59 protein-coding genes and 1 pseudogene (2 of these 60 only partly in view) are annotated in these 53,437 nt (G+C 71.3%); 29 read left to right on the forward strand and 31 right to left on the reverse strand.

What is annotated here, in order from left to right; genetic code table 11:
• The 4 genes in view from ACBJ59_RS41105 to ACBJ59_RS41120 are tightly spaced (at most 56 nt apart) and all read right to left on the reverse strand, a layout consistent with a single transcriptional unit that may run on beyond the window.
• Positions 1-451 carry the 5' portion of a serine/threonine-protein kinase gene (locus ACBJ59_RS41105; RefSeq protein ID WP_375115529.1) on the reverse strand. Its footprint begins 995 nt before the window's first position, so the window shows 451 of its 1,446 coding nt (coding positions 1-451); the start codon lies at positions 449-451; its stop codon lies beyond the left edge, outside the window.
• A 54-nt stretch (positions 452-505) separates the two neighbouring features.
• Complete coding sequence (locus ACBJ59_RS41110; protein WP_375115530.1) at positions 506-1,438, reverse strand: YihY/virulence factor BrkB family protein; 933 nt, start codon at positions 1,436-1,438, stop codon at positions 506-508.
• Positions 1,439-1,494: 56 nt separating this feature from the next.
• Complete coding sequence (locus tag ACBJ59_RS41115) at positions 1,495-1,869, reverse strand: YccF domain-containing protein (RefSeq protein ID WP_375115531.1); 375 nt, start codon at positions 1,867-1,869, stop codon at positions 1,495-1,497.
• Between the two features lie 54 nt (positions 1,870-1,923).
• On the reverse strand, positions 1,924-2,691 hold the full coding sequence (locus tag ACBJ59_RS41120) for a TIGR03084 family metal-binding protein (protein WP_375115670.1): 768 nt from the start codon (positions 2,689-2,691) through the stop codon (positions 1,924-1,926).
• A gap of 55 nt (positions 2,692-2,746) precedes the next feature.
• Here ACBJ59_RS41120 and ACBJ59_RS41125 point away from each other — a divergent pair, with 55 nt between their 5' ends.
• From ACBJ59_RS41125 to ACBJ59_RS41145, 5 genes are all read left to right on the forward strand, one after another.
• The gene (locus ACBJ59_RS41125) at positions 2,747-2,872 is read left to right on the forward strand and encodes a hypothetical protein (protein WP_375115532.1); all 126 of its coding nucleotides are present in this window, start codon (positions 2,747-2,749) and stop codon (positions 2,870-2,872) included.
• Positions 2,873-2,932: 60 nt separating this feature from the next.
• Positions 2,933-3,016, forward strand: a complete 84-nt coding sequence (locus ACBJ59_RS41130; protein WP_311132608.1) for a putative leader peptide — start codon at positions 2,933-2,935, stop codon at positions 3,014-3,016.
• A gap of 111 nt (positions 3,017-3,127) precedes the next feature.
• A complete protein-coding gene (locus ACBJ59_RS41135; RefSeq protein ID WP_375115533.1) occupies positions 3,128-4,816 on the forward strand; it encodes a nitrite/sulfite reductase in 1,689 nt (562 codons plus the stop codon).
• A gap of 136 nt (positions 4,817-4,952) precedes the next feature.
• Positions 4,953-5,681 (forward strand): phosphoadenylyl-sulfate reductase, encoded by a 729-nt coding sequence (locus tag ACBJ59_RS41140; RefSeq protein WP_375115534.1) that lies wholly within the window; start codon positions 4,953-4,955, stop codon positions 5,679-5,681.
• Positions 5,663-6,439: a sirohydrochlorin chelatase gene (locus ACBJ59_RS41145; RefSeq protein WP_375115535.1), complete on the forward strand. Its 777-nt coding sequence runs from the start codon at positions 5,663-5,665 to the stop codon at positions 6,437-6,439. The genes ACBJ59_RS41140 and ACBJ59_RS41145 overlap by 19 nt, the downstream gene beginning before the upstream one ends.
• Before the next feature lie 37 nt (positions 6,440-6,476).
• Here ACBJ59_RS41145 and ACBJ59_RS41150 read toward each other — a convergent pair whose 3' ends face one another.
• The 3 genes from ACBJ59_RS41150 to ACBJ59_RS41160 form a co-directional block, all read right to left on the reverse strand.
• Positions 6,477-7,205, reverse strand: coding sequence for a hypothetical protein (locus ACBJ59_RS41150; protein WP_375115536.1), 729 nt, complete (start codon positions 7,203-7,205; stop codon positions 6,477-6,479).
• A 2-nt stretch (positions 7,206-7,207) separates the two neighbouring features.
• Positions 7,208-7,708: a SigE family RNA polymerase sigma factor gene (locus tag ACBJ59_RS41155; protein WP_364115063.1), complete on the reverse strand. Its 501-nt coding sequence runs from the start codon at positions 7,706-7,708 to the stop codon at positions 7,208-7,210.
• A gap of 88 nt (positions 7,709-7,796) precedes the next feature.
• The gene (locus ACBJ59_RS41160) at positions 7,797-8,519 is read right to left on the reverse strand and encodes a DUF1707 domain-containing protein (protein WP_375115537.1); all 723 of its coding nucleotides are present in this window, start codon (positions 8,517-8,519) and stop codon (positions 7,797-7,799) included.
• A gap of 184 nt (positions 8,520-8,703) precedes the next feature.
• Here ACBJ59_RS41160 and ACBJ59_RS41165 point away from each other — a divergent pair, with 184 nt between their 5' ends.
• Positions 8,704-10,050, forward strand: coding sequence for an ankyrin repeat domain-containing protein (locus ACBJ59_RS41165; RefSeq protein ID WP_375115538.1), 1,347 nt, complete (start codon positions 8,704-8,706; stop codon positions 10,048-10,050).
• Positions 10,051-10,063: 13 nt separating this feature from the next.
• On the opposite strand, the gene ACBJ59_RS41170 is transcribed toward ACBJ59_RS41165, so the two are convergent.
• From ACBJ59_RS41170 to ACBJ59_RS41185, 4 genes are all read right to left on the reverse strand, one after another.
• A complete protein-coding gene (locus tag ACBJ59_RS41170; RefSeq protein WP_375115539.1) occupies positions 10,064-10,639 on the reverse strand; it encodes an HD family hydrolase in 576 nt (191 codons plus the stop codon).
• A 206-nt stretch (positions 10,640-10,845) separates the two neighbouring features.
• Complete coding sequence (locus ACBJ59_RS41175; RefSeq protein WP_375115540.1) at positions 10,846-11,355, reverse strand: hypothetical protein; 510 nt, start codon at positions 11,353-11,355, stop codon at positions 10,846-10,848.
• Between the two features lie 217 nt (positions 11,356-11,572).
• The gene (locus ACBJ59_RS41180; protein WP_375115541.1) at positions 11,573-12,463 is read right to left on the reverse strand and encodes a maleylpyruvate isomerase family mycothiol-dependent enzyme; all 891 of its coding nucleotides are present in this window, start codon (positions 12,461-12,463) and stop codon (positions 11,573-11,575) included.
• Between the two features lie 58 nt (positions 12,464-12,521).
• Positions 12,522-13,073 (reverse strand): sigma-70 family RNA polymerase sigma factor, encoded by a 552-nt coding sequence (locus ACBJ59_RS41185; protein WP_375115542.1) that lies wholly within the window; start codon positions 13,071-13,073, stop codon positions 12,522-12,524.
• 159 nt (positions 13,074-13,232) lie between these two features.
• Here ACBJ59_RS41185 and ACBJ59_RS41190 point away from each other — a divergent pair, with 159 nt between their 5' ends.
• Entirely contained in the window at positions 13,233-13,658 is a 426-nt protein-coding gene (locus ACBJ59_RS41190; RefSeq protein WP_327590568.1) for an OsmC family protein, read from the forward strand.
• Between the two features lie 196 nt (positions 13,659-13,854).
• Complete coding sequence (gene glgX, locus ACBJ59_RS41195; RefSeq protein ID WP_375115543.1) at positions 13,855-15,981, forward strand: glycogen debranching protein GlgX; 2,127 nt, start codon at positions 13,855-13,857, stop codon at positions 15,979-15,981.
• Positions 15,982-16,066: 85 nt separating this feature from the next.
• Here glgX and ACBJ59_RS41200 read toward each other — a convergent pair whose 3' ends face one another.
• Both ACBJ59_RS41200 and ACBJ59_RS41205 read right to left on the reverse strand, forming a co-directional pair.
• Complete coding sequence (locus ACBJ59_RS41200) at positions 16,067-16,462, reverse strand: hypothetical protein (protein WP_375115544.1); 396 nt, start codon at positions 16,460-16,462, stop codon at positions 16,067-16,069.
• A gap of 99 nt (positions 16,463-16,561) precedes the next feature.
• Positions 16,562-16,852: pseudogene (locus tag ACBJ59_RS41205) on the reverse strand (RidA family protein); the annotation flags it as partial.
• Positions 16,853-16,968: 116 nt separating this feature from the next.
• Here ACBJ59_RS41205 and ACBJ59_RS41210 point away from each other — a divergent pair.
• The 3 genes from ACBJ59_RS41210 to ACBJ59_RS41220 all read left to right on the forward strand — a co-directional run bounded on the left by ACBJ59_RS41210 (position 16,969) and on the right by ACBJ59_RS41220 (position 19,215).
• Entirely contained in the window at positions 16,969-17,718 is a 750-nt protein-coding gene (locus ACBJ59_RS41210; RefSeq protein WP_364115042.1) for a pyrimidine reductase family protein, read from the forward strand.
• Positions 17,687-18,847, forward strand: a complete 1,161-nt coding sequence (locus tag ACBJ59_RS41215) for an ATP-dependent DNA ligase (RefSeq protein ID WP_364115040.1) — start codon at positions 17,687-17,689, stop codon at positions 18,845-18,847. The genes ACBJ59_RS41210 and ACBJ59_RS41215 overlap by 32 nt, the downstream gene beginning before the upstream one ends.
• Before the next feature lie 101 nt (positions 18,848-18,948).
• The gene (locus ACBJ59_RS41220; protein WP_375115545.1) at positions 18,949-19,215 is read left to right on the forward strand and encodes a hypothetical protein; all 267 of its coding nucleotides are present in this window, start codon (positions 18,949-18,951) and stop codon (positions 19,213-19,215) included.
• On the opposite strand, the gene pgeF is transcribed toward ACBJ59_RS41220, so the two are convergent.
• The 7 genes from pgeF to ACBJ59_RS41255 all read right to left on the reverse strand — a co-directional run bounded on the left by pgeF (position 19,212) and on the right by ACBJ59_RS41255 (position 25,382).
• Complete coding sequence (gene pgeF / locus ACBJ59_RS41225; RefSeq protein ID WP_375115546.1) at positions 19,212-19,919, reverse strand: peptidoglycan editing factor PgeF; 708 nt, start codon at positions 19,917-19,919, stop codon at positions 19,212-19,214. The two genes, ACBJ59_RS41220 and pgeF, sit on opposite strands and share 4 nt — an antisense overlap.
• A gap of 146 nt (positions 19,920-20,065) precedes the next feature.
• Complete coding sequence (locus ACBJ59_RS41230) at positions 20,066-20,836, reverse strand: enoyl-CoA hydratase/isomerase family protein (protein WP_375115547.1); 771 nt, start codon at positions 20,834-20,836, stop codon at positions 20,066-20,068.
• On the reverse strand, positions 20,833-22,332 hold the full coding sequence (locus ACBJ59_RS41235; RefSeq protein ID WP_375115548.1) for a tripartite tricarboxylate transporter permease: 1,500 nt from the start codon (positions 22,330-22,332) through the stop codon (positions 20,833-20,835). The genes ACBJ59_RS41230 and ACBJ59_RS41235 overlap by 4 nt, the downstream gene beginning before the upstream one ends.
• A complete protein-coding gene (locus tag ACBJ59_RS41240; RefSeq protein ID WP_375115549.1) occupies positions 22,332-22,814 on the reverse strand; it encodes a tripartite tricarboxylate transporter TctB family protein in 483 nt (160 codons plus the stop codon). Before ACBJ59_RS41240 ends, ACBJ59_RS41235 begins: the two co-directional genes overlap by 1 nt.
• Positions 22,811-23,788 (reverse strand): tripartite tricarboxylate transporter substrate binding protein, encoded by a 978-nt coding sequence (locus ACBJ59_RS41245; protein WP_375115550.1) that lies wholly within the window; start codon positions 23,786-23,788, stop codon positions 22,811-22,813. Before ACBJ59_RS41245 ends, ACBJ59_RS41240 begins: the two co-directional genes overlap by 4 nt.
• The gene (locus ACBJ59_RS41250) at positions 23,785-24,171 is read right to left on the reverse strand and encodes a thioesterase family protein (RefSeq protein ID WP_375115551.1); all 387 of its coding nucleotides are present in this window, start codon (positions 24,169-24,171) and stop codon (positions 23,785-23,787) included. The genes ACBJ59_RS41245 and ACBJ59_RS41250 overlap by 4 nt, the downstream gene beginning before the upstream one ends.
• Positions 24,168-25,382 carry a CaiB/BaiF CoA transferase family protein gene (locus tag ACBJ59_RS41255; protein WP_375115552.1) on the reverse strand — a complete coding sequence of 405 codons (1,215 nt, stop codon included), beginning with the start codon at positions 25,380-25,382 and terminating at the stop codon, positions 24,168-24,170. Before ACBJ59_RS41255 ends, ACBJ59_RS41250 begins: the two co-directional genes overlap by 4 nt.
• Before the next feature lie 156 nt (positions 25,383-25,538).
• Between ACBJ59_RS41255 and ACBJ59_RS41260 the strand changes: the two genes are divergently transcribed.
• From ACBJ59_RS41260 to ACBJ59_RS41275, 4 genes are read left to right on the forward strand one after another with little or no spacing between them, the layout of a single operon-like run.
• Positions 25,539-26,252, forward strand: coding sequence for a GntR family transcriptional regulator (locus ACBJ59_RS41260; RefSeq protein WP_375115553.1), 714 nt, complete (start codon positions 25,539-25,541; stop codon positions 26,250-26,252).
• Positions 26,249-26,638 carry a MaoC family dehydratase N-terminal domain-containing protein gene (locus ACBJ59_RS41265; protein WP_375115554.1) on the forward strand — a complete coding sequence of 130 codons (390 nt, stop codon included), beginning with the start codon at positions 26,249-26,251 and terminating at the stop codon, positions 26,636-26,638. Before ACBJ59_RS41260 ends, ACBJ59_RS41265 begins: the two co-directional genes overlap by 4 nt.
• Before the next feature lies 1 nt (position 26,639).
• A complete protein-coding gene (locus ACBJ59_RS41270; RefSeq protein WP_375115555.1) occupies positions 26,640-27,020 on the forward strand; it encodes a MaoC/PaaZ C-terminal domain-containing protein in 381 nt (126 codons plus the stop codon).
• The gene (locus ACBJ59_RS41275; RefSeq protein ID WP_375115556.1) at positions 27,020-27,943 is read left to right on the forward strand and encodes a U32 family peptidase; all 924 of its coding nucleotides are present in this window, start codon (positions 27,020-27,022) and stop codon (positions 27,941-27,943) included. Before ACBJ59_RS41270 ends, ACBJ59_RS41275 begins: the two co-directional genes overlap by 1 nt.
• A 241-nt stretch (positions 27,944-28,184) precedes the next feature.
• On the opposite strand, the gene ACBJ59_RS41280 is transcribed toward ACBJ59_RS41275, so the two are convergent.
• Positions 28,185-29,258: a class I SAM-dependent methyltransferase gene (locus ACBJ59_RS41280; RefSeq protein WP_375115557.1), complete on the reverse strand. Its 1,074-nt coding sequence runs from the start codon at positions 29,256-29,258 to the stop codon at positions 28,185-28,187.
• A gap of 119 nt (positions 29,259-29,377) precedes the next feature.
• On the opposite strand from ACBJ59_RS41280, the gene ACBJ59_RS41285 reads away from it, so the two are divergent.
• Together ACBJ59_RS41285 and ACBJ59_RS41290 are read left to right on the forward strand one after the other, a co-directional pair.
• On the forward strand, positions 29,378-30,811 hold the full coding sequence (locus ACBJ59_RS41285) for an aldehyde dehydrogenase family protein (RefSeq protein WP_375115558.1): 1,434 nt from the start codon (positions 29,378-29,380) through the stop codon (positions 30,809-30,811).
• A gap of 19 nt (positions 30,812-30,830) precedes the next feature.
• Positions 30,831-31,703 (forward strand): tetratricopeptide repeat protein, encoded by an 873-nt coding sequence (locus ACBJ59_RS41290; RefSeq protein ID WP_375115559.1) that lies wholly within the window; start codon positions 30,831-30,833, stop codon positions 31,701-31,703.
• Here ACBJ59_RS41290 and ACBJ59_RS41295 read toward each other — a convergent pair.
• From ACBJ59_RS41295 to ACBJ59_RS41305, 3 genes are all read right to left on the reverse strand, one after another.
• Positions 31,672-32,526 (reverse strand): alpha/beta fold hydrolase, encoded by an 855-nt coding sequence (locus tag ACBJ59_RS41295; protein WP_375115560.1) that lies wholly within the window; start codon positions 32,524-32,526, stop codon positions 31,672-31,674. The two genes, ACBJ59_RS41290 and ACBJ59_RS41295, sit on opposite strands and share 32 nt — an antisense overlap.
• A 163-nt stretch (positions 32,527-32,689) precedes the next feature.
• Positions 32,690-33,091: an RNHCP domain-containing protein gene (locus ACBJ59_RS41300; protein WP_375115561.1), complete on the reverse strand. Its 402-nt coding sequence runs from the start codon at positions 33,089-33,091 to the stop codon at positions 32,690-32,692.
• A 1-nt stretch (position 33,092) separates the two neighbouring features.
• Positions 33,093-33,434, reverse strand: coding sequence for an RNHCP domain-containing protein (locus ACBJ59_RS41305; protein WP_364115004.1), 342 nt, complete (start codon positions 33,432-33,434; stop codon positions 33,093-33,095).
• Positions 33,435-33,746: 312 nt separating this feature from the next.
• Here ACBJ59_RS41305 and ACBJ59_RS41310 point away from each other — a divergent pair, with 312 nt between their 5' ends.
• Positions 33,747-35,798, forward strand: a complete 2,052-nt coding sequence (locus ACBJ59_RS41310) for an acyl-CoA dehydrogenase family protein (protein WP_375115562.1) — start codon at positions 33,747-33,749, stop codon at positions 35,796-35,798.
• On the opposite strand, the gene ACBJ59_RS41315 is transcribed toward ACBJ59_RS41310, so the two are convergent.
• Positions 35,799-36,506, reverse strand: coding sequence for a class F sortase (locus ACBJ59_RS41315; protein WP_375115563.1), 708 nt, complete (start codon positions 36,504-36,506; stop codon positions 35,799-35,801). It lies immediately after the preceding gene.
• Between the two features lies 1 nt (position 36,507).
• Positions 36,508-36,981 carry a hypothetical protein gene (locus ACBJ59_RS41320; RefSeq protein ID WP_375115564.1) on the reverse strand — a complete coding sequence of 158 codons (474 nt, stop codon included), beginning with the start codon at positions 36,979-36,981 and terminating at the stop codon, positions 36,508-36,510.
• Positions 36,982-37,238: 257 nt separating this feature from the next.
• Here ACBJ59_RS41320 and ACBJ59_RS41325 point away from each other — a divergent pair, with 257 nt between their 5' ends.
• The 3 genes from ACBJ59_RS41325 to ACBJ59_RS41335 are packed head-to-tail and all read left to right on the forward strand — an operon-like array spanning position 37,239 to position 39,115.
• Positions 37,239-38,051, forward strand: a complete 813-nt coding sequence (locus tag ACBJ59_RS41325; protein ID WP_375115565.1) for an MBL fold metallo-hydrolase — start codon at positions 37,239-37,241, stop codon at positions 38,049-38,051.
• Positions 38,052-38,111: 60 nt separating this feature from the next.
• Complete coding sequence (locus ACBJ59_RS41330) at positions 38,112-38,600, forward strand: MarR family winged helix-turn-helix transcriptional regulator (protein WP_375115566.1); 489 nt, start codon at positions 38,112-38,114, stop codon at positions 38,598-38,600.
• A complete protein-coding gene (locus ACBJ59_RS41335) occupies positions 38,600-39,115 on the forward strand; it encodes a tryptophan-rich sensory protein (RefSeq protein ID WP_375115567.1) in 516 nt (171 codons plus the stop codon). The genes ACBJ59_RS41330 and ACBJ59_RS41335 overlap by 1 nt, the downstream gene beginning before the upstream one ends.
• A gap of 104 nt (positions 39,116-39,219) precedes the next feature.
• On the opposite strand, the gene ligD is transcribed toward ACBJ59_RS41335, so the two are convergent.
• A complete protein-coding gene (ligD, locus tag ACBJ59_RS41340) occupies positions 39,220-40,239 on the reverse strand; it encodes a non-homologous end-joining DNA ligase (RefSeq protein ID WP_375115568.1) in 1,020 nt (339 codons plus the stop codon).
• 313 nt (positions 40,240-40,552) lie between these two features.
• Here ligD and msrB point away from each other — a divergent pair, with 313 nt between their 5' ends.
• Complete coding sequence (gene msrB, locus ACBJ59_RS41345; protein WP_364114988.1) at positions 40,553-40,954, forward strand: peptide-methionine (R)-S-oxide reductase MsrB; 402 nt, start codon at positions 40,553-40,555, stop codon at positions 40,952-40,954.
• A 183-nt stretch (positions 40,955-41,137) separates the two neighbouring features.
• Here the strand turns inward: msrB and ACBJ59_RS41350 are convergent, their stop codons facing one another.
• The gene (locus ACBJ59_RS41350) at positions 41,138-41,983 is read right to left on the reverse strand and encodes a hypothetical protein (protein ID WP_375115569.1); all 846 of its coding nucleotides are present in this window, start codon (positions 41,981-41,983) and stop codon (positions 41,138-41,140) included.
• 151 nt (positions 41,984-42,134) lie between these two features.
• Between ACBJ59_RS41350 and ACBJ59_RS41355 the strand changes: the two genes are divergently transcribed.
• From ACBJ59_RS41355 to ACBJ59_RS41375, 5 genes are all read left to right on the forward strand, one after another.
• Positions 42,135-43,073, forward strand: a complete 939-nt coding sequence (locus tag ACBJ59_RS41355; RefSeq protein WP_375115570.1) for an ATP-binding cassette domain-containing protein — start codon at positions 42,135-42,137, stop codon at positions 43,071-43,073.
• 1 nt (position 43,074) lies between these two features.
• The gene (locus tag ACBJ59_RS41360; RefSeq protein ID WP_375115571.1) at positions 43,075-44,220 is read left to right on the forward strand and encodes an ABC transporter permease; all 1,146 of its coding nucleotides are present in this window, start codon (positions 43,075-43,077) and stop codon (positions 44,218-44,220) included.
• Entirely contained in the window at positions 44,217-45,353 is a 1,137-nt protein-coding gene (locus tag ACBJ59_RS41365; protein WP_375115572.1) for an ABC transporter permease, read from the forward strand. The genes ACBJ59_RS41360 and ACBJ59_RS41365 overlap by 4 nt, the downstream gene beginning before the upstream one ends.
• Before the next feature lie 306 nt (positions 45,354-45,659).
• Positions 45,660-47,132, forward strand: coding sequence for a sensor histidine kinase (locus tag ACBJ59_RS41370; RefSeq protein ID WP_375115573.1), 1,473 nt, complete (start codon positions 45,660-45,662; stop codon positions 47,130-47,132).
• A 143-nt stretch (positions 47,133-47,275) separates the two neighbouring features.
• Entirely contained in the window at positions 47,276-48,715 is a 1,440-nt protein-coding gene (locus ACBJ59_RS41375) for a sensor histidine kinase (RefSeq protein WP_375115574.1), read from the forward strand.
• Positions 48,716-48,824: 109 nt separating this feature from the next.
• On the opposite strand, the gene ACBJ59_RS41380 is transcribed toward ACBJ59_RS41375, so the two are convergent.
• Positions 48,825-49,340: a MarR family winged helix-turn-helix transcriptional regulator gene (locus ACBJ59_RS41380; protein ID WP_375115575.1), complete on the reverse strand. Its 516-nt coding sequence runs from the start codon at positions 49,338-49,340 to the stop codon at positions 48,825-48,827.
• A gap of 290 nt (positions 49,341-49,630) precedes the next feature.
• Here ACBJ59_RS41380 and ACBJ59_RS41385 point away from each other — a divergent pair, with 290 nt between their 5' ends.
• Positions 49,631-50,680, forward strand: coding sequence for an LLM class flavin-dependent oxidoreductase (locus tag ACBJ59_RS41385; RefSeq protein ID WP_375115576.1), 1,050 nt, complete (start codon positions 49,631-49,633; stop codon positions 50,678-50,680).
• A 34-nt stretch (positions 50,681-50,714) separates the two neighbouring features.
• Positions 50,715-51,413 carry an NADPH-dependent F420 reductase gene (locus ACBJ59_RS41390; RefSeq protein WP_375115577.1) on the forward strand — a complete coding sequence of 233 codons (699 nt, stop codon included), beginning with the start codon at positions 50,715-50,717 and terminating at the stop codon, positions 51,411-51,413.
• Between the two features lie 31 nt (positions 51,414-51,444).
• On the opposite strand, the gene hemQ is transcribed toward ACBJ59_RS41390, so the two are convergent.
• Complete coding sequence (hemQ, locus tag ACBJ59_RS41395) at positions 51,445-52,146, reverse strand: hydrogen peroxide-dependent heme synthase (protein ID WP_375115578.1); 702 nt, start codon at positions 52,144-52,146, stop codon at positions 51,445-51,447.
• 5 nt (positions 52,147-52,151) lie between these two features.
• Positions 52,152-53,437 carry the 3' portion of a protoporphyrinogen oxidase gene (hemG, locus tag ACBJ59_RS41400; RefSeq protein ID WP_375115579.1) on the reverse strand. It continues 118 nt past the right edge of the window, so 1,286 of the gene's 1,404 nt are visible here — the last part of the coding sequence; its start codon lies off the right edge, out of view; the stop codon is at positions 52,152-52,154.

Genomic DNA, 53,437 nt, shown 5'->3' on the forward strand with positions numbered 1-53,437 from the left:
AGTCGATGACGCGCGGGCCGACGGCGCTGAGCAGGATGTTCGACGGCTTGAGGTCCAGGTGCACGACCCCCGCCTCGTGGATCGCGGCCAGCGCGGTGGCCACCCCGACGGCCAGGGCCTCCAGGTTGGCGCCTCCCATGGGCCCCTGCGTCTCGATCATGGACGACAGGTCGGGGCCTTCGACGTATTCGGTGACGAGGTAGGCGGTGGCGCCCTCGATCCCGGCGTCGAGCACGGGCGCCGTGCAGAACCTGGCCACGTGCCGGGCCGCCTCGGCCTCCCTGGTGAAGCGGCGCCTGAAGTCCTCGCGGCCGGCCAGCTCCGGCCTGAGCACCTTGAGCGCGACCGGGGCGAACGCGGCGTCCTGCGCGAGGTAGACGATGCCCATGCCGCCCTCGCCCAGCTTGCGTACGAGGGTGTAGGGGCCGATTCGCCGGGTCTGATCGATCACGGGATGCATTCTGACCTCATGGCCTGACATTTGGTGGCAGAACGCTGGATCGCGCTATTTCGTGCGGCTCACGCCCGGCCAGAGCCGATCCACCTCGGCGTTCAGGATCGCCCCGATGAGCACCGCCAGCGCGGTGATGTAGAGCCACAGCAGCAGCGCGATGGGCGCGGCCAGCGAGCCGTACACCGAGACGGGCGAGAACCACGCCGCCAGCACCGCGCGCAGCACCGCCGCGCAGACGATCCACAGGAACAGCGCCAGGATGGCGCCCGGCAGCTCGCGGTACCACTTCGTCCGCACCGGCACGCTGACGTGGTAGAGCACGGTGAGGAACAGCACCGAGCCGATGATCACGACCGGCCAGTAGAGCAGGTCGATCAGGATGCCGTAGTCGGCGGGCAGCGCGTCCTTGATCAGCGTTGGGCCGACGACCAGGATCGGCATGACGATGATGCCGATGATCAGGCCGACGATGTAGAGGCCGAACGACATCAGCCGGGTGCGGATGATGCCGCGCTCCTCCCCCAGCCCGTAGGCGACCGAGATGAGGTCCACGTAGACGTAGAGCGCCCTGGAGCCGGACCAGAGCGACAGCAGGAAGCCCAGCGAGATGATCGACACCTTGCCGGCGTCGTCGCTGAGCACGTCGGTGAGGAGCGGGTTGATCACCTTGTTGACCGCGTCGTCGGTGAACAGCAGCCCCGCCTGCTCGATCACCCAGGTCTTCACCTGGGTGACCACGGTGGGCCCGAGCCAGGTGCCGAGCTTGCCCAGCACGCCGATCAGGCCCAGCACGAAGGGCGGCAACGACAGCAGCGCGAAGAACGCCGCCTCGCCGGCCAGGCCGGTGACCCGGTAGGTGACGCCGGCGTTCGTGGCCGCGCGCACGATCGCCCACGACTTGGTGTCGAGCACCCAGTTCAGCCTCGCCCGGGCATTCGAGACGGGCCCGCGCTTGGGCCGGGGAGGCGCATCGGTGGACGTCATGGCACCCAACGCTATTCGCAGTGACTCTTCGGGACAGCTTACGTCCCGCGACTGACCTAGTCGTTGTCCACGATGCGCGCGCCCAGCGGGAGGAGGGAGACGGGGATCATCTTGATGTTCGCGACGCCCATCGGGATGCCGATGACGGAGATGAACAGCGGGATCGAGGTCACGACGTGCCCGATGGCCAGCCAGATGCCGGCGACCACGCACCAGATGATGTTGCCCAGCAACGAGAACACGCCCGCGCCGGGGTCGCGCACCACGGTCCGGCCGAACGGCCACAGCGCGTAGGCGGCGATCCTGAACGAGGCGATGCCGAACGGGATCGTGATGATCAGGATGCAGCAGATGATTCCGGCCAGCGCGTATCCGATGGCCAGCCAGATCCCCGCGAACACCAGCCAGATGACGTTCAGAATTGTGCGCATGCTCACAGGATGTCACTGATCGTGCCCTCGGCGTCATCCGGCAAGACCCTGAACTCACCCTGACTTGGGCGGCCGCCCCTTTCCGGGTGCCCCGGCGAACGCCTGGGCGATCTCCATCCAGGCCCGCGCGGGCGCGCCCGCCGTCTCCAGGCCGGTGTCGGAGAGGTGGATGCGCTGGGTCACGACCAGGCAGAAGTCGAGCGCCGTCCCGCGTACGACGGCGTCCGCGTCGTCGGGGCCGGCCGTCCACATGGTCCCGTCGGGCATGGCCAGCTCCACGCGTACCGGCTCGCCGGGCACGGGCAGGCCGCGCACCGCGAAGCCGTACGGGCGGGCCCGGTATCCCAGCATGGCCACGTGCCGCAGCCGGGCCGTCGGCTCCCTGGTGACGCCGAGCGCGTCGGCCACGTCCTGGCCGTGCGCCCACGTCTCCATCAGCCGCGCGGTGACGAACGAGGCGGCCGACATCTCCGGCCCGAACCACGGCAGCCGGTCGCGGGCGCCGAGCGTGGCGAACACCTCCAGGCTGCGGGCGCGGGACGTACGGAACCAGTCGTGCAGCTCGCCCGGCGGCATGCCGCGCGCCTCCAGCGCGAGATCGTCGACCGAGCGGGAGTCCGACAGCACCGAGGCGCGGTAGGCGTCCGGATCGGTGGCGGCCCGCACGGCCGCGTCGTCGAACCAGGCCAGATGGCTCACCTGGTCACGGATCGCCCACCCCTCGGCGGGCGTGGGCCGCTCCCAGTCCTCGTCGTTCAAGGGCTGGAGCAGCGCTTCCAAGGACGCGGTCTCGGCACGCAGGTCGCCGAGTAATTCGGCCATGAGGTCCACGCGCGCCAGCCTAACCGGAACAAGGTTCTGGGAGAATAATGCAAGCGTGATCTGCGATAGCTGCAAGGAGAGGCGCCACGAGGACTGCCGCGGCGGCTCGTGGTGCGACTGCCAGCACCAGGAGGAGGAGCAGCCCAAGGAGTCGGATCTGGACTGGCCGCGCCAAGGATGAACTATCCCACACTCTGGACCCCGTCTTGGACATCCCGGACAGCCAGAGTAATCTCGGAGTATGCCAGCGGACCCCATGCTCGTCGGTCGACGACACGTCGACCTTCAGCGTGTCCGCAGTGCCATCTGTTGCGACGCCCGCTAACCCACATTCTTTTCTACCGCTGAGCGCGTCGCACTCTTCCTCTCCAGCCCTGCCCATCGATGAAGATGGCAGGTGGAACACCGCGCGCGCCCATGATCCGAAGGACGCGCAATGAGCACCCCTGCCAGCCGCACTCCTGCCAGCCGGCACCACAAGCGCCCGCGCGGCGAAGGCCAGTGGGCCCTCGGTTACCGTGAGCCGCTCAACAAGAACGAAGAGAACAAGAAGAACGACGACGGCCTCAACGTCCGCCAGCGCATCATCGACATCTACTCCAAGCGGGGCTTCGACTCGATCGACCCGGCCGACCTGCGTGGCCGCATGCGCTGGTACGGCCTCTACACCCAGCGCAAGCCCGGCATCGACGGCGGCAAGACGGCGATCCTCGAGCCGGAGGAGCTCGACGACAGCTACTTCATGCTGCGGGTGCGCATCGACGGCGGCCAGCTCGACCTGGCCCAGCTCCGTACGATCGCCGACATCTCCAACGAGTACGGCCGCGGCACCGCCGACCTGACCGACCGCCAGAACATCCAGCTGCACTGGATCGAGATCGAGTCGGTGCCGGACATCTGGGAGCGCCTGGAGGCCGTGGGCCTGTCCACGACGGAGGCGTGCGGCGACACCCCGCGCGTGATCCTGGGCTGTCCGCTGGCCGGGATCGACTCCGACGAGGTGCTGGACTCCACGGAGCAGATCCACGAGATCCAGGACCGGATCGTGGGCAACCCGGCGTACTCGAACCTGCCCCGCAAGTTCAAGTCGGCGCTGAGCGGCTGCCCGGCGCACTGCACGGTGCACGAGATCAACGACGTGGCGTTCGTGGGCGTGGTGAACGAGCACGGCGAGACCGGCTACGACCTGTGGGTGGGCGGCGGCCTGTCGACCAACCCGATGCTGGGCAAGCGGCTGGGCGTGTTCGTGCGGCCGGAGCAGGCCGTGGACGTCTACGAGGGCGTGGTCGGGATCTTCCGCGACTACGGCTACCGGCGGCTGCGGCACCGGGCCCGGATCAAGTTCCTGGTCAACGACTGGGGGCCGGAGAAGTTCCGGGAGATCCTCGAGACCGAATACCTCAAGGAGCGGCTGCCCGACGGGCCCGCGCCGGAGCTGCCGCGCGGCAGCCGCCGCGACCACGTCGGCGTCTTCCCGCAGAAGGACGGCAACTTCTACGTCGGGTTCGCGCCCAAGGTGGGCCGGCTCGACGGCGACAAGCTGCACGTGATCGCCGACATCGCCGAGCGGCACGGGTCGAACCGGGTCCGCACGACGGTCGAGCAGAAGATGGTCGTCCTCGACGTCGCCCCCGACCGGGTGGACTCCGTGGTGGCCGAGCTGGAGGCCAACGACCTGCAGGTCAGGCCCTCCACGTTCCGCCGCCAGACGATGGCGTGCACCGGCATCGAATACTGCAAGCTGGCCATCGTCGAGACCAAGGCCGCCGCCATGGACCTGATCGACGAGCTGGAGCGGCGGCTGCCGGACTTCGAGGAGCCGCTGACCATCAACGTCAACGGCTGCCCCAACTCCTGCGCCCGCATCCAGGTCGCCGACATCGGCCTGAAGGGCCAGCTCGTCGTGGACGAGAACGGCGACCAGGTCGAGGGCTTCCAGATCCACCTGGGCGGCTCGCTCGGCGTCAACGCCGGCTTCGGCAGGAAAGTACGCGGGCTCAAGACCACCGCCAAGGCGCTGCCCGACTACGTGGCGCGCGTCGTGTCCAACTACGACAGCCAGAAGAAGGAAGGCGAGTCGTTCGCCGACTGGGTCCAGCGAGCGGACGAGGCCGACCTGAAATGACCACACGAGCGGTTCCCTTCCACTGCCCCTATTGCGGCGACGAGGACCTGGAGCCTTACGAGGGTGATGGCGGCTGGTACTGCCGCGCCTGCGCTCGTGCCTTCAAGCTGAAATTCCTTGGAATCGGAGTGAAGATATGACGCTGGTCGACATCGAGGTCGGTTTGAGAGAGCAACGCGGGGCCCTCGACCTGCAGGACATCGTCGAGTCCGCCGCCACGTTCCTGGAGGGCGCCCCCGCGCGCGAGATCATCCGCTGGGCGGCGGCGACGTTCGGCGACCGGCTGTGCCTGACCTCCTCGATGAGCGACGCCCTCCTCATCGACCTGGTGAGCAGGGTCAAGCCCGGCGTGGACGTGTTGTTCATCGACACCGGTTACCACTTCGCCGAGACGATCGGCACGCGGGACGCCGTCCGGCAGGTCTATGACGTCAACGTGATCGACATCAAGCCGTCGCGGACGGTCGAGGAGCAGGACCGCGACCTCGGCCCCCGCCTGTTCGGCCGCAACCCGGACCTGTGCTGCTACCTGCGCAAGGTGGAGCCGCTGAACCGGGCGCTGGAGCCGTACCTTGCGTGGATCTCCGGCATCCGCCGCGACGAGTCGGCCAGCCGGACGGACACCAAGGTCGTGGAGTGGGACGCCAAGCGGCAGATGGTGAAGGTCAACCCGATCGCCGCCTGGACGCAGGAGGACGTCGACAACTACATCGCCGACAACGGGGTGCTGATCAACCCGTTGCACTACGACAACTACCCCTCGATCGGCTGCGCGCCCTGCACGCGGCAGGTCGCGGAGGGTGAGGATCCGCGCAGCGGACGCTGGGCGGGCCTGGGGAAGGTCGAATGCGGCATTCACCTGTGATCCCCAGCGGGGGACGCGTCCCGTTGGCAGGCGGGACGGCCCCCGGCCGCGTGCCACTGGTGGCGGTGGCGCACGGGTCTCGCGACCCGCGTGCCGCCGCCACCGTGGCCGCGTTGCTCGACCAGGTGCCGCTGGACGTCCGGGTGGCCTACCTCGACCACTGCGCCCCCACGCTCGGGCAGGCGCTGCGCGGTCTGGAGGAGGCCGTGGTGCTGCCGCTGCTGCTCACCGAGGCCTACCACAGCCGGGTGGACCTGCCGGCGGCCCTGAACGAGGCACGCGCCCGCGAGCCGCGCCTGCGCGTCCACTACGGCCACACGCTGGGGCCGCACCCGCTGTTGCGGTCCGCGCTGGAGCGGCGGCTGGCGGAGGCGGGCGTGCCGGCGGGCGACCCGGACACGGCGGTGGTGCTGGTGTCCGCCGGTTCGAGTGACGCCAGGGCCAACGCGGTGATCGCGGAGCTGGCGCGGGGGTGGCGGCGGTCCGGCTGGTGGACCGTGTCGCCCGCGTACGCCTCGGCCGCCGATCCGGCTCCCGCCGCGGCCGTCGCCGCGCTCAGGCGGGCCGGGGCGCCGAGGGTCGTCGTGGCGCCGTACCTGCTGGCGCCGGGCTACTTCGCCGACAAGGTGCGCCGCGACACGCTGGCGGCGGGCGCCGACATCGTGGCGGACGTGCTCGGACCGGCTCCGGAGCTGGTGGACGTGGTGCTGGAGCGTTACCGCGCGGCCCAGCGGCAGCCGGTGTCACTGGCGGGATGAGCAGCTCGGCGTCACTCGCGGGGTGAGCAGCTCGGCGTCACTTGCGGGGTGAACAGCTCGGGATGATCTCGCCGCTTCCCGGGTCGATGCGGATCACATCGGCCCGGCAGTTCAGCGTGCGGGTGTCCAGCACCGTCAGCCGCCACGCCGCGGGGTAGGCGGGCGTCGCGGCCAGCAGCCGCTCGGCGCGCTCCTCCGTCATGCGGCCCGAGCCGGCCGACGAGGCGGGGACCAGGGCCGCGGTGAGCTCGTTCACGCCCTCCCGGGCCTTTGCCGGATCGCCCAGCCAGCCGGGCGGCTCGGCGACGGTGGGGCCGCAGGGGCCGCTCGCCACGAACCGGCCGTTGAGCCAGATCAGGGCGTGGCCGTCCGCCGGGCAGCTCAGCCCGAACGTCACGCCCGTGGCCGAGGCCCGGAACCGGAACGTCTCCCGCTCCCCGCCCCGCTCGTACCGGTGGTAGAGCGGCAGGGCCGGGACGGAGCGTTCGGGTGCGGGCGCCGCGCCGGGTTGTGCCAGCACGCCGGTCCAGACGTCCTCGGGCATGGGCGCGGCCTCGGTGCGGGGCAGGCTCGCCACCGCCACGACCGCCAGCGCGGCCATCGCGATCGAGCCGGCCGTCCGCCCGCGCCGGCGGCGGATGGCGCGGGCCCGCGCGTCCACGTCCGCGACGGTCACGCCCCTGTGCCCGCCCGTACGCTCGGCGATGCCTTCGGCGCTGTCGCTGTCGAGCAGCTCGCGCAGGTCCTGCTCTTGTCTCGTCGTCACGGTCAGCTTCCCGTCTCCATCGCGGCCCTGGCCTCAGGGTCGAGCCGCAGCTTGGCCAGCGCGCGGCTGGCCTGGCTGCGGACGGTGGTCACCGAGCAGCCGACGATGGCGGCGATCTCCTCGTCGGGGAGGTCCTCGAAGTAGCGCAGCACGATCACGGCCCGCTGCTTGGCGGGCAGCGCGGTCAGCGCCGCCCGCAGCGCCTCGCGGGTGCCGAGGCCCGCCTCCGCGTCCCCGGGGCCGGCGCCGTCGGGCAGTTCGCCCGTGGCCACCTCGCCCCGCCACCGCCGCCGCCACCAGGAGGCGTGGGTGTTGGTGAGGATGCGGTAGACGTAGGGGTCGGGGTTCGCGCCGACGCGGCGCCAGGCCAGCCAGGCGCGGGCCAGCGCCGTCTGGACGAGGTCCTCCGCCGTGGCCCAGTCGCGGCACAGCAGGTACGCCGTCCTGAGCAGGCGGGCCGAGCGTTGCTCGACGTAGCGCTCGAAGTCGGCTCGATCCCGCATCGAGGGTCCTCACTGCTCGGTGATGTACACCGAGCACTACGCGCCAGGAGGGCCGGGACGTTGCACGAGCCGGGCAAGGATTTGCGGGTCAGAAGCCCCGGCGCAGGTTGCGGTGCTGGTCGCGGAGCTGCTTGCGCAGCTCGCGGCCGTCCACGCGGACCTGGCGGCCGATCTCCCGCCAGTCCTCGCCGTGCAGCCGCTCCCAGTGCTCCCGCCAGGCGGCGAACCCGCGCTGCAGCGGCTTGACCTGCGAGTCGCCGATCACCTTGATCTCGCCCATCACCGCGTACGCCTTGATCCGCACCACGGGCACGTTCATGCCGGAGGGCGCCTCCTGGACCTTCACCTTCTTCTCGCCCATGATCGCGACGCCCTCGAGGTCCACGTTCACGCCGTCGGGCACGATGATCTTGATGTCGCCCATGACGGAGACGGCCAGGATGTCCACCATGTCGGTGCGCACCTCGGCCTCGCGCAGGTCGAGCAGCACCTCACCCATGACGGCCACCGCGCCGAGCTCCTTGTCGATCCGCCAGGTGCCGCGGCGCTTGGACTCGCCCATGACACCGACGAACCACCGTCGTTTCTTCCCCTCGCGCGCGGGGGCGGGCATGTGGGCGGGCGTGGCGCCCGCGGGCAGGTCCTGCGTGAGCAGGGCCAGCTCGGCATGGGTGGTCGCGGTATACGCGGCCTCCGTGCGGTCGGTCAGCTCGGCGAGCGTGAGCCTGCCTTCGACCGAGGCGACACGGAGCTGCTCGACGACGGCCTCGCGCTCGGCGTCCGACGCGCGGACCTCACCGGGATCAGTCATACTCGCAACATATCGCGTCTTGGCCGCCGTGAAGCTCCTCCTTTGGTAGGAAACGCGTGATCCATCGAAACATGCACGTTGGGCATGGGCTTTGAACCCGTACGGGGACGGGGCGCGTACAACGGCATGACACGGGGCCCTGGCTTGGTCCGGGGCGCGGCCGGACCAGGCTAGGGTCCCTGTCATGCATGAGGAACAGCTCTACCGCGCGGCGTTGAACGGTGAGTCCGAGACCGTGGGCAAGCTGCTCGCCAGTGGCGCCGACCCCAACAAGCCGAGCAAGGGCGAGGAAGAGGGGCTGCCGCTGTGCGCGGCGGCCGCCTGGGACCGCACGGAGGTGGCCGAGGCCCTGCTGGCGGCCGGCGCCGACGTCAACGGCAGGGAGGCCGGCGGCTGGACGGCGCTGCTCTGGGCCGCCGCCAACGGCCACGCCGCCGTGGCCCGGGTGCTGATCGAGGCGGGCGCCGAGGTCGACGCGACCAACGACGACGGCGACACCCCGCTCTCGCTGGCCGCCAGGCGCGGCGCGCTGGGCATGGTCCAGACGCTGCTGGAGGCGGGGGCCGACCACCAGAAGTACGACGGCGACGGCGACTCGCCGCTCGACATCGCCGTCGACTGGGTGGGCGTGCACCTGGAGACCGCGCTGCTCGACCAGATCGAGCAGGACGGCTGGGAATACGTCGTGGCCCGCCAGTACGCCAAGGACGGCACCGAACTCGTCACCGTGGCCGGGCGCTCGGCCGACGGCTCCGAGAGCGAGCAGGTGCAGGCGCAGCGCGGCCACGCCGCCGTCGCGACCCTGCTGGAGGACGCGGCGGGCATCCACACGCCGGTGGACCGGCTCGTGGGGCGGGCGCTGGCGCATCGCGACATCGACGAGGACGCCGAGACCTGGTGGATCGTGGCCGACACGCTGGGCAGGCGGGCCGACGAGGAGACGTACGAGGCGCTGGCCAGGCTGTGCGTGAGCGAGGACGCCAGGGAGCGGGAGTTCGGCGTGGACGCGATCGCCCAGTTCGGGTTCGCCGAGGGGGAGAAGCCGTACCTCGAAAGGACGCTGCCGCTCCTGCAGAAGATGGTCACCACGGAGAGCAACCCGCAGGTGCTGCGCTCGGTCCTGGCGGGGCTCGGCCATCAGGGCGACCCGCGGGCGCTGCCGTACGTGCTGGACGTCATCAGCCGCCCCGGGCACAAGCGCACGATGACGGACCCGATCGCGCTGGCCGACGTGCTGCCGCCGGACCACGAGGAGGGGCTGGCCCTCCTCATCGCGATGACCGAGGAGGAGGACTCGGAGATCCGCGACTGGGCCACCTCCGGGCTCGCCGGGCTGGCCGCCGACACGCCCCGCATCAGGGAGGCCCTGGCGGCCCGGCTGTCCGACTCCGACCTGCGCACGGTGGCCGAGGCCACGCGCGGGCTGGCGCTGCGCGGGGACGAGCGGGCCGACGAGGGGCGCCGGCGGGTGCTGGCGGAGAGCGACGACGAGTACGCCAGGGACCTCGTCAGCGAGCCCTCCGACAGCTGATCCGGCGGAAGGCTCAGTCGCCGTTGAGCACGCGGGTCACCCAGTCCAGGGTCCCCGTGCTCAAGGCCTCCTCGGCCAGGCGCTTACCGGTCGGGGTGGTGATCGCGGCGAGGGAGCTGTCGATCCAGCCCTGGACGTTGTGCTGCCCCTGCTCGCGATATTCCACGGCCTGGATGAGGCACTCCAGCTTGTCGGCGTCACGCGCGCAGACGGCTTCGAGGGTCGCCTTCTCCTCGTATTCGCCCACCGCGCCGCTCACCATCCCGGCCACCTCCGCCGGCAGGCCCCGCACCTGGTCGGCGGTGACGTCCTCGTTGGAGGCCGCCTTGAGGTAGCGCTTGCCGATGTACGGGATGTCGGTGATGCGGGTTTCCTGCGTGTCGTGGAACAGGCTCATGAACGCGGCCCGTTCGGGGTCGGCGCCCTCCAGCCTGGCGATCACGGCGGCGATGACCGCCGCCCGGAACGAATGCTCGGCGATGCTCTCGGGATCGCGCACCCCCGCGACCAGCCAACCGGTCCGCTTGTAGCGCTTGAGCAGCCCGAACTCGTACAGCAACCCCGCGAGACCCGTTACGTCGTCCGCCACGGGGACCCCCTCTCGTCATGCGCAGAGCCTAAACGACGACCCCGGTACCGGCGCGGTACCGGCGTCCTTCCCCGGCCCGGGGCGGCGAATGCCGTGGCCGGTCGAGGTGGCCACGGCATTCGTCTCCCGCCGTTCCGGAGACTCCGGCCGTTCCGGAGACGGCCGCTGTTCCGGAGACGCGGAAGTGATCGGCGCCCGGTTCCGGGTTACCGCTCTTCCCCGGCCCAGTCCCCGAAAGACGGCAACTCATCGAAAGCCGGCCATTTGCTCTCGTCGATATCCCACTTGTCCTGCTTTTCCGGCCTTTCCGGCTTCTCCTTCACCGGCGGCTCGACGGGTTCCTCGCGCTCGGGGGCGGGCGCCACGCGCCGGTCCTCGTGGTCGCGGTCGTGGTGGTGGCGGTTGGACTCGTGGTGGTGGTGGTCGAACTCGTGGTGGTGGTGGCGGCGGTGATGGCCGCCGTGGCACCAGCCGCCGCACCAGTGCCGGCCCCACCAGTTGCGGCCGCAGCCCCGGTGCCCGCAGCCGAGCGTCGGCTTCTCACCCGAGACGTACCCGACGCCGGCCTGGAGGCCGGCCACGCCCGCACTCGCGCCGGCGACACCCTGGCCTACGGGAAGGAACATGAGGCCGGCGGCGGCGCCCGCCAGGGCCATCGTCGCGATACGCCTGTGGCGCGACGTTCGCGCTTGTTGGTTATTCGGCTTAACGTGCATTATTTCCGTCCTGGGTAGATCGACCCGGAGTCCGATGCTTCATTTCTTGGAGCACCCGGACATAGGCAGACGTACCCCAGCACAGAATCCCCTTTACCTCCACGAACCCAAACAACCCGTCAAATCGTTTAAGCCTGAGGTGGCGTTGATGCAACGAAGGCGGCCATTCGCCGTATATAGGCAAATGGCCGCGCGAAATTCGTCCCTTTTGTCGGGGTTATGGGCCTGAAAACGCGGGGGCCGCGGTCAGGACGTCCCGGGCCAGCGACAGGTCGCCCGCCAGGTCGGCGGGGAATTCCGTGGGGTCTCCCCTGCCGCCGAGCAGGAAGCAGAATTCCACCACGTCCGCCGTGATGCCGGCATCCGGCTCGCCCGGCTCGGTGTCCTCCACGCCCAGCGGGACCCGCCACTCGCCGCCGCCCTCGCCCGTCAGCGTGAGCCGCAGCGTGCGGCCGGCGCCGTCCAGGCCGGAGAACAGCATCGTCCAGGGCAGCAGGCGGGCGCACAGGTCGGCCGTGGGGTGGATGTGCTGGGGGACGGGGTTCGGGAGGCGGACCCGCGCCGTCTCGGCGGCGTCGTTCGTGTGCACCCAGGTCTCCAGGCCCCTGGCCAGGATGTGGTCGCTGACCACCGTCTCCAGGCCGTCCAGCGTGGCCATGGTCGTGGGCGGCAGCCCGGCCAGGTGGCGGCAGAGCGCGTCCGCCTGGGCCCGCCAGTCCCTTCTGGTCTGCTCGGGGCTGCGGGCCCGCTCGTACGCCTGCACGTCGTTCGTCCGGCCCATCGAGTCGACCGCCCCGATCGGGGGGCCCAGCACGGGGGCGCCGACGGAGGCGGCCAGCAGGCCGTCCTTGGCGGCCAGGTGGGCCACGAGCTCCTGGAGCGTCCAGCCCTCGACGATGACGCGCGACCAGTCGTCGTCCACCGCCGAGGCCAGCAGCGCGTCCATGGCGGCCACGCGGCCGGCGTACGGCTCCACCCAGGCGGCGGTCGGGGCCGCCGGCCTGCGCCTCGCCCGGGCCCCGGCCAGGAGCTGGGGCCGCAACGAGCGGGCCGGCACCGCCGGGTCCTCCATCATCGCGTCCAGGTAGAGACGCTCGACGGGGTCCATCACACCCCTTCCTGCGCATGTACGTCCGCCCGACCAGCGTGCGGCAGCCCGGCGTCCATCACACTTCTTCCTCCGCCAGCGCGTCCGCGAGGCGCCGTAACGCCAGCCGGATGCGCGATTTGGCCGTGCCCTCGGGCACGCCGAGTTCCTCGCCGACCTGCCGGTAGGTCCTGCCACCGAAATAGGCCAGCTCCACCGCCTGCCGCAAGCCGTCGGGTAACGACGTCACCGCCTGCCGCACCCGCGCGGCCTCGTCGGCGGCGAGCACGGTGTCCTCCAGCCTCATGGGCTCGCGCTCGAACAGCCTGGGCCCCAGCGCCGACACCCGCCTGCGCTCCTCGGCCCGCACGTGGTCGACCGCGCGGCGGTGCGCGATCGTGGCCAGCCAGGCGCGCAGCGTGCCGCGCTCCGGGTCGTAGGCCAGCGGCCGTTCCCAGAAGATGAGGAACACCTCCTGAGTGATGTCCTCGGCGATCACCCGGTCCCTGGTGACCCGCAGGGAGAGACCGAAGATCAGCGAGGAGAGCCGATCGTAGACCTCCCCCAGCGCGGACTCATCGCCGCCGACCACCCGCTGGTGCAGCAGGCGGTCGTCGTACGGTGCCTCCACTGGCACCACGCTCCCGTTTAATCCGGACCAAGGCGGCAGGGTGCGCCGCGACCCGAGCATGTCATTATTCGCACCAAATGTAGAGCCGGATGACCCGCAGGCAAGACTCTTTGGGGCCGCGATAAGGTCGTAACGATAACCACGGAGGGAGCACACGTCATGGCCACCACTCGCACCGCCACCACTCAGTGGAAGGGCGCCCTGCTCGACGGTTCCGGCACCGTATCGCTCGACACCTCGGGCGTCGGCACATTCGAGGTTTCCTGGCCGTCGAGGGCCGAGGCGGCCAACGGCAAGACCTCCCCTGAGGAGCTCATCGCCGCCGCCCACTCGTCCTGCTTCTCGATGGCGCTCTCCCACGGCCTGGCCGGCGCCGGCACGCCGCCGGAGTCGCTGCAGACCAGCGCAGATGTGACGTTCCAGCCGGGTGAGGGCATCACGGGCATCGTGCTCACGGTGAAGGGCCACGTCCCGGGCATCACGGCCGAGCAGTTCCAGGAGGCCGCGGAGACGGCCAAGGCCAACTGCCCGGTGAGCAAGGCCCTGACCGGCACGACGATCTCGCTCAAGGCCGAGCTCCTCTAGGCTCTCTCCGATTTCCGGAGCCCCGTCCGGGGGCGTGGCGCCCTCCCGCCCAGTCATGTGACGCCTCGTACGGGGCCGTCAGCGGCGTGGGGCGCCGCGTGCCCGGCGTGTGTTCGCGCACGTGGGCGCACCCGTACGGAGAGCGATCAGGCTATTGAGAGACCAAGAGCGCGTTCGCGTGCGACAATTGGGCCACATGCGTGAGGTCTGGCCGGGCGAGCCCTATCCACTCGGCGGCACCTGGGATGGCGTTGGCACCAGCTTTTCGGTGTTCTCCGAGGTCGCCGACCGAATCGAGCTGTGCCTTTTTCACGACGACGGCTCCGAGGAGCGGGTCGATCTCCCCGAGGTCGACGGGTTCGTCTGGCATGGCTATCTTCCGGGGATCCAGCCGGGGCAGCGTTACGGCTATCGCGTGCACGGGCCCTACGAGCCGTCCCAGGGCCACCGGTGCAACCCGGCCAAGCTGCTGCTCGACCCCTACGCCAAGGCCATCGACGGCGACCTGACGTGGAACCAGGCGCTGTTCCCCTACTACTTCACCGATCCCACCCGGCGCAACACCGAGGACAGCGCGCCGTACATGCCGAAGAACGTGGTGGTCAACCCGTTCTTCGAGTGGGGCAACGACCGGCCGCCGCGCATCCCGTACCACGAGACGGTGATCTACGAGGCGCACGTGCGCGGGCTCACCATGCGGCACCCCGACGTGCCGCCCGACCTGCGCGGCACCTACGCCGCCGTGGGCCATCCGGCGATCATCGAGCACCTGCTGTCGATCGGGGTGACGGCGGTCGAGCTGATGCCGGTGCACCACTACGTGCCCGAGCACTTCCTGGTGGCCCGGGGGCTGACGAACTACTGGGGCTACAACACCATGGCCTACCTGGCGCCCCACGGCGGCTACTCCAGCGCCGGGACGCGGGGGCAGCAGGTGCTGGAGTTCAAGGCCATGGTGCGGGCGCTGCACGAGGCGGGCATCGAGGTCATCCTCGACGTGGTCTACAACCACACGGCCGAGGGCGACCACATGGGTCCCACGCTGGGGTTCAGGGGGATCGACAACAGCGCCTACTACCGGCTGCACGACGGCGACCGGCGCTACTACCTCGACTACACCGGGTGCGGCAACTCGCTCAACGTGCGCTCGCCGCACGCCCTGCAGCTGATCATGGACTCGCTGCGCTACTGGGTGCTGGAGATGCACGTCGACGGGTTCCGGTTCGACCTGGCCTCGGCGCTGGCCAGGGAGCTGCACGACGTCGACCGGCTGAGCGCGTTCTTCGACCTGATCCAGCAGGATCCGGTGATCTCGCAGGTCAAGCTCATCGCCGAGCCGTGGGACGTCGGGCCCGGCGGATACCAGGTCGGGAATTTCCCGCCTTTGTGGACGGAGTGGAACGGCAAATATCGGGACATCGTGCGAGATTTCTGGAGGGGCACCCACTCCGCCCTGCCCGAGTTCGCCTCCCGCCTGACCGGCTCCGCCGACCTCTACGAGTCCTCCGGCCGCCGCCCGGTCGCCTCGATCAACTTCGTCACCTGCCACGACGGGTTCACGCTGACCGACCTGGTCTCGTACGACCACAAGCACAACGAGGACAACGGCGAGGACAACCGCGACGGCACCAACGACAACCGCTCGTGGAACTGCGGCGCGGAGGGCCCGGTCGAGGACCCGCAGATCGTCACGCTCCGCCGCCGCCAGCGCCGCAACTTCCTGGCCACCCTGTTCCTGTCGCAGGGCGTGCCCATGCTCTCCCACGGCGACGAGATCGGCCGCACCCAGCGCGGCAACAACAACGCCTACTGCCAGGACAACGAGCTGGCCTGGGTGGACTGGTCGCTGCTGCACACCGAGCCCGACCTGCTGGGGTTCGTCCGCGCGCTGTCGAAGCTGCGCCGCGAGCACCCGGTCTTCCAGCGCCGCCGCTTCTTCCACGGCCGCCACCCCGACAACGGCAAGCGCGACCTGGTCTGGCTCACCCCCGGCGGCCAGGAGATGACGGCGGGCGACTGGCACATCAGCTACGCCAAGTCGCTGATGGTCTACCTGAACGGCGAGGCGATCACCGAGCCGGGGCCGCGCGGCGAGCGGATCGTGGACGACTCCTTCCTGCTGCTGATCAACGCCCACCACGAGAACATGACGTTCACGCTGCCGGGCGAGGAGTTCGGCACGGGGTGGCACCCGGTGCTCGACACCAACCACGACTCGGTGGAGGACGCGTTCGGCGACGAGCGGTGGCTGGCGGGCGACCTGGTCGCCGTCACGGCGCGCTCGCTGCAGGTGCTGCGGCAGCCCCGGAAGGCCAAGTCCTGAGCTCCTGACCGTGGGGCGAATAGACGGCGTGGGCCGCGCCGGCCCTGAGACGGCCAGAAGACGTGGGCCGCGCCGGCCGCGGGGGTCAGAAGACGTGGGCCGCGCTGGCCGTGAGGAAGACCAGCGTGAACGCCGTCACCCCGGCCAGCCCGTGCAGCGCCACCGCGAGCACCGGGAACCGGCGCGCGGGCGTGCCGTGCCGGCCCGACCCGAGCCAGCGGGTGAACATCGCGAACCCCAGCAGCACCGCCCCCGCCAGCCCCGCGAACGCCGCCCACACCAGCGCCCGGCTGCCCGTGGCCAGCCCGGCCGCCCAGCAGACCAGTGACGACACCGCGAGCGCCGGGTGGGAGAAGACCACCGCCACCGGGAAGCGGGTGACCTTGGCGCGGCGCAGGCCCCCGCCCGCCAGCCAGAGGCAGAGCAGGTACACCCCGGCGAGCGCGGCGATCGTCCACGCCACGGCGGTGGCCAGGCCCATCGCGCCTCCCTGTCAGTCCCATCCCTGTCGTCACGTTAAGCAGATATATGGCGAGAAATCCGCTGATGCACAAAAGCGGATGACTTATTGGGCATGTGCTCAGTCGATGACCGCGGTGGCCTCGATCTCGACCAGGTGCTCGGGTACGTCCAGCGCCGCGACCCCGATCAGCGTGGCCGGCGGGACCGGGGTGACCCCCAGCCTCTCGGCCGCCCGCGAGATCCCCGCCAGGAGCTGGGGCATCTTGTCCGGCGTCCAGTCGACGACGTAGACGGTCAGCTTCGCCACGTCGCCGAAGGAGCCGCCGGCCCCGGCCAGGGCGGTGCCGATGTTGAGGTAGCACTGCTCGACCTGCGCGGCGAGGTCGCCCACGCCGATCGTGACGCCCCCGGCGTCCCAGCCGGTACCTCGGTGACATCGAGTCCGCCCGCCGCCGCTTCGAGGCCTGACGGGCGCCCCAAAACCCCTGGGGAACGAATGTCGGCGGCGTGTGCCAAGGTAGAGGGGTGCGGCGCATCTATCCCGACATACAGGACAACCCGGACATCGTTCAGGCGTACGCCTACCCCGAGGCCCGGCCGTGGCTGCGGCTCAACATGGTCGCCAGCGCCGACGGCGCGGCCTGGCTGAAGGGCCGCTCGGGCGGGCTGTCGAGCAAGGGTGACAAGCGGATCTTCCAGACCCTGCGCGGGCTGGCCGACGTGGTCGTCGCCGGCGCCGCGACCGTGCGCAAGGAGGGGTACGGCCCGGTCCCGCCGCGCGAGGCGTGGGCGGAGATCCGCGAGGGCCGCCCCGAGGTGCCGCCCATCGCCGTCATCACCCGCAGCCTCGCCCTCGACCTCGACGGCGAGCTGTTCACCGACGCACCCAGCAGGACGATCGTGATCACCTGCGAGGCCGCGCCCCACGAGCGGCGCAAGGAGGCGGCCAGGCGGGCCGACCTGATCGTGGCCGGCGACGAGGGCGTGGACCTGCGGCGGGCCGTGGCGGAGCTGCACGACCGGGGCCTGACCAGGGTCCTGTGCGAGGGCGGCCCCCGGGTCAACGCCCAGCTCTCGGCCTGCGACCTGGTCGACGAGCTGTGCCTGTCGATCAGCCCGATGCTGGTCGGGGGCGGCGCGGCGCGCATCCAGAACGGCGAGCCCGCGCAGGTCGCACTGGACCTCACCCAGGTCCTGGAAGAGGAGGGTGTCCTCTTCTGCAAATACACGAGGGAGCAGAGCGATGACGGATCCGACGACGACGCCGCCTCCTGAGGTCGCCGAAGAAGAGCCGCAGCCGGTGCCCAACCTGCCGGTGCGCCCTCCGGTGCCGCCGATGCTGGCCAAGCCGGTCAAGGCCATGCCGAAGCAGGACGGCACGCTGTTCTACGAGCCGAAGTGGGACGGCTTCCGCTGCATCGTGTTCCGCGACGGCGACGAGGTCTATCTGGGCAGCCGCAACGAGCGGCCGTTCACGCGCTACTTCCCCGAGCTGGTCGAGGCGGTCAGGGCCGAGCTGCCCGACAAGGTCGTGGTGGACGGCGAGATCGTGCTGCCGATGGGCACGCAGCTCGACTTCGACGCGTTGCAGCAGCGCATCCATCCGGCCAAGTCGCGGGTGACGATGTTGTCGGAGCGCACGCCGGCCCAGTTCGTCGCGTTCGACCTGCTGGCGGTGGGCGACGAGTCGCTGATGGAGGCGCCCTTCGCGGAGCGGCGGGCCCGGCTGGAGCGGCTCTTCCCGGAGAAGGGCGGGTCGATCCGGCTGACGCCGGTCACGACCAGCGAGGAGCAGGCCGGCGAGTGGTTCGAGATGTTCGAGGGGGCCGGGCTCGACGGCATCATCGTCAAGCCGGGCGACCAGCCCTACGTGCCCGACAAGCGCACGATGTTCAAGGTCAAGCACGAGCGCACCGCCGACGTGGTGATCTGCGGCTACCGCGAGCACAAGACGGGGCCGATCGTGGGCTCGCTGCTGCTCGGCCTCTACGGCGACGACGGGCGGCTGCACCACGTGGGCGTGGCGGCCTCGTTCCCGATGAAGCGCAGGGCCGAGCTGGTCGAGGAGATCCGGCCGTACCTCGCGGAGCTGAGCGAGCACCCGTGGGGTCACTGGGCCGAGCAGGCGGCGGCCAACATCGGCCAACCGGCCGCCGGGCCGGCGACGGGCGGGCAGCGGGTGCCCGGAGCGGTGTCGCGGTGGAACGCCAAGAAGGACCTTTCGTTCATCCCGCTCCGGCCCGAGCTGGTGATCGAGGTGGCCTACGACCAGATGGAGGGCGACCGGTTCCGGCACACCGCGCAGTTCCGGCGGTGGCGGCCCGACCGCACGCCCGAATCGTGTACTTATGAGCAGTTGGAACGTCCGGTTAGTTACAACCTTGATGACATCCTTGCCCGCTAGCCCTCAAACCCGTTATATCTCGACACATGACTACAGGGGATGAGTTACGGGCCGCCGTGTCCGCACGTCGCGATCTCGGGCCCGATTTCGAGGATGCCGTCGTGGAATCGTTCCTCGACAAGATGGGCAAGGAGATCGACCGGCGGGTGGACGAGCGGCTGGCCGAGGCCGCTCCGAAGGCTCAGGTGGCCCGGAGCGGCACGGCCGAGGCGCAGCGGCTGGCGCTGGCCATCGTCTCGGTGGCCCTGGGGACGGTCGCCACCGTGCTCTTCGTCCTGCTCGGTGAAGATCGCATGGCCGGGCTGATCCCGGTCTGGGCGGGGATCATCATCGTGAACGCGATCTTCAACGGCTCCCGGAAGGGTTAGTCCAGCCAGATGAGCCCGGCGAACCGGCCGCCGGGCTGCTCGCGGCGGTGGGAATAGAGCTCGGCCGACTCGATCGTGCAGCGCGCGTCGTGGCGCACGTCGGTCAGCCCCGCCGCCCTGAGCTGGGCCTCGATCCCGGCGCGCAGGTCGAGCGCCGGGGTCTCCCACGACGTCGTGGACCAGGTCTCCGGCACCTTCGCGGCCACCTGCCCGCGCAGCTCCGCGGGCACCTCGTAGCAGCGGCCGCACGCGCCCGGCCCGATCAGCGCGACCATCCTGCCGGGCTCCGCGCCCTTGGCCGCCATGGCCTCCACCAGGGCGGTGGCGATGCCGGCCTCGGTGCCGGGGCGGCCGGAGTGGGCGGCGCCGACCATCCGGGCCACCGGGTCGGCCACCAGCACGGCCGGGCAGTCGGCGCCCAGCGACGCCAGCGCCAGGCGCGGCTCGGTGGTGAACACGCCGTCGAGCATGGGCGGGTCGTCGCCGAACGGCTCGCTCACGTAGGCGACGTCGGCGCTGTGGACCTGGCGCATGAACACCACGGCCCGCACGCCCAGCTCGGCCGCCACGCCCGCGCGGTTCGCCCGCACCGCCGCGGGATCGTCGCCGACCATGCCGCCGAGGTTGCGCGAGGCGTAGGGGCCCGCGCTGACCCCTCCGTTCCGATCGGTGACGGCCACGTGGACACCGGGGGCGAGCTGCATGCCTCCGATCTTAGGGCGAGCCCGGGCCGGGTGGAGGGTGCGCCCCGGCCCGGGAGCGCAGGGATGGGAGCGCAGGGACGGCAGCGCAGGGACGGGAGCCGGTCAGCGGCCCGGGGGGCCGCTGACTGACCGGCGACCTGCCCGATTCAGTGGCCCTGCCAGGTGACCTGCTCCTTGGCCAGGAAGGCGGGGACGGCGGCGTGGAAGTCGTCGCTGCCGAAGACCGTCGCCACGATGTCGTCGCCGTCCGGCAGGTTCGCCACGCGCAGCCGCCTGACTGCCTCCTTGGCCGCCCACATCGACAGCGGCGCGTGCGACAGCAGCCGCTCCTCCATCTCGGCCCGGCGGGCGGCCAGGTCGTCCGGCTCGCACAGCTCGGCCACGAACCCGGCCGCGTGCGCCTCCTCGGCGGTGAACATGCGGGCCCGCAGCAGCATGTCGAGAGTCCTGGCGGGGCCGAGGTGGTGGACGAGGAGGGAGTAGGTGTTCATGGACAGGCAGTTGCCGAGCGTCCTGGCGATCGGCGCGCCGAACCTCGCTCCCGGTACGGCCAGGCGCAGGTCGCAGGCGGCGGCCACGACCAGCCCCCCGCCCACGCAGTAACCCTCGACGACGGCCAGGGTGGGCACCCTGACGCGTTCGAGGCGGTCGATGATGCGCTGGACCTTGCGCTCGTAGGCGATGCCGTCCTCGCCGCCGGTGAACTCGCCGAACTGGGAGATGTCGGTCCCGGCCACGAACGCCCGGCCGCCGGCCCCCGAGAGCGCCAGGAGCTTGATCTCCGGGTCGGTGTCGGCGCGCTCGCAGGCGTCGTACAGGCCGTCCCACATGGCCCAGGTCAGCGCGTTGTGCTGGGCGGGCCGGTTGAAGACCACCCGCAGCACGGGCCCGTCGGCGGTGACGAGTAGCTCGCTCACACCTTCTCCTTCTCTCTCTTCGGCTCCCTCTTGGGCACGAGTTTGAGCAGCGACGGCCCGGCCAGCAGCAGCGCCGCCAGCAGGAACACCACCAGCGCGATCGGCCGGGTGAAGATGATCGTCAGGTCGCCGTCACCCATGGCGGACGTCTGCACGAGCGCCTTCTCGAACAGCGCCCCGATCACGAGCCCGAGCACCAGCGGCGCCATCGGCAGGTCGAACTTCTTCATGAAATATCCGACCAGGCCGAAAACGAAGACGATCCACACGCTGAACATGTTGTTGTCGATCGAGTACGCCCCCACGAAGCTGGTGACCAGGATCAGCGGATACATGTACCCGTACGGGATCCGCAGCAGCTGCGCGAACAGCGGCGCCAGCGGCAGGTTCAGCACCAGCAGCAGGACGTTGCCGATGAAGAACGAGGCCAGCAGCCCCCACACCAGCTCCGGCTGCTCCTCGAAGAGCAGCGGCCCCGGCTGGATGCCGTACATCATGAACGCCCCCAGCAGCACGGCCGTGGTGGCGCCGCCGGGGATGCCCAGGGCCAGGGTGGGCACGAAGTTCGCGTTGGCGGCGGCGTTGTTGGCGCTCTCCGGCGAGGCGACGCCCTCGATGGCACCGTGGCCGAACTCGTGCTTGTTGCGCGAGACCCGCTTCTCCACCCCGTACGCCAGGAAGGACGCCAGCGTGGAGCCGGCCCCCGGCAGGCAGCCGAGCAGGTAGCCGATCACGCTGCCCCGGGCGATCGCCCCCTTGGAGCGGGACAGCTCCTCCCTGGTGATCACCAGGTCCTTGAAGCGGGCCCGGATCGGCTGGGCCGCGCCCTGCCGGATCTGGTAGAGCACCTCCCCCACCGCGAACAGCCCGATCATCACCTGGACGAACGGCAGCCCGGACAGCAGGTCCACGTCGCCGAAGGTGTAGCGGGGCAGGCCGGTGGCCGCGTCCACGCCGACGGTGGCCAGCAGGATGCCCAGCACCGCCATGGCCAGGCCGCGCAGCTTCGCCCCGGTGGAGAAGCTGACGATGGTGGTGAGGCCGAGCACCATGACGGCCAGGTTCTCGGGCGGCCCGAAGCCGATCGCCAGCTTGGCGAACGGCGGGGCCATGGCCACCAGCAGCACCAGCGAGACGATGGCGGCGGCGAACGAGCCGATGGCCGCGATCGACAGCGCCGCCCCGGCCCGGCCCTTGCGGGCCATCTGGTAGCCGTCGATGGCGGTGACGACGCTGGCCGCCTCGCCCGGCGTGGAGATCAGCACGGAGGTGATCGTGCCGCCGTACTGGGCGCCGTAGTAGATGCCGGCCAGCATGATGAGGGCGGTCAGCGGCTCGAACGAGAGCGTCAGCGGCAGCAGCACGGCCACGCCGGTGGTCGAGCCGAGGCCTGGCAGCAGGCCGATGACGGTGCCGGCGAGCACGCCGACGAAGCACCAGAGCAGGTTCGCGGGCGTGAGCGCGGCCCCGAAGCCCATGACCAGGTTGTCCAGCATCAGCCGTCACCCCCGACGCCGAGCAGCCCACCCAACAGCCCGCCGGGCAGGGGCACGGCCAGGAACAGCACGAACACCGCGTAGATCACCAGGGTGGCGGCGACCGCGACGACCGCGGCCGAGACGATCCGCCGGCGCTCCACGAAGGCGGAGACGGCGAACACCAGCAGCCCGAACGCCACCAGGAAACCGATCAGCGGCACCAGCAGCAGCGCGACCAGCAGCAGGCCGAAGACGGTCCAGAGGGTCCTGATGCGCCGGGGGTCGACGTCCTCGTCCGGGGCGGCGCGGCGTACGGACTGCAGGAGGCAGGCTGCCGAGAGCAGGGTCAGGGCCAGGCCGCTGACCAGGGGCAGGAAGCCGGGCCCCACCTGGCCGCCGTCCTTGGTGATGCCGTAGCCGAACGAGGCGCCCGCCATGGCGACGGACAGGCAGACCAGCAGCGCCCAGACGGCGGGCTCGCCGCGCAGCAGCGGCCTCATGACGGCTTCTTCAGCACCGGCGCGAGGGCGGTGTCGAGCTGCTCGAGGTACTTGCCGAAGTCGTCGCCGTACAGCTCGGCCTGCTGCAGGTAGTTGTCCTTGAGCCACTTCTGGAACTCGGCCGTCCTGGTGACGCCCTTCGCGGCGTCCTCCCAGTACGCCCGCTCGCGCTCGTCCAGCCCGCCGGGCGCCAGGAAGCCCCTGAACTGGACGTACGAGACGTCGATGCCCTGTTCCCCGGCCGTGGGCAGCTCGGCGAACTCCGGGTAGGTGTAGCGCTTGCCGGTGGTGACGCACAGGCCCTTGAGGTCGCCGGACCTGAGCTGGCCGATCACCTCGCCCGGGTTCAGCAGCGCGACCTGGATCTGGCCGCCGAGCACCGCCGGCACCAGCTCGCCGCCCGACTCGAACGGCACCCGCTGGAACTTCACGCCGGTCTTCTGCTCGATCATGGTGAAGATCACGTTGTCCACGCCGAACGCGCCGGACATGCCCACGCTGACGCGGCCGGACTTCGCGGCGTTCACCACGTCGGTGCAGGTCTTGTACGGGGAGTCCGGCTTGACCACGAGGATGCCGCCGTCCTCGGCCAGCTTGGCGACGGGCGTGAAGTCCTTGCGGGTGAACGACACCTGGCCGCTGAGCGGCAGGGACAGGATCGCGTTCTCGGTGGCGATCAGGTAGTTGCCGTTGCCCTTCTTGCCGAGCAGCGTCGAGTAGCCGACCGCGCCGGAGCCGCCGTCGCGGTTCTCCACGGTGACGGTCAGGCCGGGCTGGGCCTTCTCCAGCGCGGTGGCGATGGCGCGGCCGGCCAGGTCGCTGCCGCCGCCGGCGGCGAACGGCACGATCATGCGCACATCGCCGCGCGGCTTCCACGCGCCGCCCCCTCCCCCGCCCGCGTCGGCGGTCGCGCCGCAGGCCGCCGCCCCGAGCAGCAGGACTGCGGCCATGCCCAGAGCCGGGAGCGCCCTCATGACGCCAGCCCCTCGAGCTTGGCGGCGAACTTGTCCAGATCGATGACGAAGCGCTCGTGCGTGCCCTCGCCGACCGTCCCGTTCCCGTCCTCGGCGACCACGGCGAAGGCGACACGACGCCGGTCCACCTCGGTCACCGTGGCGGTCGCGGTCACCGTGCCGCCCTTGAGCGTGGGCGCCACGTGCGCGATCTCCACCTTGCTGCCGACGCTGCCCTGGCCCTCGGCCAGGTAGGGGGCCAGCGCCTCGATCGCGGCGTCCTCGATCAGGTGGACCAGGTCGGGGGTGGAGAAGATGTCGTGGTCGCCGCGGCGGGTGCAGTGGCGCTCCGCCACGACCCAGGTGAGGCTGCCGCTCACACCCGGGGTCAGCTGGTCGCTCATGAGCTCTCCAAGGGGGTGGGGGATTGGGCCGCGGCGCCTTCGGCGAGCAGCCGGTCGATCTCCTGCTCGGTCAGGCCGCATTCGCGCAGCACCTCGACGGTGTCCGCGCCGAGCAGCGGCCCGGCGGGGCCGCGCCTGGTGGGCGTGGCCGAGAAGCGCATGGCCGAACCGAGCTGGCGTACGGGGCCCATCTCGGGATGCTCGGCATCCCAGAAGAACCGCCGCTGGTTCAGGTGGTCGTCGTTGAACACCTGGGAGTAGTCGGAAATGGGGGCACAGGGCACCCCGTGGGCGTCGAGGGCGGCCACGACGTCGGCCGTGGTGCGCCCGGTGGTGACCCGCTCGATGGCGGGGATCAGCTCGTCCCGCAGGCCGTGCCGGTCGTGGGCGTCGGCGTAGCGCTCGTCGTCGAGCAGCTCGGGCAGGCCGAGCGCGGCGCACAGGCCGTGCCAGGTCTTGGGGGTGACGGCGCCGACCGTGCACCAGCCGTCGGAGGTACGGATCGCCTGGTACGGAGCCGTGCTCTGGTGGGCCGAGCCGAGCGGCCTGCCGACCTCGCCGGTGGCGAAATACTTGCCCGCCTCCCAGATGGCGAACGACACGGCCGACTCCAGCAGAGACACGTCCACGTGCTGGCCCCGGCCGGTCAGCGTGCGGGCGTGCAGGGCGGAGACGGCGCCGAGGGCTCCGTACAGGCCGCAGACCAGGTCCGCGATGGGCACGCCGACCTTGACCGGGTCGCCGTCGGGCATGCCGGTGACGCTCATCAGGCCGCCGCGGGCCTGGGCCATGATGTCCAGGCCCGGCCGGTCCGCGAGGGGGCCGTCCTGGCCCCAGCCGGAGGCGGAGACGTACACGAGGCCGGGGTTGAGCTCCTTGAGGTCGTCGAAGCCGAGGCCGAGCTTGCGCATGGCGCCGGGGCGCAGGTTCTCCACCAGGACGTCGGCGTCCTTGATCAGGCTGCGGAAGGCGGCGGCGCCGGACTCGGACTTCAGGTCGAGCGCGACCGATCGTTTGTTCCGGTTGAGCCTGGCGAACGGGGAGCTGTGCCCGGCCGTGAACGGGCCGATCGCGCGCACCTGGTCGCCGCCGGCGGGATTCTCGACCTTGATGACGGTGGCGCCCAGGTCGGCGAGCTGCATCGTCGCGAAGGGGGCGGCCATGAAGGCGCCGACCTCGACGACTCGGACACCGGACAATGGAGTGGTCATATGTTACGAAAACCTCACTTCAGCCGGGGTTGGTCTATTGTCTACAGAAGACAAGTGAGCTAGACAAGGGTTCGGCCGGAAGTTCTTCGGCACTATGGCGACAGACGTTGATCGCCCCCTGATCGCCCCTGATCGCCGACGACAAGAGAGACCACGATGCGCATCGAGGCACCCCCCAGCATGGTCCAGCTCGCCACCGAGGCCCTGATGCGCATGCTGCTCAGCGGCAAGCTGCAGCCCGGCGACCGGGTGGTGGAGAACCAGCTCACCCAGGAGCTCGGCGTCAGCCGGCCGCCGCTGCGCGAGGCGATGCGGGTGCTGGAGCAGCAGGGCCTGATCACCCAGCTCCCGCGCCGGGGCGCGTTCGTCACGCAGCTCACGCTGCACGACATCTACGAGATCGTCACGCTCCGGCGCGAGCTGGAGCGGATGGCGGTGGACCTCGGCGTCCCGGTACGCGAGCCGGCCCGCCTCCAGCGCTGCCACGCCGCGCTCGACCGGCACGGCGCCCGCGCCCGCGCCGGCGACTGGCTGGGGGTGCTGGAGGAGGCCGTCGAGTTCCACAGCTCGGTCATCGGGCTGTCCGGGCACCGGCGGCTGGAGGAGGCCTACCGCTCGATCCAGCTCCAGATGTTGCTCTGCATGGGCATGAACCGGCAGGCCAGGGCGTCGGACGAGTCGCTCGTCGACGACTGGGAGCGGCATCGCCGGCTGCTGGAGGTGATCGAGTCGGGCTCGCCCGACGCCGTGCACCGGGAGCTGGCCGGGCACGGGGACATGGCGTTCCTCGACGGCATCGAGGAGCGGGTCGGCGGCCACTCCCCCGAGTCGCTGGCCTGGTTGAAGCGGGTCAGGGAAGGAGATTCATGATCGAGAAGCTCCAGGAGGCGGTCGGCTGGACCGGCCCCGCGCGCGAGGACGTCGTCGAGCGGCGTCATCTGGACTTCTACCGGCACGCCATCGGGGACCCGGGCCCCGGGGTGCCGCCCACGTACACCGCCTGCTTCCTCGACGAGCCGCCGTCGCTGCCGGCCGCGGAGTCGTACGGGTCGGGGTGGCTGAACGGCGGTGACCGGTTCGAGCACCACGCCCCGCTGCGGGTGGGGGACGTGCTCGTGTCGCGGCCGCGCTTCACCGGGGTGGTGGAGAAGAGCGGGCGGGCGGGGCCGATGGCGCTGCTGACGTTCGAGACGGAGTTCCGCCGGCCGGATGGTGAGCTGGTGGTGAGGCATGTCGGCACCCGGATCCGGAAATAATATGATTCCTCCGCTCACCGAGATCACCTCCCTGCGGCGGCTGGTCGAGTACGCCGGCGCCTCGGGCGACTTCTACGAGATGCACTACGACCTTGACTTCGCCCGCTTGCTCGGCCACCCCGACCTGGCCGTGCACGGGCTGCTCAAGGCGGCCTACCTGGGCCGGCTCGTCACCGGATGGCTGGGCGGGCGCGGCCGGCTGGCCGTGCTCGAGGTCAGCTACCGCGGCATGGACTTCCGCGACCGCGCCCACACGTGCCGGGGGCGGGTGGTGTCCACCACGGGGAACCGGGCAGAGCTGGAGCTGTGGGGCGAGGACGACACCGGCCGGCGCACCACACTCGGCCGCGCCGAAGTGATCTATGACGAGGAGATCCCCTGATGACCAGCCTTGCCGACCTCCACGCCCTGATGGCCCGCCTCGGGCACCCGGTGGTGCAGACCGCCACCCCGTCGGGCTCCGGGTTCGCGGACGGGGCGCCGTACCGGTTCGAGATCCCCAGCGTCGAGGGGCCCGCCGTGCTGGAGGCGGTGGTCGCGGAGGCCGACCGGCTCGGCGTGCCGGTCACCAGGACCTCGCAGGGCAGCGGCGTGATGATGCTGAGCGACGACGAGATCACGCGGATGGCGCGGATCGGGGCCGAGCGGGGCATCGAGATCAACCTGTTCCTCGGGCCGCGGGCCGCGTGGGACACCGGCGGCCAGGCCAAGCTGACCCAGGCCGTGGGGGCCGCCGCGCGCGGCAACGCGATGGTGGCGGCGTGCCTGGCGGACGCGCTGCGGGCCTGCTCGCTCGGCATCCGCAGCCTGCTGGTCGGCGACCTCGGGACGCTGGAGGCGCTGCGCGAGCTGAAGGCGGACGGCACGTTGCCCTCCGACCTGGTGCTGAAGACGTCCGTGCTGATGCCGCTCACGAACGGGCCGACCGCCGCGATCTACGAGCGGCTCGGGGCCACGACCGTGAACGTCGGGACGGACCTGACCGTGCAGCACCTGGCCGAGATCCGCGCGGCCACCGGGTTGCCGATCGACCTCTATCTGGAGGTGCCGGATGATCAGGGTGGGTTCGTACGCTTCTACGAGGCGGTCGAGATCGTACGGGCCGCGGCGCCCGTCTACCTGAAGATGGGGCTGCGCAACGCGCCCAACATCTACCCGTCCGGGGGGCACCTCGGGGTGGTGCCGAAGGAGCTGGGGCGGGAGCGGGTGCGGCGGGCGGCGCTGGTGCAGCGGCTGATCGAGCAACTCGACCCTGCGCTCGCCAAGCCGTCCCAGACCTCCGACCTCGGCGTCCCGCAACCGTAACCCCGTCCCTGCCCCACCGCACTTCGGTGGGGGTCCCTTGGGGAAGGGTCGGGGGCACGGCGGTCGTCGCCCAGCAGGGCGCGCGGGACTCGGTCGGCGGGACTCGAGCGTGCGGGCGGCTGGAGCGTCGGCGCCCGGGGCGAGCGGCCGCGCGAGCGCGCGGGACTCACGCCTGGGCGTCGGGCGGGCGGGCGGCCCGCCGGGCGCGGCCGCCCAGGGGCGGGCCGCGCCACTCCAGCGGTCAGGCGTGGAGGCGGTGGACGGTGAGGGGGCCGCCGCCCCAGCGGCCGATGGCCTCCTCGTCGGCGAAGGCCAGCACGCGCATCATGTTGCCCCCGTCGCTCAGATCCACGTTGCGGCGCAGCCGGGCGGCCAGGTCGGCGGGCAGGTTCGTGGTGCCGGCCTCGATCGTGTCCCCGTAGTGGGGGGCGAAGGCGACCCCCGCGAACCCGGTACGGCCCAGCAGCGTGCGCACGGTCTCCGAGGAGTAGAACATCAGGTGGTTCTTGGTGAAGCCGCTCCACTTGGACCCGTACGCCTTGAGCAGCAGCGACCGGGCGTTCACGGTCAGGATGAGCAGCACCCCGCCGGGCGCCAGCAGGCTCCTGAACCGCGCGAAGTCCTCCAGCGGCCTGGGCAGGTGCGCGAGCACCGACCAGAGCGTGATCACGTCGAAGCCGCCCGCGGCGATCTCCGGCACGTCCTCGGGCGCCCCGAAGTAGGTGCGCGCCCGGCTCAGCCGCTCGTTGGCCTGGGCGACGGACTCCGGCGACAGGTCCACCCCGTAGGCGTCGAACCCGCGCTGCTCGGCCAGCTCCAGGAACAGCCCGACCCCAGAGCCGAAGTCGAGCAGCCGCCGCTCCTTGCCCTCGTCGAACACCGGCGAGAACGCCTGCATGGTCAGGTCGTAGCGGCGCTGCCGGTTGGCCGCGTACTTGCCGGTCAGGAAGTTGCTGTAGCCGGTCGCGTACAGGTCGCCCAGCCGCTCGGGCCGGACGTTGGGATTGCGGTAGAGAAAGCCGCAGGACGGGCAGCGTACGACGTGGTAACGCCACCCATTGCCGCCGGTCGGCTCGAACAGCGGCTGCTGGCGGGACTCCCCGCACATCATGCAGCTCAGGAACTCCTCGATCTCGCCCAGCGGCCTGAGCCGTTCGTAGTCGGCCAGCGTCATGACGGGCGCTCGCCTGGTGAGCAGCCGCCACTGCGCCTCACGGATCAGTCGCTCCCCCGGCCGTACGTAGACCCGCTGTCCCCACGGGACCCGGTTGTAACGGGAGCCATAAGCCAGTTTTCCTAGCAATCTGTATGCCATCGCCACCACCCTGCGAGCCGTTGTGCCCTACCAGTTGCCGACTATGCGTCCGTCTTCGGGCGCTTTACGTGATCTTTGGGCACTGGCCGGGCTACTTGAGCAAGCATATGCTTGGTAACGTGCCTGACTATCGCAATCTCATCGGCGGCGAGCTGGTGCCCGCCGCGCGCATGATGGACACGGTCAACCCGGCCACCGGAGAGGTGTGGGCCCGGATCCCCGCGAGCGGCGCCGCCGAGGCCGAAGCGGCCGTCGAGGCGGCCGGCCGCGCCTTCCCCGCCTGGTCGGCGCTGCCCGCGGTCGCCAGGGCGCACTTCCTGCGCAAGGTGTCGGAGTTGTTCGGCCGGCACGCCGAGGAGCTGGCCAGGCTGGAGACGCGCGACAACGGCAGGATCCTGCGCGACACGCTCAAGAGGGACCTGCCGGGCATGGCGTACCTGTGGCAGCTGGCCGCCGGGCAGTGCCTCGACGCGGTCAAGGGCGACACGGTCGTGCTCGGGCCGGACACGCTGGGGCTGACGCGGCGGGAGCCGTACGGGGTGGCGGTGTGCATCATCCCGTGGAACTCGCCCATCTCGACGTTCTCGGCCAAGGCCGCGTACGCGCTGGCCGCCGGGAACACGGTGATCGTCAAACCGGCCGAGCAGGCGAGCGCGTCGGTGCTGCGGCTGGGCGAGCTGCTGGCGGAGGTGTTCCCGCCCGGCGTGCTGAACATCGTCAGCGGCATGGGCGAGGAGGTCGGCGACGCCCTGGTCCGCCACCGCGGGGTCGCCAAGATCAGCCTCACCGGCTCGACCGCCACCGGCCAGGCCATCACGCGGGCCTCGGCCGACGCGCTGAAGCCGATGACGTTCGAGCTGGGCGGCAAGTCCCCCAACATCGTCTTCCCCGACGCCGACCTGGACGCCGCCACCCAGGGCGTCACCGTGAACTCCGTCTACACCGGCAACGCCGGGCAGGTGTGCGTGGCGGGCTCGCGCATCCTCGTCCACCGCTCGATCTGGGACGAGATGCTCGGCCGCATCGAGCGGGCCTGCGCCGGGCTGGTCCTGGGCGATCCGCTGGACCTGGCGACGACGATGGGGCCGATCGTGTCCGCCGGGCAGTACGAGCGCGTGACGTCGTACCTGGAGCTGGCCGAGAAGGAGGGCGCGCGGCTGCTCTTCGGCGGCCGGACCGGCGCGGACGTGGTGCCCGCCCTGCCCGGCGGCTACTGGGTGGCGCCCACGCTCTACACGACCGAGGACAACTCGCTGCGCGTGTGCCAGGAGGAGATCTTCGGGCCGGTGGCGGTGGCCATCCCGTTCTCGACGGAGGAGGAGGCGCTGGCGATCGCGAACGACTCCCCGTACGGCCTGGCGGCCGGCGTGTGGACGCGTGACCTGGGGCGGGCCCACCGGTTCGTCCGGGATCTGCGCAGCGGCACGGTCTGGGTGAACACGTTCCGCCAGATGCCGCCGGGGCTGCCGTTCGGCGGGGTCAAGGACAGCGGGTACGGGCACGACGCGGTGCTCGAATACACGCGGGAAAAGGCGGCAATCATCCAGATCTAGTCGGATAGATTTACCCCTCATGAGCGAGGGGATCAAGGACCATCCCGGGCTGTCCGATGCGGCCACCCAGTCCCGGGCCTCGGTGCTGCGCAGCCGCGCCGAATCGTACATCGCCCTGTCGCGGCACGACGCCGCGATCGCGGACCTGACGGAGTCGATCGCGCTGGTGCCGGACAACGCCCGCGCCTGGCGGCTGCGCGGCGAGTGCCATCGCGTGATCGAGCGGTACGAGACCGCCCTCGACGACTTCGGCGAGGCGCTGAAGCTGGAGCCGGACAGCGCGTACGCCCTCGGCTCGCGCGGCCAGACCTACGCCTCGATGGGCCGCCTGGAGGAGGCCATGGACGACTTCGAGCACGCGCTCACCCTCTCCCCCGACTCGCTCTGGATCCTGGAGGCGAAGGCGGACGCCCTGGTGGACCTGGACCGGCTGGACGAGGCCCTGGCCGAGCACACCAAGATCATCAAACTGAACGACGAGCTGGCGTACTCCTGGGTGGCCCGCGGCGACCTCTACCAGCGGATGGAGCTCTACGCCGAGGCGATCGACGACTACACCAAGGCCCTGGAGGCCGAGCCGGACCACGTACGGGCGCTGAGCAGGAGAGGCGAGGCGCTGCGCATGGCCGACCGCTACGAGGAGGCCCTCACCGACCTGAACCGGGCCCTGGAGCTGGACCCCGGCAACGACCGCGCGCTCGGCAGCCGGGGCGCGGTGCTGAGCGAGCTGGGCGACAACGAGGCGGCGCTGCGGGACCTGGACGCCGCCATCGAGCTGGACCCCGAGTACACCTGGGCCTACCAGGTGCGCGGCGAGATCCTCCAGGAGCTGGACCGGCACGAGGCCGCGGTCGCCGACTTCACCCGGGTGCTGCACCTGTTCGGCGAGTGAGCCACTCCAGGGCGGCCGCGCCCTCGCGCAGCACGGAGATGTGGCCGTCGTCCGGGAAAAGGCGCAGCTCGGCCGTGCGGCAGCGGCCGGCCAGCCAGGCGCCGTGCGCGGCCGGCACGACGCGGTCGCGGCCGCCGTGCAGGAGCAGGACCGGGGCGGTCGCCCGGGCGGGGTCGCAGCCCCACGGGGTGACGTAGGCGAGGTCGTCGTCGATCAGGCCGCCCGGCCCGGCCGCCGTCGCCGGGCCCACCACGTCGCCGAACCACGACCAGTCGCCGGCCAGCGCCGCGTGGTCCTCCGGGGTGAACATCTCGGGGTCGTATTCGGCCGACGCCTCGTGGCGTTCCTTGGCCTCGCGTCCACCGGCGGCGGCGCGCAGGGAGGCCACGCCCGAGGGTGACATGCCCGCGTACCAGTCGAGGCCGCGCGCACCGTACGGTGCCAGGCCCGCCACGCTCACCGCGGCCAGGACCCGGTCGGGCAGCAGGGCGGCGCAGGCCAGGGCGTGCGAGCCGCCGCCCGAGTGGCCCATCACGGCGAACCGGGCGATTCCCAGCTCGTCGGCGACCCGCCGGGTGAGGCCGGCCGCGGAGGCGATGTCCCGGCCGGGCGACGGGGTGGAGCCGCCGTAGCCGGGGCGGTCGTAGGACAGCCAGCGCACGCCGAGGCGGCCGGCGGCCTCGAAGAGGGGTGCAGGGGGCGCGCCGATGTTGGGGGTGCCGTGGTGCCAGATGACCGGCAGGAGGTCGTCCGCGCCGGGGGCCGTGTCGTAGACGTGGAGGGTGCGGTCGTTGCCGAGCGGGAGTTCGAATTCCTTCCCCATAGCGGGAGCTTAGCCCCTTCCAGAGGCCGCGCGACCCTGACCGGTGTTCTCCTGATCCCTGCCGGAGCCGCGCGGCCCTGAGCGGCGCCTGATCCCTGCCGGGACCAGCGGTCCCGGCAGGCGCGTGATCCCGGCCGGGGCCGCGGGTGCGGCCCCGGCCGGGTCACAGGGACAGCAGGGCGCTGACCGGGAGGCGGGTGTCCGACAGCGGGCGGATGGCGATGCGCAGCAGCGCCAGCGCGTTGTCGTCGCCCGCGATGCGGTTGGCGCTCAGCCCGCCGCACGACTGGCAGCTATGGATGATCAGCCACTCCCCGTCCCCCCGGACGGTGACGCTCAGGGCCGCCATCCGGCCCCGGCAGGCCGCCCGCCGATCGCCCGGGAGCCGGTGATCGACGTGCAGGCTCGTCAGGCAGTGCGGGCAGTGGTTGCGGTGGGCGGTGCCCGGCGCGATCATCGGCACGTCCAGCCGGCACCCGACGCAGCGGAACGCGTCGCCGGGCTCCCCGTGATGTGTTCTCTTGCGGCGTTGCGGCCGTTCCCGGCCAGGGTTCCTCCTGGGCATGTCACAGGTCGCCGAACGCCTCTAGGGGGAACGGCGGCTGCGCCAGCGGCCGTACGGCCATGCGCATGAGGATGAGCTGGTTGTCGTCCCCGCAGATGGGGTTCGACGTCAGCTCGCCGCACCGGGTGCAGCGGTGGATGATCATCCATTCGCCGGTGCGCAGGACGGCGATCGAGATGGGGATCATCCGCGACCCGCAACCGTCGAGCAGGTGCTGCGAGTGCAGGCAGCTCGGGCAGTGGTTGCGGCGGGTTCCGTCCGGCGCGGTCGCGGTGACCGTGAGGCCGCAGCGGATGCACTCGAACGTGCTCAGGATGGGACTGGGTTTGCCGTTGGTGGACAACCTGGGTACTCCTTGCCGGAATGGGTCACTGAAAGCAGCAAGGAAGCGCCGAGCGGGCCTCGCGGGCACGCTGATGGGGCAGGCGGTCGGTCCGGCCTGTCAGGAATGAAGCCGATTCAGAGGCAGGATCCGCCGGTGGCACAGCGAGGCGCGCTGGGCGCGGTGCCGGGCATAAATCCCCTCCCCCTCCGGGCATGACGGCCCGACTGTTCCACTGAACGGACGACAGCGAGCGTAACCGGACAGCTCCGGCCATCGCCAACCATTTTCCGGTGGGTGGTGGGCGACCGAATATCGTTCTAGATTCGAGGCATGGGAATCGGGCTGACGGGGGAACACCTGGAGCTGGCGGCCTCCGTACACGGGCTGGCCGGGCGGAACGCCGATCACGCCGCTCTGGCGGAGCAGGGGCTGCTGGGGTTGCATCTGGCCGAGGAGTGCGGCGGGCAGGGGTACGGGCTGCTGGAGCTGTGCGTGGCGCTGGAGGCGCTGGGCGAGCGGCGTGTCCTGGGGCCGTACCTGCCGTCGGTCCTGGCGTCGGCGGTGCTCTCCTGGTCCGGCTGCGCGCCGGAGCTGATCGCCGGGCTCGCCGGCGGCTCGCTCACCGCCGCCGTCGCGCTCCTCCCGGACAGCGGGCCGTCCGCCCTCGCGCTCGGATCGGCGGAGGCGGACGTCTTCGTGGCCCCGGTCGGTGGTGCGTGGGCCGTGCTCGATCGCGGGGACGTCGCCGCCGAGCCCGTCCCGGGGGTCGACCTGGACCGGGCGCTCTGCTCCGTGACCGTGCGGACGGTGCCCGCCGGACGGATGCTCAGGGAGGTCCCGGTACGTGAGCTCGCCGCCGTGCTGCTGGGCGCGGACGCGTGCGGGGTGGCGGCGTGGGCCGTGGCCACGGCGGCCGCCCATGCCAAGGTGCGCGAGCAGTTCGGGCGGCCGATCGGGCAGTTCCAGGGGGTCAAGCACCGGGTGGCCGGGGCGCTGGTGGCGCTGGAGCAGGCCCGGGCCGCCGTCTGGGACGCCGCCAGATCCCTCGACGAGACCAGCCACCCCCGGGAGGGTGGCGCGGGGCTGCCCGACGAGAGCCGGCTGGCGGTGGCCGTGGCGGCGGTGCTGGCGGCGGACGCGGCCGTGCGGTGCGCGGCGGACGCCGTCCAGGTGCTCGGCGGCATCGGCTACACCTTCGAGCACGACGCCCACCGCTACTACCGCCGCGCCCTGTCCGACCGGATGCTGACCGGGGATCCGGGGCCGTGGGCCGGGGAGGTGACCCGGCTGGCGGTGGCGGGCGTGCGGCGGCGGATGGAGCCGGACCTGCCGGAGGAGGCCGCCGCCGTCCGGGACGCCGTCAGGGCGGAGGCCGCGTCGCTGCGTGCCGAGGAGCCGGCGGCCCGGCTGGGCAGGCTGGCGCGGGAGGGCTGGATGATGCCGCACCTCCCCCGGCCCTGGGGACGGGGCGCCTCGCCGCTCGAGCAGGTGATCATCCACCAGGAGTTCCGCGACCTCGGCCGCCCGAACCTGGGCATCGCGGCCTGGGCGGTGCCGTCCATCGTCCGCTACGGCACCCGCGAGCAGCAGGAACGTTTCCTGCCCGGGACGCTGACCGGCGAGATCGTGTGGTGCCAGCTGTTCAGCGAGCCGGGCGCGGGCTCGGACCTGGCCGGGCTCTCGACGAAGGCCGTACGGGTGGAGGGCGGCTGGTCGCTCACCGGGCAGAAGATCTGGACGTCCCTCGCGCAGTACGCCCATTGGGGCATCTGCCTGGCCCGGACCTCCCCGGAGAAGCCCAAGCATGACGGCATCTCGTACTTCCTGGTGGACATGTCGTCCCCTGGCGTCACCGTGAGGCCGCTCAAGGAGATCAACGGGGACGAGATCTTCAACGAGGTCTTCCTGGACGACGTGTTCGTACCGGACGACCTGGTCGTCGGCGCGGTGGACGGGGGCTGGCGGGTGGCCCGCGACACGCTCTCCCACGAACGCGTCGCGCTCGGCGACTCCTGGGGGCCGGGGTCGCGGCACACCGACATGGTGAAGCTCATCGCCCGGCTGCCGCCGCTCCGGGAGGCGCAGCTCGAGCAGGCGGGCCGCCTGTGGGCGGAGGGCCAGGCCGGCTCGGCGCTCGGGCTGCGCGCGACCCTCTCCCAGCTCTCCGGGTCCGGAGCGGGCACCGACTCCAGCGTGCGCAAGCTGCTCGGCATGCGGCACGCGCAGGCGATCTCGGAGTTCTGCTGGTCGCTCGCCCCGGCCGACCGCTACTGGAACCGCATGATCCTGACCACCCGCGCGTTCACGATCGGCGGCGGGACGACGGAGGTGCAGCTCAACATCGTCGCCGAACGCGCGCTCGGCCTGCCCAAGGATCCGTGATCAGCGTCCGGGGTAGTACGGGGCCGCGAGATGGGCGTAGACGATCGTGTTGTCCTCGTAGCTGTGCGCCCGCCGGTCGAACGTCCCGCCGCAGGTCACCAGCCGCAGCCCCGGATAGGCGAGCTTGGCGTAGACCTTCTTGGCGGGGAAGCGGCGTTTCGGGGTGTGCTCGACCTTGTCGACGACGAAGACGGCCACCGAGCGGTCGGCGCGCAGCACCTGCACCTGGTCGCCGCGCTTGACGTCCTTGAGCCGGGCGAAGACGGCGGGGCCGGTCCTGGTGTCCAGGTGGCCGGTGATCACGGCGGCGCCGCGCTGGCCGGGCACGGGGCCGTAGCGGTACCAGCCGGCCAGGTTCGGGGGGTCGAACGGCGGGTTCTGGATGGCGCCGTTCGCGTCCAGGCCCAGCTCCATCAGGGGCGCGGCGACGCCGATGGAGGGGATGTAGACGGCGGCGGGCCGGGCGGGCCGCATGGGGGCGGCCACCCCGGACAGCGGCACGCCGGTGATCGGGGCGGCGGACACGGGCAGGGGTGACGGCGCCGGCTCCGGCGAGGCAGCGGGGCCGCCGCCGAGCACGCCGCCGATCCCGAGCCCGATCAGCAGCACCCCGGCCAGCGACACGACCGCCGCCCCGGCCACGATCAGCCGATGCCCGCCCGCCGGGTTCGGGGTCGGGGTCGGGCTGGGGTTCGGGGTTTCGGGCAAGCTAGACGACGCCCTTGCGGCGGCGTACCGCGAACCCGGTCAGGCCGGCCCCGGTCAGCAGCGCCGCCCCGCCCACCGCGAACGGCCACACCGGCCCGTCCGCCGTCAGCCCGCCCCCGCCCGTCTCCGGATGACCCCTGGGCACCTTGTGCTCCTCCTCGCCCGCCGGCCGCCACGGAGGCTCGGACCCGGGCGGACCCGACCAGGAATCCTGCGGTGCGGGGCCGCTCGACCAGGAATCCTCCGGTACGGGCTTGTCCGACCAGGAGTCGTCGTGCCCGGGAGCACCCGGCCGGGATTCGCCGGGTTCGTGGCCGCCCGACCAGGAATCGTCGGGCTGTTCCTCGCACAGGATCGGTAGCGGGAGGAGGCAGGTGGACACCGCGCCGGGCACCTGCGGACCGGCGGAAGCGGCGGCGGAGGCGGTGCCCAGGCCCGTCGCCAGGCTCACGCCCGCGACCGCGAAGGCGGTCACCGCTCCAGCCGCTGCGTGACGTCGCGCTCTTGCCATGAGAAGGCTCCAGGATCGGTTGACGCCCCCCGATACACAAGAGAGCCTTGCGAATTATTAGACCGACAGTCAAGTAATGTGACCGAAGTGAAACCGGCCGGACACGGAGGGTTTGGCGACGGCCTGCCGTGGTAGAGGATTCCCCGCAAAGGGGGACAAAAGCCATGATTAATTCGCAACGACCCAAATTGCCGCGGTCGGCGCATCCGAGGTGAGCCGAAGTGAAGGGAAGCCTGCAGTTCATCGGGAACGCGACCACGCTGATCCGCTACAACGGCTTCACGCTGCTGACGGATCCCAACTTCCTGCACCGCGGGCAGCGGGCGTACCTGGGGTACGGCCTGACCTCGCGCCGCCTCACCGACCCGGCCGTGGAGATGGAGGACCTGCCGCCGCTGGACGCGGTGGTGCTGTCCCACATGCACGGTGACCACTGGGACCGGGTGACGCGCAGGGGCCTGGACAGGGACACGCCGGTCATCACGACCACGACGGCGGCCCGCCGGCTGCGCCGCCGCGGTTTCCGCCAGAGCGTGGGCCTGGAGGAGTGGCACCAGCACGAGCTGCACGGCCCGGGCGGCACCGTCCGAATCACCGCCCTGCCCGCCAAGCACGCCCCCGGCCCGGCGGAGGCGCTGCTGCCGCCCGTGATCGGCACGATGCTGGAGTTCTGCAACCAGGACGAGCGGGTCGAGCTGTGCATGCACATCAGCGGTGACACGCTGCTCGACCGCCGCCTGGACTCGATCCCGCGCCGCTTCCCCGACATCGACCTGGCCATCGTGCACCTGGGCGGCACCAGGCTGCTCGGCACCCTCCTGGTGACCATGGACGGCGAGCAGGGCGCCGCGTGGGTGGACCTGATCAACCCGCACGCGGTCGTACCGGTGCACTTCGACGACTACACCGTCTTCAGCTCACCCCTGGACGACTTCCGCCACCACATCGAGCAGGCGGGGCTGGCCGACCGGGTCGTCTACCTGGAGAAGGGCGAGACGCGCGAGCTCGCCCCGCACCACCTCGTCCGCCGCTGAGACCGCCGCAGGCCCCGACGTTGACGCTGCGCCTCGAATATAGTTAAACTCAATAACGTTATGAAAAATAACGATATTGCGTCTGAGGTCGACGAGACCGAAGGGCCTCCCAGCGAACTGGCGCGCTCAACCGGCTTCCTGCTGTCGTGGGTGGCGGCCAGAGCCGGTGAGCAGTATGAGGAGGCGCTGTCCGAGATGGGGCTCAAGGCGCTCCACCTCGGCGTCCTGACGCAACTCCAGAGCGGCCCGCTGGTCCAGTCACGGCTCAGCGAACGGCTGAGCGTGTTCAAGCCCGTGATGGTCACCCTGGTCAACGAGCTGGAGGCCATGGGCCTGGCGGAGCGGCGCCCCCACCCGCGCGACCGGCGTGCGGTGGAGGTGCACCTCCTGCCGGCCGGCGTGCGGAAGATCCGGCATGCCGAGCAGGTCAGCGAACGCATCTCGGGCGAGTTCTTCGGCCCGCTGACGCCCCAGGAGCGGCAGACCCTGCACGCTCTGCTCGCCAAGCTCGCCGGCGGCGCGCCGGCCGGCAGCCGGAGGGAACCCTGATGAACGCCTCGACCAACGCCCACCACCCCGAGATCGCCTCAGCCCGCTCGCGTTTCTGGCCGGTCGGGCTCCTCTTCGTCCTCGTGCCCGTGCTGGTCGGGCAGATCCCGGGCGCACTCGCCTTCACGCTCAACCCCGGCGTCGCCACCGATCTGGGGATGACCAGGATCCCCATACCCGTGTGGGTCTTCATCGTGGTCTGGCTCGTGATCAAGACCGGCATGGGGCTCGCGGCATGGCAGCTCTGGCGCCGGGCACCCCGCGGAAGCGACGTCACCGTACCCCTGACCGTGCTGATCGCCGGCTACCTGCAGACCAACCTCTTCTGGCTGGCCGACGGCCTGCGCTCCATCGCCGTCACCGATGCCACCGGCCTGCTGCTCGCCGTTGCCACGGTGGTGGTGTTCTCGCGCTACTCACCCGCCGCGGCCCGCTGGCTGCTGCCCTGGCTGATCTGGATGCCGATCACCCTGGCCGTCAAGATCGCGGCCATCGTCGGAGCCTTCCCCGCATGACACTCCAGCGGTCCGACCGATCCGCCAGACGCCTCCCGCCCGCGTCGGATGCGGGCGAATCGGCGCGACCCCGGAACCGGGTCAGGACCGTGCGCATCGCCGGCTCAGCTTGACCCGTCTTCCGTCGTCACGGCCCTGGCCTTACTCGGCTGGACCCGCTTGGGCTCGCCGGGCATCTTCGGGTAGTTGGGCGGATAGGGCATGTCGCCCCGGCCGTCCTCGGCGTACAGCTCCAGGAGCGGCTCGATCGAGTAGGCCCGGTCGTCGATGGCGGCGTGCACGTCGCCCACCTTCGCGAAGCGGGCGGGCACCGTGCGGATGTCGAAGTCGCGCGGGTCGGCGTCCTCCAGCTCGTCCCAGGTCAGCGGGGTCGAGACGGGCGCCTCGGGCCGGGCCCTGATCGAGTACGCGCTGGCGACCGTGCGGTCCCTGGCGTTCTGGTTGAAGTCGATGAACACCCGGTCCCCGCGCTCCTCCTTCCACCAGGCCGTGGTGACCAGGCCGGGATCGCGCTCCTCGACGGCCCTGGCCAGGGCGATGCCGGCGTGGCGTACTTGGATGAAGTCCCAGCGCGGCTCGATGCGCACGGCGATGTGCACGCCGCGGTTGCCCGAGGTCTTCACGAAGCCGGTCATGCCCAGCTCGCCGAGCACGTCCCTGGTCAGGAACGCGGCCCGGCGCGCGGTGTCGAACTCCAGGCCGGGCTGCGGGTCGAGGTCGACGCGCAGCTCGTCGGGGTGCTCGACGTCGGCCGCCCGCACCTGCCAGGGGTGGAAGTCGATGGTGCCGAGGTTGGCGCAGTAGGCGATGGCCGCCACCTCGGTGACGCGCAGGGACTGCGCCGTACGGCCGCTGGGGAAGGTGACGGTGACGGACTCGAGCCAGTCGGGGTGCCGGGGCGGCATCCGCTTCTGGTAGATCGCCTCGGTCTGCACGCCGTCGGGGTGGCGCTTGATGTTGGTCGGCCGGTCCTTGAGCGCCCGCAGGGCCCCCTCGCCGACGCTCACGTAGTATTCGACCAGTTCCCGCTTGGTAGCCCCGATCCCAGGAAAGTAGACCTTGTCGGGATTGGTGACCTTGACGGTCCTCTCCCCCACCTCGAGCTCTATGTACGGCGATGCCATGCACTCGAACCTACTCCAAGCGGGGTGGGCCCGTCCCGGAGCCGCCTCGGTGGCGGGACCGGGGGCTCGACGGGACGGGCCGCCAGACCATCCGTCGCCGTTCCGGGCGCTGGCGCGCCACCCGGCCGGCCGTCGCGATCCCCAGCGGCGCCAGCACGGGCGTGGGCTGTGCCGCTCGGCGGGATCTGCGGATGATCTCACCCCTTGGCAGGAGGCGATGACACCCCCATGCCTACAAAGACGCGAATTCGCCCCAGAACGGATGCTTCCCCCTGCGAAGATCTCTTTTTGCCTGATCTCGTATTCTGAACGCATGGACAAGGTGGTCAAGAGCGAGGCCGAATGGCGGGCCCAGCTGTCGCCCGAGGAGTTCCACGTCCTCAGGGAGGCCGGGACCGAGCGCCCGTTCACGGGGGAGTACGTCGACACCAAGGCCGAGGGGGTCTACTCGTGCCGCGCCTGCGGGGCCGAGTTGTTCCGATCGGACACGAAGTTCGAGTCGCACTGCGGCTGGCCGAGCTTCTTCGAACCGTCAGATTCAGACGCGGTGAAGCTGATCGAGGATCACAGCCACGGGATGGTGCGCACCGAGGTGCGCTGCGCCCGGTGCGACTCGCACCTCGGGCACGTGTTCCACGGCGAGGGGTACGCGACGCCGACCGACGATCGTTACTGCATCAACTCGGTGTCACTGCGGCTCGAACCCATGGGGTGATCACGCGGCGACGCGGCGTATCGATCGTGTCCTACGGGTACGAGTGCCGCGTGCGCTTTGTACACCTTCGCCATCGATGGGTGACAATCGAGACCATCGGGCGCGTCGTAACCCAACGGTGCGAAGTGTGCTCGAGGACGCGGGTCCGGGTCCGGTGACCCGGAGTCTGCCTCGATGGCCGGATCAGTTCGGGGCGGGATGGGTGACGCGGCAGCTGCGATCACCGGGGCCGAGGATGTTGGCCAGCACCGGGTTCCCGTTCCCCCCGAACTTGGAGTGCACGAACACCACCGGATTCGGCACTCCCCTGCTGTGGAGGTAGGCCAGGCCGCGCTCGCAGAGCGTGACGGCGGTGAGCGAATTATCCGCACTGTCCGGCAAATCCGTATAAATGCGCAAATATCCGCCGACTGTGCGGATGTCTTTGAGGCGCTTCAGCGCCTTGTCGTCCGGGCCCCATTGCGTACGGAAATACTCCGCCGCCTGCTGATCCGTATGCCGGGAGGGGCCGTCGGCCCGGTAGTCGTCGCCGTCCCCGGGGGCGGGGCCGTCCGCCAGCACGTCCTCCGCCGCCGTGGACGGCGCCGTGGACAGGGCCGTGGACGGGGCCGTGGTGCCCGCCACCATCCCCGGCTCCGCGGCGCCCGCTTCCTCCGGAGCGGCCGCCGGTCTCGGTGACTCGGACCTCTGCAGTTCCCTGGTCTCGACCCCGGTGGTCACCTCGGCGCCGGCCCCGGTGGCCGCCCCAGGCTTCCCCGTACCCTTCCCGGGCTGCGCGCCCGACCCGCGCGAACCGGCGTCCGGCTCGGCCGGCCCGCGCTCCTGCACGGTGCCGGGCTGGCGGGCGGCGCCGGAGCCCGCCGACGCCCCGAAGGGCCAGCCGTTCACGCCGAGCAGCACGACGGCCCCGCCCGTCAGCGCCAGCACCCCCGCCACCAGCCGGCCCCGCGCCCCACGGCGCCGCGCGCGCCGGGACCGGCCCGCCGCATGGCGGCCGGCCGGACGCCGTCGCCTTCCGGTCTCTCCCACCCCGTCCTCCCGTCGCCCTTGGAACGTGCCACCCCGCGAACGCCCAACGAACAAGAGATTTCCCCTGATTGTGACAAAGGGGATAGATCAATTCAGTGGATCGCCCACTTAGGTCTTGCTCTTCCTTGATCCGGACCAGCACACTGCGAGGGTGGCCCAGGACGAGATCCTGAAATGTCAGAATTTACGAAAGACGTTCGGCGACCTCGTGGCGGTCGACGACGTCAGCTTCACCATCGAAGCCGGCGAAACCTACGGCCTCCTCGGCCCCAACGGCGCGGGAAAGACCACGACGATCTCGATGATCGCCGGCATCCTCGACCGCGACGGCGGCGACGTGCTCATCTCGGGCCGCCCCCACGGCACCACCAGCACGTGGGGCAAGAAGCAGATCGGCTACGTCCCCCAGGACCTGGCCCTCTACCCCGACCTCAGCGCCCGCGAGAACCTGCGCTTCTTCGCCCGCCTGTACGGCCTGGGCCGCGCCGAGGCCCGCACCCGGATCGACGCGGTACTCGACGTCATCGGCCTGACCGACCGGGCCAAGGATCCGGTCAAGGAGTATTCGGGCGGCATGAAACGCCGGCTCAACATCGGCGTGGGCCTCCTGCACCGCCCTCCCCTGCTGATCCTCGACGAGCCCACCGTCGGCGTCGACCCGCAGAGCCGCAACGCGATCCTGGAGAGCGTCTCCGCCCTGGCCGGCGAGGGCGTCGCCATCCTCTACACCACGCACTACATGGAGGAGGCCGAACGCCTCTGCGACCGCATCGGCATCATCGACCTGGGTCTGATCAGGGCCGAGGGCACCCGGAGGGAGCTGGTCGGCCTGGTGGGCGAGCTGGACCGCGTCTCGCTGACGACCGACGGCGGTCAGGCCGTACCGGAGCTCGAGGCGCTGCCCGAGGTGCGCAAGACCAGCAGCCATGAGGGGCACGTCGAGGTGATGGTGGAGGACGCGCGCGCGGCGCTGCCCCGGATCCTGGCGACGGCCACCGAGGCGGGCGTGGTCGTACGCACGGTGGAGGTGCACGAGCCGAACCTCGAGTCGGTCTTCCTGCACCTCACCGGCAAGGCGCTACGGGACTGACATGCGCGCGATGTGGCTCATCACCGCCAAGGACCTGCGCCAGCGGGTCCGGGACAAGTCGGTGTTCCTGCTGGCGATCGTGGTGCCGTTCGGGCTGGCGGCCATCTTCAGCCTGGTCTTCAAGGGCATCGACACCCAGGAGGCGCCCACGTTCGCGGTGGCCGACCAGGACCGGGGACAGATCGCGACGGCCTTCACCGGGCAGGTGCTCGGCACGCTGGAGCGGGAGGGCGTCATCCGGCTCAGGACGGTCGGCACCGAGCAGGAGGCGCTGGCCCTGCTCGAACGGGGCGAGGCGGACGCCGCGTACGTCATCCCCGGCGGCTTCAGCCAGGCCGTTCTGGGCGGGCACGCCACCTCCATGCGGCTGATCGGGGACGCGGACGCGGCGATCAGCTCCTTCGTGGCCCGCTCGGTGGCCGAGTCGTTCGTGGCCGACGTCCGATATGTGCGGGTGGCGCTGGCGACCAAGGGCGGCGGCACGCCCGAGGAGGCCCTGCGGGTGCCCGTACCGGTCACCGTCGAGGACCTCGCGGCGGAGCGGCGGCAGCTGTCGCTGGCCGAGAGCTTCTCGGCCGGGATGGCGGTGTTCTTCCTGTTCTTCACCGTGCAGTTCGGCTTCAGCTCGATCCTGGACGAGCGCCGTGACGGCACGCTGGCCAGGCTGCTGGCCGCGCCCGTCTCCCGCTACACGATCGTCCTCGGCAAGCTGCTGGGCGGGATCGTGGTCGGCGTGGTGAGCATGGCGGTGCTCGTCGTAGCCTCCACCCTGCTGCTGGGCGCGCAGTGGGGCGAGCCTCTCGGCGTGGGGGTGCTCGTGGTGGCGGGCGTGCTGGCGGCCACCGGGGTGATGGCCCTGGTGGCGACCGTGGCCACCACCGCCGAGCAGGCCGGGAACGTCCAGGCGGTGGTCGCGGTGCTGCTCGGCGTGCTGGGCGGCGTGTTCATCCCGGTCCAGCAGATGGGCGGCGCGTTCGCGGTGCTGAGCATGATCACCCCGCACCGCTGGTTCCTGGAGGGGCTGGCCGACCTGCACGGGGCGAACCCACCGGTCCTGGCCGCCGTGCCGACGCTGGCGCTGCTGGGCTTCGCCGCCGTCACGACCGGGATCGCGCTGCTGCGGGCGGGAAGGATGTTGCGGCCATGACGGCGATCGCCTGGGTCAACCTGATCCGGCTCTTCCGCGACCGGAGCAACTTCTTCTTCGTGATCATCTTCCCGATCGTGCTGATCATGGTGTTCGGCCTGTCGTTCGGCTCCGGCTTCACCCCGCGGCTGGGCGTCACCGACGTGCCGACCCTGGAGGCCGCCAGGCTGGTGGCGGCCCTGGAGGCGACGGGGCGGATGGAGGTGGTCCGGGTCGGCAGCGAGGCCGAGGCCCGCGACGGGGTGGAGCGCGGGCGGCTCGCCGCGGCGCTGCTCATCCCCGCGGGCTACGACCGCGCCCTGGCCTCCTACACCCCGGTCAAACTGCGCTTCGTGAGCCGCGACGACCCCGACGCGCTGCAGCTCGGCACCGCCGTCAGGTCCGTGGTGTCCGAGGCCACGATGCCCGCCAGGGCCGCGGCGTACGTACGCGAGGGCTCCTACGAGGAGCTCGCGCGCCGGGCGGAGCTCGTCAGCGTGCCCGGCATCACCGTCTCGTTCACCACGACCGGCAACGCCGCCGTACCGCAGAACGTCTCCAGCTTCGACATCGCCGCGACCTCGCAGCTCCTGCTGTTCACGTTCCTCACCTCGCTGACCGGCGCGGCGGCGCTGATCGAGACCCGGCGGTTCGGGCTGTCGCGCAGGATGTACGCCACGCCGGTGTCGAGCGGCACGATCCTGCTGGGCGAGGCGGCCGGACGGGTGGCGGTGGCGCTGACGCAGGGGCTGATCATCATGCTCGGATCGGGGCTGCTGTTCGGCGTGCGATGGGGCGACCCGCTCGGCGCGGGCGCATTGCTGCTGGCGTTCTCGCTGGTGGGCGGCGGGGCGGCGATGTTCCTCGGCGCCGCGCTGCGTACAGAGCAGCAGGCGGTCTCCCTCGGCCTGCTGCTCGGCCTGGGCCTGGGCGCGATCGGCGGCGCCATGGTGCCCATCGACTTCTTCCCCGACACGATGCGGCAGGTCGCGCACGTCACCCCGCACGCGTGGGCTCTGGACGGCTTCGCCGAGCTGCTGCGCAGGAACGGCACGATCACCGACATCCTGCCGCAGCTCGGCGTCCTGGCCTGCTTCGCCGCGGCCTTCTTCGCCCTGGGCACCTGGCGCCTGCGCGCCGCCCTGACCCGCTAGGCGTTGTACCCGGCCCACGACCTCACCACGGAAGCTCCCGTGAATGGCCTGGTGACTGCCATGGCCACCTGCAAAACCGGTCATATTAGGACAAATATTCGCATGTAACTGGAAACCGGCGGATACCGTGACCGTATGGCCTTCGTGGGGGTGCACAACGCCGGCCACGACCACCTTGACCACATGATCGACCGCCACCCCTTGGCGGTCACCGATCCGCAGCTTGAGCTCGCAGCAGGCGGCAGACCATCGGCTCCAGAACCACTCTCTGATTCTCACCCCGGGGCATCGCTCTTCCGACAGGCCATGCAGGCAGATCTCGACGTGCTGCGGGTCGCGGAGAAGGAGGGCAGCATGTGGCCGAAGGCCATCAGGCAGCGCCGGTCGTACCCGCGCTCCATCCGGGTGCGCTACGCCCTCGCCGTGGGAGCGCTGTTCCTGATGGTCCTCACGGCGGTCGGTGCTCTCATCTCCCTCAAGATCCGCACCAGCGTGGCGGAGGAGATCGCCGAGGACCTGCGCCTGGCCATCGTCGACTGGACCAGCGAGATGCGGCCCGGCTACATCCCGCCGCCCAGGCCGAGCATCCGCGCCAGATACCTCCAGCTCGTCGACTCCCGGGGGCGGGTGGTGGCGGCCAACCCGGCCGCGGCGGACAAGCCGCCGCTGACCATGGTCCACCCTCCCCCCGGTGACCGGCTGCAGGACGTCACGATGTGCCCCTCGTGGGCCAGGGGCGGTTGCATTCTGGTCACGGCCCTGCGGTTCGACGCCGGCGCCGCCCGCCTGCTCTTCAACAGCCAGCCGCACTACATCTACGCCGGTGCGGAAGAGCCTCCCGCCCTGGCCATGCACTATCTGGAGGCCGGCATCACGACCGCGATCCTGTTCGCCTCCGCGACGGCAGCCTGGAGCACCTGGGTGGTGGTGGGCCGGACCCTGCAGCCGGTGCGGGCGATCAGCACGAAGATGCGCGAGGCCGCGGAGACGGACCTGAGCCTGCGGGTGCCGACGCCGCCGGGCAACGACGAGATCGCCGAGTTCGCCCATACCTCGAACATCTACCTCGATCGGCTGGAGAAGGCGGTGAAGGCGCAGCGCCGGTTCGCCTCCCTGGCCTCCCACGAGCTGAGGTCCCCGGTCGCCGCGCAGCACATCCAGCTGGAGGAGGCGCTGCTGTATCCGGACGAGGTGGACACGCGCGCGGCCCTGCAGCGTACACTGCGCAGCACGGAACGCCTTGAGGCGATCATCGACGATCTGCTGGCCTACACGCGGGTCAAGAACGCCTGCCCCACGGCGTACCAGCCGCTCGACCTCGCCGACCTGGTGGAGGAAGAGGTGGCCGGTCTGCCCTCCGGCGGCACCCGGATCCGGCTGCAGGTGACCGCCCGCCCGACCGTGCTGTGCTCGCGGGTGCAACTGGGCCGGGTGCTGACCAATCTGCTGGCCAACGCGCGACGGCACGCCCGGTCCCACATCGAGGTCACCGTCGAAGAGGTGGCCGGGCAGGCCGTGGTGAGCGTGCAGGACGACGGGGCCGGCATCGCGCCCGAGGATCGCGAGCGCGTCTTCGACGCCTTCGTCCGGCTGCGGGAGGGGCAGCGCCTGGATCCGGGGGGCAGCGGGCTCGGGCTGGCCATCAGCCGGGAGACGGCCCTGGCCCACGGCGGGTCCCTCACCGTGGAGGACTCCCCGGTCGGAGCACGGTTCGTGCTACGGCTACCGGCGCGGGACCTGCCCGCCGGCCAGGAGGCCGGGGACCGGTCCGGCGACTGACAGCACACCCGGCAGGCCCGGCCGACACCTTTGCGGTGAAATGACGTGAATCAAAGGTCCAGGTGAGGTATCGGCGTCAATCATGCCGTCAATCGAGTCGTGCGTTTGGCCTTCCGCTACGGCGCGTGTGCTCGACTGGGCGCATGAAGGCTCGGCAAGATTGGTCGATCACCACCCGCATCACGGTTTTCGCCGGCGCGGTGGCGGTGTTGCTGTCGGCGATGCTGGGCGCGGCGGTGATGCTGGCGATCCACCGGTACGTGACGGCGGACCGCATGAGCGAGATCGCCGCGGACGGTGGCCGAGTGGCTCACGAGGTGGAGCACAACGACGTCAGTGTCCCCCTGGTCGAGCATTCCGACCGGAACATCCAGGTTGTCGACCCCGCGGGCACGGTCGTCGCCGCGTCACCGCGGCTGCGCGGCAAACCGGTGATGGCCGGTTTCACCGCCGACGGCAGGACCATGTCCAGCCGCATCGTCTGCGGCGGGGGCTTGCCCGGCCACGACTGCAACATCGTGGTCGCGCAGTCGGCCTACCGGGCGGGACAGGACTGGACCGTCTACAGCTCGGGTCCCACGATCCCGCCCTACGTCACCCCGTGGCTGGCCGCGACCGTGCTCGGCGCCGCGGCGCTGATGGCCGCGGCGATCACCGCCCTTGGCCACCGGATCGTCACCGCCGCCCTCAAACCGGTGGCCGCCATCCGCAACGAGCTCGACCTGATCAGCGAGATCTGCCCGGACCGGCGGGTCCCCCATCCGCCGAGCCGCGACGAGATCCACGACCTGGCCGACAGCGTGAACCGTACCCTGGCGCGCCTGCACGCCGCGATGAGCCAGCAGCGCCATTTCACCTCGAACGCCTCGCACGAGCTGCGCACCCCCATCGCGGCGATCCGCGCCGAGGTCGAGGACGCCCTGTACGCGCCCGAGGAGACCACCGTGTCCAGGCTGGGCACCACCGTGCTGGGCAGCGTGGACCGGATCGAGGCGATCGTGGGCGACCTGTTGACCATGGCCCAGATGGAGGCGAGGCAGGCCCTGGACTCCGAGCCGATCGACCTGGCCGCGTTCGTGAGCGCAGAGTTCAGGAGCCGGCACGACACGCACAAGGAGTACGTCCACGCCCTGGAGCCCGGCGTGGTGGTGGCCGGCGACAGGGCGCAGCTCTCCCGCCTGCTCGCCAACCTCCTCGACAACGCCGAGCGGCACGCCGCCTCCACCGTCACCGTCCGCGTGTGCCGCGAGCACGGAGCCAAGCCGAACACCTTGCGGTTCCCCCATGGCGTCGCCCGGCTGGAGGTGCTCGACGACGGGGCCGGCATCGACGTGGACAAGCGTGAACTGGTCTTCCAGCGCTTCGCCCGCCTGGACACCGCCCGCGACAGAGGTGCCGGCGGGACCGGCCTGGGGCTGCCGATCGCCCGCCAGATCGCCCAGGCGCACGGCGGCACTCTCCAGATCGAGGACAGTTTCACCGGCGCGCGGTTCGTCCTGTGCCTCCCCCTGGCCGCCATGCCGCAGGCCGCGGACGGGAAGGCGGCGAGCCGCCCCGAAGGATCGGCCGCCCAGGACGCATAGGACGCCTGCCGAGGTGTCCACCGGCGTCGGGCCCGTTGACCACCTGCGCTGTGGCCACCGCGGCCCGGGAGGCGGGACGCCACTCTCGTCCGGGAATGCCGCATGCGGCTCATGAGTCCTCATTCACCTCGACGCGCGGAGGACGGGCCCTGGGCTGTTCGCGCGCCTTGTCGAGGCGGCTCCGCAGCGTGGCGGCCAGGTCGCCGGCCGCGGTGATCTGGTCGGGGGACAGCGCGTCGACGAAGAGCTCGCGGATGGCGCGAAGGTGCGGGATGGAGGCCTTGCGGAAGGCGTCGGCGCCTTCGGTGGTGAGGACGATCTCCGCCCCCCGGCTGTCCGTGGCGCAGTTCTCGCGCCGCACCAGCCCGCGCCGTTCCATGCGTCCGAGGTGGTGGGACAGGCGGCTGCGCTCCCAGCCGATCGTCGCGGCGAGTTCGGAGGAGCGCAGCCCGCGTCCGTCCGCGTCGCTCAGCGCGAGCAGGACGGCGTAGTCGCCCGGCGACATGGACGACTCGCTCTGGAGACGTGCGGCCAGCTCCGCGCGCAGGGACTCGGTGGTCTCGATGAAGTCCCGCCAGATCCGTAGCTCCTCGCTCGTCGGCAACTGTCGCCTGCGCTGCGTCACGGCCGTCCCCTCCATTCACGAGTAATTGACATGTCAACGACTTCCGCAACATAATTGACATGTCAATCATCTCCGATCGGGTGACGGGACGCAACGTCCGCGGTCGGAACAGGAGGAATCGTGACCGTCGCCAGGATCGAACCCACCCGCTTCGAGGTGGGGCTCAACTCGTTCGGGAGCCCGGCGGCCACGCCACCCCGGTGCTCCTCGCCGACCTGCGGCTGAGCCGATTCGACGAGCCGGTCCGAGCCTGACACCCGACAACTCACGCACCCTCGAAAGAGACCCCCATGACCGACATCACCTTCGGGCTGGACACCTTCGGCGACGTGCCGGAGGACGACGCCGGAGTCCCCGTTTCCCACGCCGCGGCGATCCGCCAGGTCCTCGACGAGGCGCTGATCGCCGACGAGCTCGGCGTCGACGTGATCGCCCTGGGCGAGCACCACCGCCCCGAATATTCGGTCTCCACCCCGGAGACCGTGCTCGCCGGCATCGCGACGCGCACCTCCCGCATCCGCCTCGCCTCCGGCGTGACGGTGCTGAGCTCGGACGACCCGGTCCGGGTGTTCCAGCGCTTCGCGACCGTCGACGCGCTCTCGCGCGGCCGCGCCGAGGTGATCCTCGGACGCGGCTCCTTCACGGAGTCGTTCCCGCTGTTCGGCTACGATCTCGCGGACTACGACGTGTTGTTCGAGGAGAAGATCGAGCTCTTCGTCAAGCTGCTCGACGAGCGGCCCGTCACCTGGAGCGGCACCGTACGCGCCCCGCTCGAGAACGCCGACGTCTTCCCCAAGACCGAGTCGGGGCGCCTGAGCACGTGGGTCGGCGTCGGCGGTTCGCCCCAGTCGGTCGTCCGCACCGCCCGCTATGGGCTGCCGCTCATGCTGGCGATCATCGGCGGCGCCCCTGACCGGTTCGCCCCGCACATGGACCTCTACCGGCGGGCCGCGGACCAGTTCGGCACGACGGCGCACCCCGTCGGGATGCACTCACCGGGCTTCGTCGCGGACACCGACGAGGAGGCCAAGGAGAGGTTCTGGCCGGGGTTCAAGCTGATCCGCGACCGGATCGGCGCGTTGCGCGGCTGGCCGCCGGTACGCCGCGCCGAGTTCGAGGCCGAGATCGAGCACGGCTCCCTGTACATCGGCGCGCCCGAGACCGTCGCCCGCAAGATGGCGCGCGCGATCCGCCGCCTCGGCGTCGGGCGGTTCGACCTCATCTACAGCGCCGGCCCGCAGTCGACCGGCGCCCGGCTGAAGGCCGTCGAGCTGTACGGCGGCAAGGTGATCCCGATGGTCCGCGACATGCTCGCCGACCGGGCCTCGGAAGGCCGGTGACGAGAATGCGGCTCACCACCATCCTGGAGCGGTCATGAACACCGGCGACGTCCGTACCATCGGCATCCTCGGCGCCGGCAAGGTCGGCACCGTCCTGGCCCGCCTGGCTCTCGCGGCCGGCTACCGCGTGCTCGTCGCGGGCTCCGGCGACCCCGCGCGGATCGCCCTCATCGTCGAGGTCGTCACGCCGGGCGCGATCCCGGTGACCGCGGCGGAGGCCGCGGCCCAGGCGGACGTGGCCGTGCTCGCCCTGCCGCTCGGCAAGCACCGCGACGTCCCGGCGGAGGCGCTGCGGGGCAAGCTCGTGATCGACGCGATGAACTACTGGTGGGAGGTCGACGGCGTGCGCGACGACCTCACCGATCCACGTGTGTCCTCCAGCGAGATCGTCCAGGAGTTCCTGTCCGGGGCCCGGGTCGTCAAGGCCTTCAACCACATGGGCTACCACGACCTCGAGGACGGCGCCCGGCCCGCGGGCACCCCCGGCCGCCGCGCGATCGCCGTCGCCGGCGACGACCCCGGCGACGTGGCGACCGTCGCCTCGATCGTGGACGCGCTCGGCTTCGACCCGGTGACCGCCGGGCCGCTCGCCGAGGGCGTGCGCATGGAGCCGGGCACCGAGCCGTTCGGCGCGAACGTCGACGCCGCCGAGCTGCGCGCCATGCTCGCCCGCTTCCCAGAGTCACCGCGCGGCCGCGCGGTGCTCCAGGCGCGCGGCGGGGCCCTGTCGTGAGGGTCGCCACCGGGCCGCGGCCGGACGAAGGCTACGGCAGGGCGGCGACCAGCTCCTGAACGGGCTTGCGGGCCCCGGTGTAGAACGGGATCTCCACCCGGGTGTGCCGCCGGGCCTGCGCCCCCCGGAGCGTACGCATGAGGTCGACGATCCGGTGCAGCTCGTCTGCCTCGAACGCCAGCATCCACTCGTAGTCGTTGAGCGAGAAGCAGGCCACGGTGTTGGCCCGCACGTCGGGATAGTCGCGCGCCATCCGGCCGTGCTCGGCCAGCATCGCCCGCCGCTCGGAGTCCTCCAGCAGATACCACTCAAGGGAGCGGACGAACGGGTAGACGCTCACGTAGGCCCGCGGCTCCTCCTCGGCGAGGAAGGCCGGGACGTGCGACTTGTTGAACTCGGCCGGCCGGTGCAGCGCCATCGCCGACCAGACGGGCCTGGTGTGCCGCCCCAGCTCGGTGCGCCGGAACCTGGCATAGACGTCCTGGAGGTCCTCCGGCGTGGGAGCGTGCCACCAGAACATCAGGTCGGCGTCGGCCCGGAAACCGGCGACGTCGTAGACCCCCCTGGTCACGACGTCCTTCCCGGCCGCCTGGTCGAGCAGCTCCTGGACCTCCGCCGCCAGGTCGTCGCGGTTGCCCGGGCACGGCTCGGTCACCTGGAAGACCGACCACATCGTGTAACGGATCACCTGGTTGAGATCGCGGGCCTTCGGCCGCGCTGCGCCCTCTGTCATGCTGCTCATTCTCCTCTCAGAGCCAGGTGGTCCAGAATCCGGGCGGCGGCCGTGCGGGCGGTGCCGATGCACGCGGGGATCCCGATGCCGTCGTAGGCCGCGCCGCACACGGCCAGCCCCGGCTGCACGGCCACGGCGGCGCGCACCCTGGCCACCCGGTCGAGGTGGCCCACGTTGTACTGCGGCAACCCTCCGCCCCAGCGGGTGACCCGGCTGTCGACCGGCAGGCCGCGCGCGCCCATCACGTCGGCCATCTCGGCCATGGCCAGCGAGACCAGCTCGGCGTCCTCGCGCTGGAGCAGGTGCTCCTCGCCCAGCCGGCCGATCGAGCAGCGCAGGATCACCAGCTCCTTGGTCAGGTGGGGCCACTTCACCGAGCTGAACGTGACCGCCTTGACCGGCCGCCGCTCCACCGGCGGCACCAGGTAGCCGCTGGTGGCCGGCGGCTCGGGGAAGGCGTCGAGCGGGTACGCCAGCGTGACGACGGCCATGCTCGCGTACTGGATCCGGGCCAGCTCGCTCGCCGCCTTGGGCGCCTCGGCCTTGAGCAGCCTGGCGGAGGCGGCCCCGGGCGTGGCCACGATCACCGCGTCCGCCTCGATGACCTCGGGCTTCGGCACGGGCCCGGCGACCAGCCGCCAGCCGGCCTCGGTGCGGTGCAGCTCGCGTACGGTGACGCCGGTCCTGACGTCCGCTCCCGACGCCTTGGCGACCGCCTCGGGCAGGCCGCCGACGCCGTTCTTCGGCGCCGTGAAGAGCGGCCCGACGTCCTTCGGGGTCTCCTCGACGAGGTGCCTGGCCGCGCTCAGCAGCGAGCGCTCGGAGCGTGCCACCGCCGCCACGCGCGGCATCGTGGCCTCCAGCGACAGCATGTCGGCCCGGCCCGCGTAGACGCCGCCGAGCAGCGGCTCGACCAGCCGGTCCACGATCTCGGCGCCCATCCTGGCGCGGATGTAGGCGGCCACGGACACGTCGGTGCGCACGAGCGTCGGCGGCAGGATCTGGTCGAGCGGCACGCGCAGCAGGCCGCCGGGCGAGATGATCCCCGACTTCGCCAGCTCGGTCAGGTCGGAGGGCACGCCCATGACCTGCCCCTTCGGCAGGTGGCGCAGCGCGCCCCTGGTGTAGACGGCCGAGCGCGCGGTGCCGGGGAAGACCAGGTCGTCGCCGAGCCCGACCGCCCTGGCCAGGTCTTTGCCCTCGGGCCGCCTGGCCAGCATGGCCTCGGCGCCCGCGTCGACGCTCACCCCGGCGACCTCCGAGGTGTACAGCTTGCCACCGATGCGCGGCG

The organism is Nonomuraea sp. MTCD27 (genome assembly GCF_041950495.1).
GTDB lineage: Bacteria > Actinomycetota > Actinomycetes > Streptosporangiales > Streptosporangiaceae > Nonomuraea.

Coding starts and splice junctions, on each gene's coding strand:
- ACBJ59_RS41110 (WP_375115530.1), bottom strand. CDS start 1,438: ATGACGTCCACCGATGCGCCTCCCCGGCCCAAGCGCGGGCCCGTCTCG.
- ACBJ59_RS41115 (WP_375115531.1), bottom strand. CDS start 1,869: ATGCGCACAATTCTGAACGTCATCTGGCTGGTGTTCGCGGGGATCTGG.
- ACBJ59_RS41120 (WP_375115670.1), bottom strand. CDS start 2,691: ATGGCCGAATTACTCGGCGACCTGCGTGCCGAGACCGCGTCCTTGGAA.
- ACBJ59_RS41130 (WP_311132608.1), top strand. CDS start 2,933: ATGCCAGCGGACCCCATGCTCGTCGGTCGACGACACGTCGACCTTCAG.
- ACBJ59_RS41135 (WP_375115533.1), top strand. CDS start 3,128: ATGAGCACCCCTGCCAGCCGCACTCCTGCCAGCCGGCACCACAAGCGC.
- ACBJ59_RS41140 (WP_375115534.1), top strand. CDS start 4,953: ATGACGCTGGTCGACATCGAGGTCGGTTTGAGAGAGCAACGCGGGGCC.
- ACBJ59_RS41145 (WP_375115535.1), top strand. CDS start 5,663: ATGCGGCATTCACCTGTGATCCCCAGCGGGGGACGCGTCCCGTTGGCA.
- ACBJ59_RS41155 (WP_364115063.1), bottom strand. CDS start 7,708: ATGCGGGATCGAGCCGACTTCGAGCGCTACGTCGAGCAACGCTCGGCC.
- ACBJ59_RS41160 (WP_375115537.1), bottom strand. CDS start 8,519: ATGACTGATCCCGGTGAGGTCCGCGCGTCGGACGCCGAGCGCGAGGCC.
- ACBJ59_RS41165 (WP_375115538.1), top strand. CDS start 8,704: ATGCATGAGGAACAGCTCTACCGCGCGGCGTTGAACGGTGAGTCCGAG.
- ACBJ59_RS41175 (WP_375115540.1), bottom strand. CDS start 11,355: ATGCACGTTAAGCCGAATAACCAACAAGCGCGAACGTCGCGCCACAGG.
- ACBJ59_RS41180 (WP_375115541.1), bottom strand. CDS start 12,463: ATGGACCCCGTCGAGCGTCTCTACCTGGACGCGATGATGGAGGACCCG.
- ACBJ59_RS41190 (WP_327590568.1), top strand. CDS start 13,233: ATGGCCACCACTCGCACCGCCACCACTCAGTGGAAGGGCGCCCTGCTC.
- glgX (WP_375115543.1), top strand. CDS start 13,855: ATGCGTGAGGTCTGGCCGGGCGAGCCCTATCCACTCGGCGGCACCTGG.
- ACBJ59_RS41200 (WP_375115544.1), bottom strand. CDS start 16,462: ATGGGCCTGGCCACCGCCGTGGCGTGGACGATCGCCGCGCTCGCCGGG.
- ACBJ59_RS41215 (WP_364115040.1), top strand. CDS start 17,687: ATGACGGATCCGACGACGACGCCGCCTCCTGAGGTCGCCGAAGAAGAG.
- pgeF (WP_375115546.1), bottom strand. CDS start 19,919: ATGCAGCTCGCCCCCGGTGTCCACGTGGCCGTCACCGATCGGAACGGA.
- ACBJ59_RS41235 (WP_375115548.1), bottom strand. CDS start 22,332: ATGCTGGACAACCTGGTCATGGGCTTCGGGGCCGCGCTCACGCCCGCG.
- ACBJ59_RS41240 (WP_375115549.1), bottom strand. CDS start 22,814: ATGAGGCCGCTGCTGCGCGGCGAGCCCGCCGTCTGGGCGCTGCTGGTC.
- ACBJ59_RS41245 (WP_375115550.1), bottom strand. CDS start 23,788: ATGAGGGCGCTCCCGGCTCTGGGCATGGCCGCAGTCCTGCTGCTCGGG.
- ACBJ59_RS41250 (WP_375115551.1), bottom strand. CDS start 24,171: ATGAGCGACCAGCTGACCCCGGGTGTGAGCGGCAGCCTCACCTGGGTC.
- ACBJ59_RS41255 (WP_375115552.1), bottom strand. CDS start 25,382: ATGACCACTCCATTGTCCGGTGTCCGAGTCGTCGAGGTCGGCGCCTTC.
- ACBJ59_RS41260 (WP_375115553.1), top strand. CDS start 25,539: ATGCGCATCGAGGCACCCCCCAGCATGGTCCAGCTCGCCACCGAGGCC.
- ACBJ59_RS41265 (WP_375115554.1), top strand. CDS start 26,249: ATGATCGAGAAGCTCCAGGAGGCGGTCGGCTGGACCGGCCCCGCGCGC.
- ACBJ59_RS41270 (WP_375115555.1), top strand. CDS start 26,640: ATGATTCCTCCGCTCACCGAGATCACCTCCCTGCGGCGGCTGGTCGAG.
- ACBJ59_RS41275 (WP_375115556.1), top strand. CDS start 27,020: ATGACCAGCCTTGCCGACCTCCACGCCCTGATGGCCCGCCTCGGGCAC.
- ACBJ59_RS41280 (WP_375115557.1), bottom strand. CDS start 29,258: ATGGCATACAGATTGCTAGGAAAACTGGCTTATGGCTCCCGTTACAAC.
- ACBJ59_RS41290 (WP_375115559.1), top strand. CDS start 30,831: ATGAGCGAGGGGATCAAGGACCATCCCGGGCTGTCCGATGCGGCCACC.
- ACBJ59_RS41295 (WP_375115560.1), bottom strand. CDS start 32,526: ATGGGGAAGGAATTCGAACTCCCGCTCGGCAACGACCGCACCCTCCAC.
- ACBJ59_RS41300 (WP_375115561.1), bottom strand. CDS start 33,091: ATGCCCAGGAGGAACCCTGGCCGGGAACGGCCGCAACGCCGCAAGAGA.
- ACBJ59_RS41310 (WP_375115562.1), top strand. CDS start 33,747: ATGGGAATCGGGCTGACGGGGGAACACCTGGAGCTGGCGGCCTCCGTA.
- ACBJ59_RS41330 (WP_375115566.1), top strand. CDS start 38,112: ATGAAAAATAACGATATTGCGTCTGAGGTCGACGAGACCGAAGGGCCT.
- ACBJ59_RS41335 (WP_375115567.1), top strand. CDS start 38,600: ATGAACGCCTCGACCAACGCCCACCACCCCGAGATCGCCTCAGCCCGC.
- ligD (WP_375115568.1), bottom strand. CDS start 40,239: ATGGCATCGCCGTACATAGAGCTCGAGGTGGGGGAGAGGACCGTCAAG.
- msrB (WP_364114988.1), top strand. CDS start 40,553: ATGGACAAGGTGGTCAAGAGCGAGGCCGAATGGCGGGCCCAGCTGTCG.
- ACBJ59_RS41360 (WP_375115571.1), top strand. CDS start 43,075: ATGCGCGCGATGTGGCTCATCACCGCCAAGGACCTGCGCCAGCGGGTC.
- ACBJ59_RS41365 (WP_375115572.1), top strand. CDS start 44,217: ATGACGGCGATCGCCTGGGTCAACCTGATCCGGCTCTTCCGCGACCGG.
- ACBJ59_RS41370 (WP_375115573.1), top strand. CDS start 45,660: ATGCAGGCAGATCTCGACGTGCTGCGGGTCGCGGAGAAGGAGGGCAGC.
- ACBJ59_RS41375 (WP_375115574.1), top strand. CDS start 47,276: ATGAAGGCTCGGCAAGATTGGTCGATCACCACCCGCATCACGGTTTTC.
- ACBJ59_RS41385 (WP_375115576.1), top strand. CDS start 49,631: ATGACCGACATCACCTTCGGGCTGGACACCTTCGGCGACGTGCCGGAG.
- ACBJ59_RS41390 (WP_375115577.1), top strand. CDS start 50,715: ATGAACACCGGCGACGTCCGTACCATCGGCATCCTCGGCGCCGGCAAG.
- hemQ (WP_375115578.1), bottom strand. CDS start 52,146: ATGACAGAGGGCGCAGCGCGGCCGAAGGCCCGCGATCTCAACCAGGTG.